This window comes from Mesobacillus maritimus, assembly GCF_019749255.1.
GTDB lineage: Bacteria > Bacillota > Bacilli > Bacillales > Cytobacillaceae > Mesobacillus_B > Mesobacillus_B maritimus_A.
This window is the reverse complement of record NZ_JACWFH010000026.1, coordinates 57,672-98,140: the sequence shown is the minus strand read 5'-3', so window position 1 is coordinate 98,140 and position 40,469 is coordinate 57,672. Positions and strand designations below refer to the sequence as shown.

At 37.7% G+C, this 40,469-nt stretch carries 35 protein-coding genes (1 of these 35 only partly in view); 5 read left to right on the top strand and 30 right to left on the bottom strand.

The window, feature by feature from the left end; genetic code table 11:
* Nucleotides 1–97: 97 nt before the first annotated feature.
* The 9 genes from nhaC to H0185_RS18390 all read right to left on the bottom strand — a co-directional run bounded on the left by nhaC (nt 98) and on the right by H0185_RS18390 (nt 11,488).
* Complete coding sequence (nhaC, locus tag H0185_RS18430) at nt 98–1,489, bottom strand: Na+/H+ antiporter NhaC (RefSeq protein ID WP_221874955.1); 1,392 nt, start codon at nt 1,487–1,489, stop codon at nt 98–100.
* Nucleotides 1,490–1,710: 221 nt separating this feature from the next.
* Nucleotides 1,711–3,288 (bottom strand): peptide chain release factor 3, encoded by a 1,578-nt coding sequence (locus tag H0185_RS18425; protein WP_221874954.1) that lies wholly within the window; start codon nt 3,286–3,288, stop codon nt 1,711–1,713.
* Nucleotides 3,289–3,420: 132 nt separating this feature from the next.
* A complete protein-coding gene (locus H0185_RS18420) occupies nt 3,421–4,617 on the bottom strand; it encodes an alanyl-tRNA editing protein (protein WP_221874953.1) in 1,197 nt (398 codons plus the stop codon).
* 228 nt (nt 4,618–4,845) lie between these two features.
* On the bottom strand, nt 4,846–6,528 hold the full coding sequence (treC, locus tag H0185_RS18415; RefSeq protein ID WP_221874952.1) for an alpha,alpha-phosphotrehalase: 1,683 nt from the start codon (nt 6,526–6,528) through the stop codon (nt 4,846–4,848).
* Between the two features lie 224 nt (nt 6,529–6,752).
* Nucleotides 6,753–6,881 carry a YjcZ family sporulation protein gene (locus H0185_RS18410; protein WP_221874951.1) on the bottom strand — a complete coding sequence of 43 codons (129 nt, stop codon included), beginning with the start codon at nt 6,879–6,881 and terminating at the stop codon, nt 6,753–6,755.
* 38 nt (nt 6,882–6,919) lie between these two features.
* Nucleotides 6,920–7,024 (bottom strand): YjcZ family sporulation protein, encoded by a 105-nt coding sequence (locus tag H0185_RS18405; RefSeq protein WP_221874950.1) that lies wholly within the window; start codon nt 7,022–7,024, stop codon nt 6,920–6,922.
* 143 nt (nt 7,025–7,167) lie between these two features.
* Nucleotides 7,168–7,902: a protein-glutamine gamma-glutamyltransferase gene (locus tag H0185_RS18400; RefSeq protein ID WP_246629275.1), complete on the bottom strand. Its 735-nt coding sequence runs from the start codon at nt 7,900–7,902 to the stop codon at nt 7,168–7,170.
* 158 nt (nt 7,903–8,060) lie between these two features.
* Nucleotides 8,061–10,676, bottom strand: a complete 2,616-nt coding sequence (cphA, locus tag H0185_RS18395) for a cyanophycin synthetase (RefSeq protein ID WP_221874949.1) — start codon at nt 10,674–10,676, stop codon at nt 8,061–8,063.
* A 2-nt stretch (nt 10,677–10,678) separates the two neighbouring features.
* Nucleotides 10,679–11,488 carry a cyanophycinase gene (locus H0185_RS18390; RefSeq protein WP_221874948.1) on the bottom strand — a complete coding sequence of 270 codons (810 nt, stop codon included), beginning with the start codon at nt 11,486–11,488 and terminating at the stop codon, nt 10,679–10,681.
* Nucleotides 11,489–11,880: 392 nt separating this feature from the next.
* Here H0185_RS18390 and H0185_RS18385 point away from each other — a divergent pair, with 392 nt between their 5' ends.
* Nucleotides 11,881–12,135 carry a hypothetical protein gene (locus tag H0185_RS18385; RefSeq protein WP_221874947.1) on the top strand — a complete coding sequence of 85 codons (255 nt, stop codon included), beginning with the start codon at nt 11,881–11,883 and terminating at the stop codon, nt 12,133–12,135.
* Nucleotides 12,136–12,211: 76 nt separating this feature from the next.
* Here H0185_RS18385 and H0185_RS18380 read toward each other — a convergent pair whose 3' ends face one another.
* From H0185_RS18380 to H0185_RS18370, 3 genes are all read right to left on the bottom strand, one after another.
* The gene (locus tag H0185_RS18380; RefSeq protein ID WP_221874946.1) at nt 12,212–12,787 is read right to left on the bottom strand and encodes a M15 family metallopeptidase; all 576 of its coding nucleotides are present in this window, start codon (nt 12,785–12,787) and stop codon (nt 12,212–12,214) included.
* 150 nt (nt 12,788–12,937) lie between these two features.
* Nucleotides 12,938–14,398 (bottom strand): alanine/glycine:cation symporter family protein, encoded by a 1,461-nt coding sequence (locus tag H0185_RS18375; RefSeq protein ID WP_221874945.1) that lies wholly within the window; start codon nt 14,396–14,398, stop codon nt 12,938–12,940.
* A 158-nt stretch (nt 14,399–14,556) separates the two neighbouring features.
* On the bottom strand, nt 14,557–15,876 hold the full coding sequence (locus H0185_RS18370; RefSeq protein ID WP_343223173.1) for an MFS transporter: 1,320 nt from the start codon (nt 15,874–15,876) through the stop codon (nt 14,557–14,559).
* A gap of 388 nt (nt 15,877–16,264) precedes the next feature.
* On the opposite strand from H0185_RS18370, the gene yfkAB reads away from it, so the two are divergent.
* A complete protein-coding gene (gene yfkAB / locus H0185_RS18365; protein ID WP_221874944.1) occupies nt 16,265–17,392 on the top strand; it encodes a radical SAM/CxCxxxxC motif protein YfkAB in 1,128 nt (375 codons plus the stop codon).
* Here the strand turns inward: yfkAB and H0185_RS18360 are convergent.
* The 3 genes from H0185_RS18360 to H0185_RS18350 all read right to left on the bottom strand — a co-directional run bounded on the left by H0185_RS18360 (nt 17,389) and on the right by H0185_RS18350 (nt 19,507).
* A complete protein-coding gene (locus tag H0185_RS18360; protein WP_221874943.1) occupies nt 17,389–17,709 on the bottom strand; it encodes a hypothetical protein in 321 nt (106 codons plus the stop codon). The two genes, yfkAB and H0185_RS18360, sit on opposite strands and share 4 nt — an antisense overlap.
* Before the next feature lie 481 nt (nt 17,710–18,190).
* Nucleotides 18,191–18,955, bottom strand: a complete 765-nt coding sequence (gene aroD / locus H0185_RS18355; protein ID WP_221874942.1) for a type I 3-dehydroquinate dehydratase — start codon at nt 18,953–18,955, stop codon at nt 18,191–18,193.
* A 57-nt stretch (nt 18,956–19,012) separates the two neighbouring features.
* The gene (locus H0185_RS18350; protein WP_221874958.1) at nt 19,013–19,507 is read right to left on the bottom strand and encodes a shikimate kinase; all 495 of its coding nucleotides are present in this window, start codon (nt 19,505–19,507) and stop codon (nt 19,013–19,015) included.
* Between the two features lie 364 nt (nt 19,508–19,871).
* On the opposite strand from H0185_RS18350, the gene H0185_RS18345 reads away from it, so the two are divergent.
* Nucleotides 19,872–20,276: a Fur family transcriptional regulator gene (locus tag H0185_RS18345; RefSeq protein ID WP_246629280.1), complete on the top strand. Its 405-nt coding sequence runs from the start codon at nt 19,872–19,874 to the stop codon at nt 20,274–20,276.
* 475 nt (nt 20,277–20,751) lie between these two features.
* Nucleotides 20,752–22,200 (top strand): cardiolipin synthase, encoded by a 1,449-nt coding sequence (gene cls, locus H0185_RS18340; protein WP_221874940.1) that lies wholly within the window; start codon nt 20,752–20,754, stop codon nt 22,198–22,200.
* 45 nt (nt 22,201–22,245) lie between these two features.
* On the opposite strand, the gene H0185_RS18335 is transcribed toward cls, so the two are convergent.
* From H0185_RS18335 to H0185_RS18285, 11 genes are all read right to left on the bottom strand, one after another.
* Nucleotides 22,246–23,346, bottom strand: a complete 1,101-nt coding sequence (locus tag H0185_RS18335; protein WP_221874939.1) for an AI-2E family transporter — start codon at nt 23,344–23,346, stop codon at nt 22,246–22,248.
* A gap of 201 nt (nt 23,347–23,547) precedes the next feature.
* Entirely contained in the window at nt 23,548–24,252 is a 705-nt protein-coding gene (gene narI, locus H0185_RS18330) for a respiratory nitrate reductase subunit gamma (protein WP_221874938.1), read from the bottom strand.
* A gap of 46 nt (nt 24,253–24,298) precedes the next feature.
* Nucleotides 24,299–24,901 (bottom strand): nitrate reductase molybdenum cofactor assembly chaperone, encoded by a 603-nt coding sequence (narJ, locus tag H0185_RS18325; RefSeq protein ID WP_221874937.1) that lies wholly within the window; start codon nt 24,899–24,901, stop codon nt 24,299–24,301.
* Nucleotides 24,898–26,400: a nitrate reductase subunit beta gene (narH, locus tag H0185_RS18320; RefSeq protein WP_221874936.1), complete on the bottom strand. Its 1,503-nt coding sequence runs from the start codon at nt 26,398–26,400 to the stop codon at nt 24,898–24,900. Before narH ends, narJ begins: the two co-directional genes overlap by 4 nt.
* Complete coding sequence (locus H0185_RS18315) at nt 26,390–30,070, bottom strand: nitrate reductase subunit alpha (protein ID WP_221874935.1); 3,681 nt, start codon at nt 30,068–30,070, stop codon at nt 26,390–26,392. Before H0185_RS18315 ends, narH begins: the two co-directional genes overlap by 11 nt.
* Nucleotides 30,051–30,347: a hypothetical protein gene (locus tag H0185_RS18310; protein ID WP_221874934.1), complete on the bottom strand. Its 297-nt coding sequence runs from the start codon at nt 30,345–30,347 to the stop codon at nt 30,051–30,053. The genes H0185_RS18315 and H0185_RS18310 overlap by 20 nt, the downstream gene beginning before the upstream one ends.
* A 45-nt stretch (nt 30,348–30,392) precedes the next feature.
* Nucleotides 30,393–30,704, bottom strand: a complete 312-nt coding sequence (locus H0185_RS18305) for a hypothetical protein (RefSeq protein ID WP_221874933.1) — start codon at nt 30,702–30,704, stop codon at nt 30,393–30,395.
* A 36-nt stretch (nt 30,705–30,740) separates the two neighbouring features.
* The gene (locus tag H0185_RS18300) at nt 30,741–31,163 is read right to left on the bottom strand and encodes a hemerythrin domain-containing protein (protein ID WP_221874932.1); all 423 of its coding nucleotides are present in this window, start codon (nt 31,161–31,163) and stop codon (nt 30,741–30,743) included.
* 421 nt (nt 31,164–31,584) lie between these two features.
* Complete coding sequence (locus H0185_RS18295) at nt 31,585–31,845, bottom strand: metal-sensitive transcriptional regulator (RefSeq protein ID WP_221874931.1); 261 nt, start codon at nt 31,843–31,845, stop codon at nt 31,585–31,587.
* An 18-nt stretch (nt 31,846–31,863) separates the two neighbouring features.
* A complete protein-coding gene (locus H0185_RS18290; protein WP_246629273.1) occupies nt 31,864–32,220 on the bottom strand; it encodes a rhodanese-like domain-containing protein in 357 nt (118 codons plus the stop codon).
* A 229-nt stretch (nt 32,221–32,449) separates the two neighbouring features.
* The gene (locus H0185_RS18285) at nt 32,450–32,755 is read right to left on the bottom strand and encodes a hypothetical protein (protein ID WP_221874930.1); all 306 of its coding nucleotides are present in this window, start codon (nt 32,753–32,755) and stop codon (nt 32,450–32,452) included.
* 458 nt (nt 32,756–33,213) lie between these two features.
* Here H0185_RS18285 and H0185_RS18280 point away from each other — a divergent pair, with 458 nt between their 5' ends.
* Nucleotides 33,214–34,260, top strand: coding sequence for an LAGLIDADG family homing endonuclease (locus H0185_RS18280; protein ID WP_221874929.1), 1,047 nt, complete (start codon nt 33,214–33,216; stop codon nt 34,258–34,260).
* A 127-nt stretch (nt 34,261–34,387) separates the two neighbouring features.
* Here H0185_RS18280 and H0185_RS18275 read toward each other — a convergent pair whose 3' ends face one another.
* From H0185_RS18275 to H0185_RS18260, 4 genes are all read right to left on the bottom strand, one after another.
* Nucleotides 34,388–36,253: an ATP-binding protein gene (locus H0185_RS18275; protein WP_221874928.1), complete on the bottom strand. Its 1,866-nt coding sequence runs from the start codon at nt 36,251–36,253 to the stop codon at nt 34,388–34,390.
* Nucleotides 36,243–36,755 (bottom strand): ABC-three component system middle component 2, encoded by a 513-nt coding sequence (locus H0185_RS18270; RefSeq protein ID WP_221874927.1) that lies wholly within the window; start codon nt 36,753–36,755, stop codon nt 36,243–36,245. The genes H0185_RS18275 and H0185_RS18270 overlap by 11 nt, the downstream gene beginning before the upstream one ends.
* Nucleotides 36,748–37,848 (bottom strand): ABC-three component system protein, encoded by a 1,101-nt coding sequence (locus H0185_RS18265; protein ID WP_221874926.1) that lies wholly within the window; start codon nt 37,846–37,848, stop codon nt 36,748–36,750. Before H0185_RS18265 ends, H0185_RS18270 begins: the two co-directional genes overlap by 8 nt.
* A 454-nt stretch (nt 37,849–38,302) precedes the next feature.
* Nucleotides 38,303–40,469, bottom strand: partial view of a DEAD/DEAH box helicase gene (locus H0185_RS18260; RefSeq protein ID WP_221874925.1) — the 3' portion only. It continues 1,007 nt past the right edge of the window; 2,167 of the gene's 3,174 nt are visible here — the last part of the coding sequence; the start codon falls outside the window, past its right edge; it ends in the stop codon at nt 38,303–38,305.

Genomic DNA, 40,469 nt, shown 5'->3' with positions numbered 1-40,469 from the left:
TTTTAATGTCCTTGACAAAGGGTACAGTTCATAATGGCAGCGAGTTTTTTTTAGGTAACATGTCAATACTTTCTTCGATCAAAATCCATTCAACTTATTAAGCTGGGTTTTTTTCAACCTTGGTGATTGAAATATTTAAGAACCCAGCCAAGATTGTAAGGACTGGAGAGGCTAGACAGAAAAACGAAAAGAATGCATACTCAGCGGTCGGGACGTTTAGCACTCCTGCTAAAAATACGCCGCACACACTCCACGGAACAAGTGGATTGATGACTGTGCCTGCATCCTCTAGTATTCTCGAAAGATTTTTAGGGTGGAGTCCTGCCTTTTGAAAATATGATTCGAAAGTATTCCCTGTTAAAATAATCGATAAGTATTGTTCACCAATTAAAAAGTTAATCCCAATTGCTGACGCAGCTGTCGAAAAAACCAATACAGATGTCTTTTCTACCCCTTTGATTAATAAGGAGATAACTGCAGGCAAGATTCCAAGCCTAAATAGCAGCCCCCCCATTGATAATGCAAGTAAAACAAGAGAAATGGAAAACAACATACTTTCAATACCACCCCTAGATAACAGTGAATCAACAACTGCTATCTTTGTATCTGGTTGAAAACCTGAGTACAAAATAGTGGGGAGCTCTGACCACTTCTCCTTATCAGTAGTCACTAAACTAATTATTAATGCCGAAAAAGCACTACTACCAAGGGTAAAAATTGCTGGTATCTTTTTCAAGGCCAAAACAACAAGAATTCCAAAGGGAATTAACGAATACCAGTGAACTAGGTTCATTTCAACCAGTTCTTGTTTAATCTGGTTGACCTCCCGATAATGCATTCCGGAGTCAGCCGGTGATAGAATAGAAAAGAAAGATAAAGCTATTAAAAATGCTGGAATGGTCGTCCAAGCCATATTTTTGATGTGTTCAAATAAATCTACTTTAGCCGTAGACGACGCAAGCGTTGTCGTATCAGATAATGGAGACATTTTATCTCCGAAAAAGGCACCTGATACAATTGCACCCGCAGTGATAGCCGAAGACATCTCAAACGCGCCTGAGATACTTATAAAGGCTGTCCCAATTGTTGCTGCAGTTGTGAGGGAACTACCAATACCTAAACCAATGGCCGCTGTGATGACAAACACAAGAGCATAAAACCATTTTCCGGAAATGGTTTCAAAAGCTAAAAAAATAAACGTAGGGATTGTCCCACTTGCCATCCAACTGCTTATTAACATTCCTATAAAAAAGAAAATTAAAACCGCCCCAGCACCAGACCTGGCTCCATCAACTAAGGCGGATTCAAGGTCCTTCAGTTTCACTCTTTTTAGTACACCGTAAACTAACAAGAACAGAATGGCGATACTAACAGGAATATGAGGTACCAATTCTAACTTAATGATGCTAGTACCAATTCCTACTAACATTAGGATTGTCACAACACATGCCTCAATCGGATGAATATTAACTAACTTTTGCTGTTGCATGTTGTATCCCCCTAGTTCCATTCTTTTTCACTTAAACGCTTTTATGCATAAAAGCGGTACAGTTAATACTATATTTATATATTATTAGAATGTCAATAGTTGTTGGGTTCCTATATTTTCTATCTTGTCAATCTAAAGACATATCCCCATGAAACCTTGAAGTTCCAAAAACCAAAAGAAGAGCTGTCATTTATATGACAGCTCTTCTTTTGCAAAAAATATTATTGGTTAATATCCATTGGATTGTATAGCTTTATTTCAGGATTCTTATCCTGGAACCAACGCAAGGCAAAATCATTTTCAAATAAGAATGCCTTTTTCTCATAGCGATCGTGGACGAGCAGACTACGAGAACTCGAAAGATTCTCGTTAATATCCTCATTTTCAATCCAACGAGCAATTTTAGAGCCTATTCTCTCCATATAAACTTCAACATTGTATTCATTGCGCATTCTATGTTCAAACACCTCGAACTGGAGTTGACCTACCGCACCGAGTAAGTACTCCTCCGTTTTGACCGTTTTAAACAACTGAATAGCACCTTCTTGTACTAACTGCTGTATGCCTTTATGGAAATGTTTTTGCTTCATCACATTTTTAGCCGTCACTCTTACAAAAAGTTCCGGTGTAAACTGTGGCAAGCGCTCATATTGGAATAAATCTTTTCCAGAAATCAGTGTATCTCCAATTTGATACGTACCTGGATCATATAAACCGATAATATCTCCAGCAACAGCTTCATCAACTGTACTCCGGTCATCAGCCATGAATTGCGTTGAAGAAGCAATTTTAATTGACTTTCCAGTACGAGGTAAGGTCACGTTCATTCCTCTATCAAACTTCCCAGAGCAAATTCGGAGGAAAGCAATTCGATCACGATGCGCAGGATTCATGTTTGCTTGAATCTTAAAGATAAATCCAGAAAACTCCTCAGACGTCGGGTCAATTTCTCCATTTGTACTGTTTCGTGGTTGCGGCATAGGAGCAAATTCTAAATACGACTCCAGGAAGGTCTGAACACCAAAATTGGTTAACGCACTCCCAAAGAAAACAGGAATCAATTCACCATCACGAACTCGTTCAGTTGAAAATTCATTTCCTGCCTCATCGAGGAGCATAATTTCCTCAAGCGTCTGATCGTACAGCGGAGATTCCTTTAAACGATGGTCTCCAGAAATTTCCCCTTCTGTATTTAATGGAATAAACTTCTCCTCTTTATCGACGCGAAATTGTTCTATTCTCTTGTGATGGCGATCGTAAATCCCAAGAAATTGTTTTCCCATTCCGATTGGCCAGTTCATTGGATATGTTTCAATTCCCAAGACTTCTTCTAACTCGGCAAGCAATTCTAAAGGTGCTTTCCCTTCGCGATCCAACTTATTAATGAAAGTAAAAATCGGGATACCTCTCATGCGACAGACCTTAAATAATTTTAGAGTCTGCTCCTCAATCCCCTTTGCAGAGTCAATAATCATAACGGCGCTATCTACGGCGGTTAATGTGCGATAGGTGTCTTCACTAAAGTCCTGGTGACCAGGAGTATCGAGGATGTTGACACGAAAACCATCATAATCAAATTGCATAACACTGGAGGTTACGGAGATACCACGCTGTTTCTCTATCTCCATCCAATCACTCGTTGCATATTTCCCCGTTTTCTTTCCTTTAACGGTTCCTGCATCGCGGATGGCTCCTCCAAATAGCAATAGTTGTTCTGTCAACGTCGTTTTTCCGGCGTCTGGGTGGGAAATGATTGCAAATGTTCTCCGCGATAAAACTTGTTCCTTTAAATTCTTCATGTTTAAAAATCCTTTCTAACAGCAAACATGTTCATTTATTCTAAATCGTACTCATTTAAAAGCTAAAAAATCTCCATAACTTTAATCATATAGTTTACGGGAAAAGTTTGCAATCTGGTTTTCTCTCCCAGTTTACGATTGGAGAACTTTTTTTTCCTTCAAAGTTGTGATCAGGTTTTCCCCAGATAATACTGCCGCTCCTCCACCTTGGGCAAAGCTTTCGCTCCCGCCACCTTTTCCATGAATATGGGATAGAATGTCTCCAATAAGTTGCTTCATATTGGTCTCGACCTTCTCTCCACGAGCACAAACAACCTGAAGTCTCTCACCATTCTCAGCGAGCAGAACGACAACTTTTTCTTCAGCAATTGCAACTACTGAGCGAGCTAATTTTTGAAGTTCTTGTACACTTCGATTTTGAAAGACCACTGTAACCATTTGTTCTGGGTGAACTTCGATTAATTCCTTCCCCTCATAATATAACAACCTATCGTTCGCTTCTTCGATAGCCTTTTCCAGGTTCTTATTCCCAGCTAACAAACGTTCTGCTACATGAACCAACTCCCCTTGAGGGGCATTAAGCAATCCTGATAATTGTTGTAATATTATATGCTTTTCGTGTAGGTGTGCTAGAACTCGCCCACCACAAATAAATTCTACACGAATTTTCTTTCGCTGTTTTTCCCAACCAAGGATTTTAATTGGACCTGTTTCCGCTGTTGTTCTTGGATGTGTGCCACCACAGCCGTTATAGTCAAATTCTGGAATAACCACAAGACGAATATTCTGTGTAACCGATACCTGTTTTCTTAGACGATATTTTTTCAATTCATCTGGATTAACCCATATTGTTTCAATCTTTCGACCTTCAGCAACGATTTGATTTGCCTTCTCTTCTGCAACCTTTGCCTCTTTCTCTGATAGCTCAGCAATATCTAGGTCAATCGTCAATGTTTCTTTTCCAAGATGGAAAGACACTGTACGGTATCCTAATAAATCTTCGAACGCAGCCGAAAGAATATGTTGGCCTGAATGTTGCTGCATATGATCATATCGCCGGTCCCAGTCTAGTTGACAATCAACCATTGTTAATTCAGTAGGCAAGGGTGTCTCTAGATAATGGAATATTTCTCCGTCTCTTTCTTCTACATCATAAACTTTAACCCCATCGATATAGCCGGTATCACAAGGCTGACCACCACCCGTTGGATAAAAAGCGGTCTCCTTTAAAATGGCATACCACTTCCCCGCTTCATCTTTCCCTTGTTCAATCACCTCTGTTGAGAAATTTGCTAGATACTGATCCTGATAATATAATTTTTCGTCCACTCAACTATTCCCTCCATTGCGAATTTCTGTTTTTTAGTATATCACTCTTCTCTACGCAAAAAAGACAGTGGAGGCTCCACTATCTTTTTACTTAGGCACTTTCTCAAATTTTGTTGCTTTTTAAAAGAAGAAACCATTATGCTGATTACATTCTAAAGCTATAACATTAATGGTCTGCCCCTTCCACTTCAAATCCAATCTACATATAAATCAGCATATTCCCTTAATCTAAGATAATAGATATACAATTGATTCATAAGGTTTTAATGATACTCTTCTAAAATCAATACTAGTTTCAGGGTAGTTCGATATAAGGACTTCTGCATTTAATCCACTGACATCTATATGTTCAGGTAACACAAATTCTGTATTCTTATCGTAAAAGTTAGAGATGACAAGGAGCTTCTCTTTTTCGCCATTGCGCAAGTAGGCAAATATCTCCGGATCCTCTTCATGTATAAGCTCATAATCGCCATAGGTGATAACCTCATATTTTTTTCGAAGCTCAATGAGTTTCTTATAATGATAAAAGACTGAGTTATGATCCTCAAGTGCCTTGTCCACATTAATTTCTGGATAATTTGCGGCTACATTGATCCACGGAGTTCCCTTTGTAAACCCTCCATGCTTGTCTTGGGTCCATTGAACAGGTGTACGGGAGTTATCACGAGACTTACTTTGCAATATCTTCAAGATCTCTTCCTCAGACATTCCCTCCGCTTTTTTCATCTTAAAAATATTTAACGATTCTACATCTCTGTAGTCCTCAATTTTATCGAAATAGGGATTCGTCATCCCGATTTCTTCACCTTGATAAATATAAGGAGTCCCTTGCATCATATGAATTGTCGTTGCCAGTGCTTTGGCTGATTCACGGTGATATTCCTTATCATTCCCATATCGTGAGACTATTCTTGGTTGATCATGATTGCACCAAAATAAGGCATTCCACCCTCCGCCCTTATTCATTTCTACTTGCCATAATGACAGAATTCGTTTTAACGCAAGGAAATCAAAATCAGCCACCGTCCATTTTTCACCATTAGGATAATCCACCTTTAAATGGTGAAAGTTAAAAGTCATGCTTAATTCTTTCCGTTCAGGATTTGAGTATTTAATGCAGTTTTCAATCGTTGTTGAGCTCATTTCTCCCACTGTCATTGGGTCATACTTTGAAAAAACTTCTTTATTCATTTCCTGAAGAAATTCATGCACTCTTGGCCCATCCGTATAGAATTTCCGACCGTCACCAGGAGGGACACTGCCATCATCATCTGGGTACTCTTGATCTTTCGAGATTAAATTAATCACATCTAAACGGAACCCATCTACTCCTTTTTTAAACCAAAAATGCATCATGTCGTAAACTTCCTTGCGCAATTGTTCGTTTTCCCAATTTAAGTCTGCTTGTGTTACATCAAATAAATGTAAATAATATTGACCAGTTTCCTCATTGTATTCCCAAGCAGACCCTCCAAACTTAGATTCCCAGTTTGTCGGAGCACTTCCAGCAGATTTTGGATCCTTCCATATGTAATATTCACGATATCGACTGTCTTTTGATCTTTTTGCATCTTGAAACCATTGATGCTCTGTTGAAGAATGATTGACAACAATATCCATTATAATTTTAATATCACGCTCATGAGCTTCCTTAAGGAGTCTATCAAAATCCTCCATCGTTCCATATTCCTGATAGATTTTGAAGTAATTGCTGATATCGTATCCATTATCTCTTTGCGGTGATTCATAAATTGGTGTTAACCATACTACATCAATCCCTAGTTCCTTTAAATAATCAAGTTTTGAAATAATACCTTGGAGATCCCCTACACCATTCCCGGTTGTATCATAGAAGCTTTTCGGATAAATTTGGTAAACAACCGATTTTTTCCACCATGGTTCACTCATTCTATTCCCTCCATTCCCAGTTTTCATTTCTATAAGCAGCCTATACCCTTTAAATAAAGTAATACAATTTCTACCTTTCCATAGGAAAACTTTTCATTTTTCAATTCTTCCCCTAAACATGGGCAAATATTACGAAAGCGTAGGAGATGCTATCGTGATGGAACATCTAAAAAGAAGTGTCCGGATACCCGAACACTTCTTTTGCACTTTATAGGTCAAAGTAATTATTTGTAGCAGGCACAACCAACGACGATTAGTAAAATGAACAAGACAACGATTAGCACAAATCCGCTACCGTATCCTGTACCATATCCACCGTAACCGCACCCACCGTAACCATATCCGTATGGCATACTCTAACCTCCTTTATTTTCTAGCCTTAATGGATTGATTAATATCCTCCGTACCCCCAAGATGCTCCAATAATAATCAATAGAATAAACAAGACAACGATCAAGGCGAAACCTGCTCCGTATCCACCATGTCCTTCTGACATTCATACCTACCTCCTTTTAAATTATCAATATATCCTATTCAAGCTAGGTATTTTGTGCAATGATTTGGCTGAAAAATTTCCGCCCATTCTTATCCCCATGAAAAAGAACTCGTAACAAAAAGGCTGAAATGCAATTTCAGCCTTTAATCCCTAGGTAGATTGGAGAATTGAAATAAATACCTAACATTCAATCTACTGTGCTGTTTGAGTACATACGCTGACCTTGTTGCCCCCTCTTTCCTTAGCGAGTTTAGGGCAGCAATCATCTCTGCCGCTGTCTTAATTCCAATGCCGTGAGCATAGTACTGATTTCCTCCAAGCACTACTGCATTTGCCCCTATCCATATTGGTTCTTTATAATCCGGATTTGAAAAATAGATCACATCACCAGGGACATATGCTTCGCCTCTCCTTGTGATGATCTGTAAGTCAGGGTCATAATTCCAATTCCAGACAAGTAGATTATTAAACAAGTAATTAAACGCAGAATGACGTATTGAATCAAGGACAGCTTTATAAAAAACAATAACCATGGCTGTGGAACACTCGAAGCCGTACAATTTCCCATTTATAAAAATATCCTGAATTGCTTCTGTTGGTAAGACATCCGGTCTAAGTAAATAGCCATTCCTCCCCTTCGACCAGTATGCTGGGTTAAAATTTGAATACTGAAACGAGGTAAAAACAGCACCACTATCATTTAGGTCGATGGCCGCTTTAATGATGTTTTCTCTAAGCCTTAGTTCAAAGCGAAGTTCTTCGGTTGTAAAATACTCAAATTGCTCATCGCTCTTTTCCATTTCCATATAGATATCCTTCTGGTACCCTTGTAAACTCTGTACCGAGATACTACCAGGAATTTGTATTGTAATCATCATGTCCTCCTTTGTAAGCTTCTGTACAAATAAAATTAGGAATAATACAGCCCTCATTTTTTATAAAGGGCTGAATAACTCATTATCTTATTGGTATGTGCCACAAAGGATATTAAGAAGAAAAACTCAACCCACACAGGATTGAGTTTTCCATATTTAGATTATTCAACTCTGGATTTTTGGATGCAATTCTCAATAAAATGTCTCACCTGAGAGAAGTTTTCATATAAAAGCAACAGCAGATCCCCTGACTTTGATAATTCCCATGCCCTCGTAAACGCTTCAACTTCTATAGGAACAACGTGAATATTCCCCTCTGGGAGCCGCTTTTTTGCCACCTTTTTTAATAAAGCTGGAACCTCTAATGGCTTTCTTCCTCTCAACTCTGCGTCCTCTTTAATTACCATAATATCTGTTTTCGCTGCGGTAATTTCTCCTAATAGAGCAATATCCGAATCAAGACGGTCACCTGGAGCGGAGAGAACAGTGATGACACGTCCAGTCTTTAGCATTTCAACTGCCTCAAAAACAGCCTTAAGCCCAGCACAATTATGTGCGTAATCAATGATAATCTGCCTTCCTTCAACGTCTAACTTATTAAATCTACCTTTTGAAAAGTGGAAATCAGGTGTAAACCTAATTGCCCTTTCTTTTAAAGTCTCAATATCTACCCCCTGAGAATGAGCAGCAGCTAGAGCCTGCAAAAGATTGGAGACATTATGCTTTGCCGAGCCACCAAAGGTTATCGGGATATCTTTTACTGGTAAAAATTGTTTAGTCGCTTTGTTTTGACAGTAGCTCACCCAACCAGTTGAATCGAGAAACCAGGTGGTTCCTCCATTTTTTATTATCTCTTGGATATAGGGATTGTTTTCATCAAGTGAGGTAAAGATGACTTCTCCTTTTGTATACGAAGCCATCTTAGCAACCTCTGCATCATCAGCATTTAATACACAATGTCCACCCTCTAGTACCACTTCAGGAATCAGCCTCTTTAATTTCACCAACTGGTCAAAGGTTTCAATCCCATCTAGGCCCAGATGATCTTCCGCCACATTTGTAACAACGCCAACATCACAATGGGTGAATGCCAAGCCTTCGCGGAGAATCCCACCTCTAGCGGTTTCAAGCACTGCTGTATCCACCCTTGGATTGTTTAATATCTTTCTTGCGCTTATAGGACCACTACAATCACCTTCATCAATGCAATCGTCCCCGATATAAACACCGTCTGAGTTGGTCATACCAACTGTTCGATTTTCAGTCTCAAGAAAATATTTAATCATTCTTGTAGTTGTTGTTTTGCCATTTGTTCCTGTAACTGAAATAACCGGAATCGTAGCCTCCTTTCGATTATTAAAAAGGTAGTCGACGATTGCCTTCCCGACATCCCGACTTTTTCCTTTACTAGGAAAGAGATGCATTCTAATTCCAGGTGCAGCGTTTACCTCAATAATCGCTGAGGTTTTTGAATCAAAGGGCTTGCCGATATCCTTGCTAATAAAATCAATCCCAGCTATATCTAAGCCAATTACCTTTGCCGCCGTTTCGGCAATTTCCTTAACCGTCGGATGCACTTCATCTGTAACATCAATGGCCTGTCCACCAGTGGATAGGTTCGCATTCCCCACTACCTGAACGATTTGCCCCTTTGCTGGAACAGAATTCAAGTGAAGACCAAATTTCTCCAGAAAGCATGTTACAGTAAAATTAAAGGGGATTTTCGTCATTGGTTTTTCATGCCCCTCTCCACGAAGAGGGTTTTTATTCTCTATCTCTATCAATCTGCGGATAGAATCATGGCCATTTCCAATCACAAAAGGAGGAAGCCTTAGGCTTGCAGCAACCAATTTTCCGTTGATAACAAGTAGCCGATAGTCATGGCCCTCATAGTATTTCTCCAATATGAACTCTTTCACATGCTGGTCCATGCAATTTACCACATTAAAAAGCTCATCCTTATCTCTTATATTTGTGATGACACCTTGCCCCTGTCTCCCGTTCAAAGGCTTAATCACAAGGGGAAACTGGAGATTTTCAGCCACCTTGAAGATATCTTCTAATGACCTTACTACTTCACCGGTAGGAACTGGGAGACCACAACTTTCTAAGAGATCTTTAGTTGCTTGTTTATCACAGGCCGTTTCTACCGCTATACAGGAGGTCTGACTCGTAATCGTGGCCTGAACGGACTTTTGCCTCGATCCAGTACCTATACGGAGCAAACTATTACAGTTCATCCTTTCAACCGGGATTTTCTCTTTGATTGCTGCATGATAAATGGCTTCCGTACTTGGACCAAGTTTATTCTCATAAAATAGAGTGGATATTTTCTTTATATATTCATTTACGCGAATGTTTGTCTTTCCTTCAGCAAGCCTCTCGCCAATTTCCAAGGCAGCTTGAAATGCGTATAACCCTGACTCTGGCTCTTTATACTCATAAGCAACAAAGTATATACCCTTTTGTTCACTCGTTATCGTTTTTCCATGTTTCACTTCAATTCCAGCCATTATTTGAAGTTCAATCGCAATATGCTCAAGGATATGCCCCATCCAAGTGCCTTCTTCAAGACGCTCAATGAATCCCCCTTCATATCCCAAAGAGCATGTGTGCTTTTTAAGTCCTGGTAGTAACTGTATTAATTCTTTAGAAAAACCTGGGATTTTGTTGGATGGTTGAAACTCGTATGCTTCTATATCAAGCTCTATCCACATCATTGGTTTATAACTAAAGTAATTAGGACCCTTCAAATATCTTACTCGGTTGATCTTCATTACTATGCCTCTTTCCTTTTCATGATTTTCCTGGAGGTTAGGTTAAAACAATACCCCTTTGTAAGGGCATGGAGCTTAAAGTCAGTAATTGTTAACTCTTCGCCACCATTTTCAGACCTTATAAAATCTACAAGGCTTCCGTTCTTTCCATCTATAACGAAAACTTGGTGCTCTCCAATTACTTCAAATTGGTCGCCTTTAACAAGAATCGCTGTATTCTCATCGATTCCAATTCCCACTAATTCGTTATTTTCTGCTATTGCACCAATCAACCTGCCAAAGCGAGCACGTTGTGAGAAATGTTGATCTATAAGAAGGTTTTTCTCAAAGCCGAAACCTTTACCCATCTCTATTAGAAGTCTTTCTTCGTCATTATTTTTCATTTCAGAGTATATAATCATATCCTCGCCCATTATGGAAGCCCCTGCACTCGTTCCACCAATTAACAATCCAGACTTCCACATGTCTGTAAGTTGAGCATGTAGCTTTGTATTTCGGATACAATCAGATAATCTTTTCTGATCCCCACCAGTAATAAAAAGGGCTGCAAGACCTGATACAGTGTTAAGAATGACTGGGTCATCTGCTTTTTCTCTTGAATCTACAGAGATAACCTCAACTTCACCTACACCAAGCTTTTTAAATACATCAACATATGCCGCACTAACTTCATCTGGAATGGATGAAGCCGTTGGTAATATTCCAATTGCTCCTTCCCTTTCCTTTGAAAGTTCAACGAAGGCGTTGAGAATATCTCCAGTTTTGCACTTTTCTTCCTTGCCTCCAATAATTAGCAATTTGCCTGAATCCATATTTAATCTTTCACCCTTCTTAAATTAAATATTTTTTAAAGGCCCTCCATCTTTCCAAATTTTGCTCCTATAACAGGTTACCCAAACTATGCTTGTTTTCATTCGTAATTTTATAGGTTACACCCTTTGAAGCGTTGTAAAAGTCATTTTGCGGCATTATTTCGTAACATTAAATCACGTTATGACATTGTCTTTTCATCATAATTATCGAAATCTATTGACACGAGATGTTGTGAAGTTATTCGCATAGAGATACTGACCTTTAATTTTTCTTGCTTATGGATATAAAATTAGCCTGAAAGAAGGAATACACATGAAAAAGAAAATTGTTATTTTTGACGGAGTCTATGGCGGAGCTGAACTTTGCGGACCAAACCTTGTTGCTGCAATACATGGGGAAAGCTTTTGAATACCATCATAAAGGTACAGTTGCTTCTATTAAGAATACAGCAGCTGTCGGGAATGTATTTGGCATCAAAATTACTGGCCTTTTTGCTTCAATCATGAAACAAGTGATTGAAGCTAGATACTCATTTGTCCTCGGTAGAGCAATATTGATGTTAAAACAATTTTCCAAACTTCAGAAGCCTTATCAGGTATTTGCTTCCCAAAACAAATCATTCATGGTGCAAGAATCGGTTAGGTGAATTTTTTCAACTAGGAGTAGGGCTAGGGTAGCCTATAATAAAGAAAAGAGGCAACCGAATTGGTTTGCCTCTCTTTTTAATCTGTCATGTCCTTACCTGCGGTCAATGAATGTTCAGGTGGTCTTTTTCCCCTTTGCAAATCATTAAGGCTGAGCCCAAAATCCATTTGTAGGTGCGGATAATCCTTAAAATGCTTCCAGTCTCCACCCCACTCAAAACCTAAACCTTTTGCAATATCGACCACTTCCATCCAATCTGAACGACTATTACCATTTCCGTCATAATCTAAGTCCCAAATCACCTTATTCTCAGGGGTACTTAAAGCAAAGTCCACCGCCAATCCAAAATTATGGAACGACTCCCCTGCTTTAGCATGGGTGACGATGTTCCCTTCTCCTGATCTTCCCTTTGCATAGAGTTTGTCTTGCTCATGAAAACTCCTAAAATCATCGGTTATCACCACTTTAATTCCCTCTTCTGCGGCCATTTGAACTAAGAGGTCTGTATAGTAAATAAGTTCGGGATGCAAGCCTTCAACCGTAGTGACATTCTCGCTTAACTCCGATTTGTTTAAAACCTGATTATATAAAACAATGATGATAAAGACAAAGCAAATTGTAATCACATGCTTGCCAGTTAACTTTAATTTCACCTTTTAATCCTCTTTCATTTAAGTATCCACTACTATATAAAACGAATAATAGGATAAAAAGTTTCACAATTTCTAAAATCAAAGCTAGTGTCTACTTTGGTGAAAACATATAAAAAAAGGAAGCTGGTATACCCACAGCTTCCACTCCTTTTACGATACCTCTTTGTCTTTTCCTTCTTTATAATCTTCTTCCCAATATTCTGCATTTTTAATTCCTAACTTAACAGAGTTAAACACTGGGTCGAGACCTTGCTTTTTCTGCGCTTCATAATCTCGTAATGCAATTAATGCTGGTTTTGCCAAGATTAAAATCGCGATTAAGTTCAACCAAACCATCAAACCAAGTCCTACATCTCCTAATGCCCATGCAAGATTGGCTGTTCTAACAGCTCCATAGAAGGTTGCAACTAAAATTACAATTTTCAGAAGGAACATCGCTACCTTACTATTTCTCCCTCTAGATAAATAAGCAACATTGGTTTCTGCCATATAGTAATAAGCCATGATGGTTGTAAATGCAAAGAAAAATAATGAGACGGCAACAAACCCAGCCCCAAAACCAGGTATAGCTGATTCTACTGCTGCCTGTGTATAACCAGGACCCGCTTCAACACCAGCTAGATTTTCTACAATAGGTGTCTCTCCGTCTGTACCAACAACATTGTATGAACCTGTAAACAAAATCATAAATGCTGTTGCCGAACATACTAACAATGTGTCAACATAAACGGAAAACGCTTGGACTAACCCTTGTTTTGCTGGATGTGAGACCTCTGCTGCTGCTGCTGCATGTGGTCCAGTTCCTTGTCCAGCCTCGTTGGAATAGATCCCTCGCTTTACCCCCCAGGCAATTGCACTTCCGACAATTCCTCCAAACATGGAATCGGCTCCAAACGCACTAGTAAAAATCAAACCAAATACAGAAGGAACCTCAGTGATGTTCATCCCGATAATAATTAATGCGACAAGCATATAGCCTATGGCCATAAAAGGGACAGCATATTGTGCAACTAGCGCAATTCTTTTTACACCACCAAAAATAATTAATCCTAATAATACCACTAAAATAATACCAGTAACTGTCGTACTAATACCAAATGCATTTTCCATCCCCGAGGCGATTGAATTTGACTGAATCCCAGGCATCAGGATACTCATAGCTAGCAAAGCAGCTAATGCAAATATCACTGCAAACCATTTAATTCCTATTCCTTTTTCAATATAATAGGCAGGACCACCACGGTAAACCCCATCTTGTTTTACCTTATAAATTTGCCCTAAAGTTGATTCAACAAAAGCACTGCCGGCACCAATAAAAGCAATAGCCCACATCCAGAATACCGCTCCAGGTCCACCCATAGCAATTGCCGTGGCAGTTCCTGCAATGTTACCAGTTCCAACACGGCCTGACAGAGCTAGGGATAAAGCTTGAAATGAGGAAACCCCAGCAGATGAAGCTTTCCCTTTAAACATAAGCATAACCATGTCTTTAATATGCCTGACTTGCAAAAATCTTGTTAAAATAGAAAATAATAACCCTACACCTAGACAAATATAAATGACCGGTGTGCTCCATAAAATACTATTAAGCCAATTAACTGCATTTTCCAACTTGATTCCCTCCCTTTAAAATATTAAATTTTCTTTCTATTTTGAATTATATGCAAAAGCATTCCGGAACACAATCATTATTTTTAGCTGTGTAAGGTAATCTAACAAAAAAAAAAAAAAATCTAACTCCGAAAGGAATTAGATTAAACTAGATTTGGTTATTTTTTAAGGTCCACCTGTATCTCTGCATTCTTTCGTGAATAGTAATACCATATGACTACAGCACAGAGAACATAATAGACAACAAAAATGGATAAGGCCAGGCTAACATTTCCTGTTGCTTCAATGGACCACCCGAATATACTTGGTATAAAAAATCCACCAAACGCTCCTATAGCTGATGCTAACCCAATCGCGGCAGGCGATTCCATTGGCCCAAAAATAATAGGAAACATCGTGAAGATTGAACCATTTGCTATTCCTCCGGATGCAAACAGTAGTAAAAAAGATAAAAAGAAACCTAAAAAGCTTTTGGTTCCCTCTTGGACAAAGAAAATAATCCCCAAAATGCCAATGACCATGATACAAACATCTAGTAGCGAAACTTTTGCACCACCAAACTTGTCCGCCAAATATCCCCCTACTGGTCTCCCGATAGCTCCCAATAATGGTCCTAAGAAAACGAGTTGGATTGTACTAATATGCGGAAATTCCCCTTTTAATAAGAGAGGAAAGGCCGCAGAATAACCGATAAAAGAGCCAAACGACATGATATATAAAATTGTCATTAAATACATATGTTTCCTTTGAAATACCTTTAATTGACTGGACAACTTTGGCTTTTCGAGAGGCAGATTGTCCATCCCAAATAAGGCTAAAAGGGAGAATACCACAATGGGAATGGCCCAAATGAATGCGCCATTTTGAAGCCAGACTGACATAGTACCATTTCCAGTATCAATAGTCTGTGGGGCGCCACCTAGTACTCCAAAGATAGGGATAGTGATGACAATTGGAATGATAAATTGCGCCAAACTAACTCCAAGGTTCCCTAGCCCTCCATTTATCCCTAGTGCGGCACCTTGTCTTTCTCTCGGAAAAAAAGTACCAATAGAAGCCATAGATGAGGCGAAGTTCCCTCCTCCTAATCCACAAAGTGCAGCTAGGATCACCATGATCGAATAGGGTGTATTCGTGTTCGTTAAAGCCCAACCTACTCCGAGTACGGGAACTAACAGGATAATAGAGGATAAAAACGTCCAAGTCTTCCCGCCAAGGTAAGTAACACCTATTGAATAAAAGAAACGTACCATTGCACCAGTTAAAGCCGGAATGGCTGTCAGCATATAGACCTGGTCAGTACTGTAATTAAATCCAGCGTCAATTAACTGAAGTGATAATATCGACCAAATCTGCCATACACTAAAAGCCGTAAGTAAATTACAAATGGAAATCCATAGATTTCGGTTAGCAATACGCTTCCCCTTACTTTCCCAAAAAGGAGCATCATTTGGATTCCAATAATTCGTTTGATTCACAACGACCCCTCCACAATTAATTACGAACATAGTTTTCACTGACACTAACTTTCTCATTCAAAAAGGAACGCATTCATTCCACAAAAAAACTATGGAATAAAAGAATTCCATAGGACCTTAATTACAACTTAAATTAAATTTCTCGTGTATTGTAAGTGGTGATTTAATCTCCATGTTCATCTAAGGATAGAAGCATAGATAGAAAAGTAAAAAGTGTACCTTGTCTTTTACTGCTCTCTAACCATACAAGTTTTGTAGATTTAATGCATATGCATTAAAAAAGTGGTTTAATAACCTATAGCCTGATCTTTTTCATTGTGTCTGAATCATTAATGAAAAGATTGAGATACCACTTACAGAAAGAAAGAAATTCTAAGGGAGTGTTCATTTGTCATTATCTACAAAGAAGCCAATTAGTCCTGCCCATGATCCCTGGGAGGCCTATTTGGATATTACTCAATTCCAAAAGCCCGTTTTATCCAATATTGAACTAACTACCACAACCTTATGTAATATGCGTTGTGAACATTGTGCAGTAGGGTATACATTAAGTCCAAAAGACCCTGATGGTCTACCCATTCAACTTTTAATTAATAGGTTGGAACAGATTCCTCATTTACGTTCTCTCAGCATAACAGGTGGAGAACCAATGTTGTCTGGAAAATCAGTCGAAAACTATGTTCTTCCTCTGTTGAAATATGCCCATCAAAGAGGTGTGTACACACAAATCAACTCTAACTTGACACTTGATATAAGTCGTTATGAAAAGGTTCTCCCCTTCCTTGACGTTCTTCATATTTCACATAATTGGGGAACTGAAACAGAATTTATTGAAGGCGGTTTTGCAAGAATGGAGCGAAAGCCGTCTATCAAACAACGAGAAGCTTTATTTAGAAGAATCATTGAGAACAGTAGAACCATATCCGAGAGCAATGTTCTCGTTTCCGCGGAAACGATGCTAAACAAACGGACATTGCCTTATCTCGAAAAAATCCATCGCCAAATTACTGAAGAGATGAAATGCCAACGCCATGAGATCCATCCAATGTACCCTTCAGATTTTGCATCATCACTCGAGTCTTTATCACTCGAAGAACTGCGTTATGGAATTAAACAGTTACTTGACTTCCGCGACCAAGATATCTGGATGCTTTTCGGCACTCTTCCCTTTTATGGTTGTAGCAATAACACTGAAGATTTAGCGTTACTAAAAAGACTTTATTCCGAGAGAAATGTTACCATTCGAAATGATCCTGACGGACGCTCAAGGTTGAATGTCAATATTTTCAGCGGAGATGTCATCGTGACAGACTTTGGCGATACCCCTCCTCTTGGAAACATCAAAACAGATTGTCTCGAGGATGTCTACCAAGAGTGGGCAAATACAACCCTAGCAAAATCGCTAAGCTGTCATTGCTCAGAAATAAAGTGTCTCGGTCCGAATATCCTTGTGAAAGATAAATATTATCCAGAGATAGATTTTCAGAAACAAAAGGCCACCATTGTAATGAACTAGTTGATTGCAAAAGCTGGCTTTGTAAAGTTTGTCGCTAAAATCCCAAAGCCAATTTCACGTTGGAACGCTTTTTTGTTGGTTAAAAATAAATTCGCAAGCTCTTTCTCATCGGATGGTTCTTTTATATAAGCTGTGTTAATGGTGGGTGTTGATTTTCGCTCCAGACACATCGCTTTCACCGGGCTTGCCGGGCGCTTAAGCGCCTGCTGGGTTTCACATGCCCCGTACTGGGTTGTGCTCGGACTGTCCAGGTAAGAAAAAAAGAAATCGAGTCCGAATGAAGTAGGGTTCGGACAGATGAAGGTGCGAAAAGACAAACAGAGTCCGAATGAGAGTGGAGTTCGGACAGAGGAAGGCGTGAAAAGACAAATAGAGTCCGAATGGGCGTGGAGTTCGGACAGAGGAAGGCGCGAAAAGCCAAACAGAGTCCGAATGAGAGTGGAGTTCGGACAGAGGAAGGCGTGAAAAGACAAATAGAGTCCGAATGGGTGTGGAGTTCGGACAGAGGAAGGCGTGAAAAGACAAATAGAGTCCGAATGGGCGTGGAGTTCGGACAGAGGAAGGCGCGAAAACGGAAATCGAGTCCGGATGTACTCCCACAGGAGTCTTCGTGCCTTCCGCTCCAATCAATGAATGAAAAACAACAAAGTCCTTTACACAGCCTTTATATAAAAGCCATTAAATAGTTTTCACTATGAAAGTAGAGAAAAGCTTTTATTGCACAAAAAGGTTTGAGGAAAAGGGACATTACAAATAAAGAAAGTACCTTGACTGTAAGTCAATGGTACTTTTTTCCTTTTATAAACCTCTATGCATAAGCGCTAAGAACTCCCGCAACTGGGAAACAGGTAACTGCCCAGGGGCAGATGTTTTCTTTGCTGCCCCAAAAGTTAATGCCGAGCCAAAAACCTCCCCTGCAATCCGAGTAACCATTCCTTTCCCTGCCATAGACATCGTGATAATCGGACGATCTGCGTAGTTTTCGTTCATTTCCATCGTTGCCTCGAGTAAAGTCAGTACATCCCTAGGATGTTTCGGCATAACAGCAATTTTAGGTAAATCCCCTCCCAATTCCTGTGCTTTTCGCAAACGGGAAAGGATTTCTTTTTTTGAAGGTGTTTTTAAGAAATCGTGGTTCGATAAAACAACAAAAATATGATGAGAATGAGCCATTTCAATAAGCTCTTTCAAGTCATTTTCTAAACTAAACAGCTCCAAATCAATTATATCTACCATTCTAGTTTCCATTACTTCTATATATAGTGCTTTATAAGCTTCAGGGGTAATTTGTCTTTCTCCCCCTTCCTTTGCAGTTCGAAAGGTAAACAACAAAGGAATTTCAGGTATAATAGATTGGATTTCATTAAGGGCTTCTATAACCTTAGAAAAATTTTCAACATTTTTAAAAAAATCTACCCGCCATTCAATTACATCTAAATCGATCGTCCGAAGGAATTTAGCCTCTTCAACCAGTTGTTCAACTGTTTCTCCTACCATTGGAACACAGATTTTTGGAGTGCCTTCACCAATTGTTACATTCTTTACCCTTACTGTTTTTTTCATTGAGATCCCCCCAAACCTAAAAGATTTGATAACTAGCTTAGAATTTGAACATGGATATTACTCATTTAACTCCCAAGCAAGTTTCAGGGAATTAACAATATAATCCGCAACTTCTTCAATCTCTTGATGATCCGTTTGAACTTTTGAATGATGGGCTGAATAGACTTCCTGTCTTTTATAAAAAAGCTCTTCAATTTCTTCGATTGATTTTCCTTGAAGAACAGGGCGACTATCGATAATCATACTAATTCGTTCTTTCCAAGATTCCCATGATAAATCGAGAAAAAAGACAATGCATGAGGATAAGCATTCTTTACGGATTTCCTCTTGCAAAAATGCCCCTCCCCCCACCGAAATAATACGGAGCTTTTGCCTACATTGTTCTATAACAATTTCTTTTTCCCTTTGTCTAAATGCCTGTTCCCCAATCTCCTCAAAAATTTTGGTTACAGGCATATTAAATTCCTTTTCTATCTCTTCATCTATATCAACAAAATCACGGTAGAGCTTTTTCGCTACCAACTTTCCAATCGTTGTTTTTCCTACACCCATAAATCCTATAAACACGATGCTTCTTTCTTTAAGTGGTATTTGTCGTTTTTCCAACTCCCCTAACCTCCTTAACGTAACAGCTACATTATAGATGAAAAAATTTCCACCGTAAACTTGTCTTTATACGTTTTATTTATAATGATTTTAATTTAGTATTGATTTTCACTTTAAATATGATATTATATAATTATAGTTACCTAGTCCACATTACTAAAAGGCCATACATTGCTTCCAGACTCATCACTCCATTCTCAACCAAGAATATTATTCTCATTCAGGTCTTTATCATGATGTGATCAATGGTTGTTATTGTATTTCCATAAATTAACTAAAAGGGATGGTTACGTTGGACGAAACTAAAACCATGGAATTGATCCCCCACTTAAAGGAACGCGGCCTGAGAATTACGCCTCAAAGATTATTAATTTTAGAAGCGATTATTTCTCAAGAAGGTCATCCAACAGCCGAAGATATTCATCAATATATTCCATATACGAGTTTAACTACAATCTATAATAATCTTAAACTCTTTGTTAAACTTGGAATTTTAAATGAATTACCGTACGGAAATGGATTAAGTAAATATGAGTTAAATCATTCAAAGCATTACCATGTCATCTGTCAAGAATGCGGAAAGATTGTTGATTTTAATTATCCAAATCTTAAAGAAGTAGAACATGTAGCGTCAGAGTTAACAAATTTTCATATTCTCTATCATCAGTTCGAAGTCTATGGTATTTGTTCTTCATGTCAGGATGAAGAGTCATAAAATAAATGTTGCAAACTGCAAGGACAATTGTTGAAAGGGTGGATTAAATGATTGCTGAAAAGAAAATATGCCCTAAATGTCAGAAGGAAATCAAGCAATTAAAGCACAGTGTTCTCTGCGATTGTGGATTAAGATTAAAATCGATTAAAGCAATTGTCTCATAGGAACTCAAAAAAAAAGGAATAGAAACTGACCAAAGGTTCACTTATGTCTTTACTGACAACTAGAACCTTTTTTATTTGCTCTTCTGCCTTGTTCTCTAAATTCTCAGTTTGAATTTGAGACCTGTAATTATGTTTTTCCCCCTAGATCTTTTATTTCTCACTTCCTCGCTAGTCATTTGGTATGCCCCTATGATAACTTGTTAATATGAACAAACTAATAGCTCTCCTATCATGTGAAATCATGATAGTTGCTTTATGAAAAGTAAAATTCTAGTTATAATGGATATAAAGACTTGTCAGGAAGGGAACTTATGAATATAACCACCATTCTCCTTAGTTTGGTACTTATCCTTAACATTGTATTTGCTTTTGTCGTTGTCTTTGGCGAACGACGTGATGCGAGTTCTGCATGGGCATGGCTACTCGTCTTGTCTTTTATACCTGTTCTGGGTTTTTTCCTTTATTTATTTCTAGGACAGAACTTAAGTCGTGCTAGACTTTTTAATTGGGAAGATAAGAAAAAGATTGGGATTGAGCAAGACATTGAACACCAGTTAGAAGAAATACGTTCTGGCACTTTTCATTACCATAAGGAATCAGAGTATAATGCTCAAGAATTAATATTTCTACACTTATTAGGGAATGATGCTCCACTCACTCGGGATAACTCCGTTGAGATTTTCACAGATGGTCGAGCAAAATTTGAACGGCTCCTAAAGGATATTCAATCAGCGAAACATCATATCCACATCCAATACTACATAATAAAGAAGGATAATTTAGGAAAGCGAATCCGAGATACTCTAATTGAAAAAGCCAAGGAAGGTGTTAAGGTCCGCGTTTTATATGATGAGCTCGGTTCTAGAGGATTAACAAGGAATTTCTTTGAAGAACTTCGTAAAGCAGGCGGAGAAGTAGAAATCTTCTTCCCTTCAAAATTTAGATTAGTTAACTTCAGACTTAATTATCGAAACCACCGTAAAATCGTGATTGTCGATGGTCAAACAAGCTATATCGGCGGATTTAATATTGGGGATGAATACCTTGGTCTAAATCCACGCTTTGGCTACTGGCGCGACACCCATTTGAGGATTCAGGGAACCTCTGTCCATGCAATTCAAACGCGTTTTATCTTGGACTGGAATCAAGCTTCTTATAGCCATGATATTGATTATGATCCTGTTCTGTTTCCTAAACCAAGTACTGATTGTCATGTCGGTATACAGATTGTGACAAGTGGTCCGGACTCTGAGTGGTCACAAATTAAAAATGGCTATATTAAAATGATTTCACTCGCGAAAAAATCAGTCCTTATCCAAACACCCTATTTCATTCCCGATGCGAGCCTGTTAGATACGATTAGAATTGCATGTCTTTCTGGTGTAGATGTGAAAATTATGATTCCAAACAAGCCCGATCATATTTTTGTCTACTGGGCCACATTGTCAAATGTTGGGGAACTTTTAAAAGCAGGTGCAAAAGTCTATATTTATGATAACGGCTTTCTTCATGCAAAGACCGTTGTCGTTGATGAAGAAATTTCATCTGTCGGCACCGCAAATATTGATATTAGAAGTCTGAATTTAAACTTTGAAATCAATGCCTTTATCTATGATAAAAAAATCGCCAAGGACCTGACCAATACCTTTGAACGTGATGTTTCAACATCGACTCTCCTTACTTGGGAGCAATATCAAAATCGCTCAAAATGGATTCAATTAAAGGAATCCGTTTCAAGGCTTTTATCACCCATTCTTTAGAATAGAAAAGAGGCTAGCAGATTAGCTGCTTAGCCTCTTTTCTATTTAGGTTTCAATTTTAATAGTCGCTTCTTTCCTTAGCCTTAAAAAACGAACGGTATTTAAAATAATCGTCTTGGCTACGGCATAAGTTGGCACTGCGAGAACCATGCCAAGGATTCCAGCAAGGTTGCCTGCCACCAACAAAATGATAATAATAGTTGCCGGATGTGTATCCAGAGATTTTCCAAGTATTAACGGTGAAAGTAGATTTCCTTCTAATTGCTGAGCAATAATAATCACAACAAGAACCAAGGCTGCCTTAGCCGGTGAATCAAAAAGTCCTACAATTACAGCAGGAGCCCCGCCGATTATCGGACCTACATATGGAATAATATTGGTTACGGAGACAATTAGAGCCATGACCAATGCATATGGTAAATCAACAATCAGAAACCCAATAAACGAGAGCGTCCCTACGAATAGAGCAACCGTAAACTGCCCCTGTATGTATGCAGATAGAGTCTTTGCAGTATCTTCAAGCGTTTCTACTCCCTGTTTACGGTAAGCAGCTGGAATGAATTTTGCAATGTTCGCTTTTAACTTATGTCCATCCTTAAACATGAAGAATAATAAAAATGGGACGGTCACGATGGTAACGGTAATATTGGCAATCCAGCCGACAAGATTGGAGATACCATTTGTTAACCGATCTGGGAGCGTATTAGCGTATTCAGTAATACGTTGCATAACCTCCTCTTGCGTAACGTATCGCTGGTTCATCAGCCATTGATATTGCTCCGTAGTAGCAAAAGTATTAAAAAACCTCTGTGCTTCTCGTGCATATCCGGGGATATCATTCACTAATTCCATGATTTGTCTTGAAATAATGGGCACAAGATTACCAATTGCTAACACTAACAAGCTCACTATCCCAACATAAAGCAAAATAATCGCAATCACTCTAGGAACTTTCCATTTAACAAGGAGATTGACTAAGGGATTAAATAAGAAAAATAGAAAACCTGATATAATGATGGGGAAAAACAAAGTTGAAACAAATACACCAACCGGTTCAAATAAAAATGAGATTTTTGAAGAAACATAAATGATGGTTAAAACAATTAAAATTTGCAACGCCCAATACTGAAATTTTCTTTTGGCCACATTCTCACCTTTTCTTCTATTACAGATAAAACTATTATATCAATTTTTACCTATTTTTGCTTATAAAAATACTCTAACCATTCCTGTAAAACGCTAAATCAATCAAAAAGGTCGAAAATACTATCCAAAGTATCTTCGACCCTTTTTTTCATTCCCTCTTTCCCACACTATCCACTTTGTATCTCTTATGGATCGTCGCCATTAAAGTTTATTACCCTCATTTTTCCGATACCCATCACGGGCACGATATTGTTGCGGTGCCCTAGTTGGGTACCGAACAGGAAAACTAAACATGTGAACTAGCTTTGTAAAGGGGATGGATGCAAATAACAGGAATGACAACACAACATGGACCTTAAAAAGTGTTGGAACCCCTAGCATCAATCCTGACACTGGGTTGAATGTAAATAAGCTCCGAAACCAGGGGCCAATTGTTAACCGGTACTCATAGGCAACTACTGTAGTGTTGTAGATAATCGTCATATAGGTCCCTAGGCCTGCTACAAGCAATAATAGGACAATTGTAAAATAATCTCCGAATGAGGTGTGCGCTTTTACCCTTGGAAAAGAAAATTTACGTATGAGGAGAAAAATTAACCCCATCACCACCATAAGGCCAGCAAATCCACCACCAACAATCGCAAATATATGATACGTGTGATCGTCAACACCCAATGAATTGTACACCTCAATTGGAATTAATACCCCCATCAGATGCCCAACAAACGCGAAGATAATTCCATAGTGGAAAACAATGGAGCCAATCCGCAACCACTTTTTCTCAAAAATCTCAGTGGATGGTGCTGTCCAACTTTTCCCGCGGTAAATAAACCGGTAAAAAGTTGCTACAATGAGGATTGTCCCACAAATGTATGGAAAGACCGTCCACAATAAAAGTGCTTCCATAACCAACCTCCTTTTAAGTCATGCTATCCTAAAGCATGTTCAACCATTATTGATAGGTCAACGGATAAGGCATTTCATCTAAATCCGCTACTTCACGTTGGTTTTCTATGAGATGGATTTCCTCTGCTTCGGGTTCTTCAAAAACAAACTTCGTTAAAATAGAAAATGCCTGTGAATAAGGATTGCTACTTCCTAGATTATTGGCGATGCGATGGACAGCGATTGACATACGCCGTGAAAGTCGGCAAAAGTTTTCTTCATCGGGTGCATGGGCCAACAGTTCAAGTAGCATCGGGATATAGTCAACTAATTCCTTTCCTTCATATTCAAAGCCTGCTTCACAAACCATCTTTTGCAATTTGATCAAGGCACCCCCGCGCTTGCGACTATCTCCTAACTCATGTGATGTTAAATAAAGTCCGGTTGCCTCTTTGTAATCAAATGTTTCCACATAAAGTTTCTGAAGATCAAGCAAAGGGGTCTCGTAAAGCGGCTCTAACCGCTCTACGATTTCCTTCCTCTTTCCTGCCGATGATACCTCACTTATCACTAATTCCTTCATTGAGGTAAATTCTTTACGATAAGATTCCTGAGGATAGTCTAATACCCTCGACATGATGATTAGAATTGCTTTTTCCTCGTTTGTCATAGACCTTCACTTCTTTCAAACGGATAGGTCACCATTCCCTCTGGTGGTGCTAGATCTTCAATACTGCATGCTCCTTGCTTGTAATGTAAATCTTCATCCATTTCACGGCGTCCTGTCGGGATAACAAACCGTTCATTGTATTTAGCAACCCCAAGTAACCGAGCCATGTCTTCTAACTCTTCTATTGTAATATCTGCTTCTTGCAACAATTTGCTCTTTTTCATATCATCGATGCCTCCCACTGTTTTGGCACGCATATGAACTCGCATGGCAGCCATTTTTAACAGTACCTTACGGATGACTGTGGTATCATCAGCTGATAACAGTGAGGCTAAGTATTGCATCGGAATTCTCATATCATCAACAGCTGGGATATACCCTTCAGCACTCAATTGGCTCTCATTTGTAATATGGCTCATTATTGGACTGAGTGGTGGGACATACCAGACCATCGGTAAGGTTCGATACTCAGGATGGAGTGGCAACGCAATTTTCCACTTCATCGCCATTTTATAGACAGGTGACTCCTGGGCACTTTCAATCCAGCTACGATTAATCCCCTGCTCTTCTGCTTTTGCAATCACTTCTGGGTCAAATGGATCTAGAAAAACTGAGAGCTGAGATTCATATAAATCTTTTGGATCTTCTACTGATGCTGCCTCTTTCACCTTATCCGCGTCATATAAAAGAACCCCGATATAACGAATGCGCCCAACACAAGTCTCTGAACAAACTGTTGGTAGTCCAGCCTCCGTTCGTGGATAACAGAAATTACATTTCTCCGCTTTATGGGTATTCCAATTATAGTAGACTTTATGATATGGACAGCCATTTGTGCAAAAGCGCCAGCCCCGACATGCATCTTGATCAACAAGGACAATTCCATCTTCATCCCGCTTATACAATGCACCAGACGGGCATGAAGCAACACATGATGGATTTAAGCAATGCTCACATATTCTTGGCAAATACATCATAAAGGTCTTCTCATACTCCATTGCAATATGTTCTTGTAATTTTTGGACGTTCGGATCCATTGGCACAACTTCACTTCCGCCAGCTAGATCATCATCCCAGTTGGAACCCCATGTTGGTTTATCGATATAGTCACCGGTAATCATGGACTTTGGTCGTGCCACCGGAATATTCTCTTTCCTTGGACTCTTGATTAAATTTTGATAATCATAAGTCCATGGTTCATAAAAATCGTCCATCTCCGCCATGTTTGGATTATAAAAAATGTTTGCCAATTTTGAAATAGGTCCTCCCGCTTTCAAATGGAGCCTTCCATTCCGAAGTGTCCATCCTCCTTTATAGCGGTCGGTGTCTTCCCACGACTTAGGGTAACCTGGTCCAGGGCGTGTCTCAACATTGTTATACCAGACATATTCCATCCCTGGACGGTTGGTCCAAACATTTTTACATGTTACAGAACAAGTATGGCAGCCGATGCATTTATCCAAATGCATTACCATGGCTACCTGTGCTTTAATTTTCAAGCCAATCGACCTCCTTTAGTGGCCTGACTATTGCTAATGTGTCGCGCTGGCTTCCAGTCGGTCCATAGTAATTAAAGCCGTAGCTTAGTTGTGAGTAACCACCAATCATATGGGTTGCTTTTGGATAAATTCTTGTCACACTATTATGGGTCCCTCCACGGTTTTTATTGATTGTATTAGCTGGAACCCCCATTGTTCGGTCCTGTGCATGGTGCATATAGATTGCTCCCCGAGGCATCCGGTAGGTCACGACTGCTCTAGCAGCAACAGCCCCATTTCGGTTGTACACTTCAATCCAATCATTGTCTTTAATTCCAATTTCCGCGGCATCTTCTTCATTCATCCAAATCACCTGCCACCCACGGAATAATTGAACCATGTGCGAGGATTCAGTAAACATCGTATGAATTCCCCACTTCTGATGGGGCGTCATATACCGAAGCGTAATCGATTTACCGTTATTAGCAATCTCTTTTTCCCCTTTTACAAATGGTCCTCGATTAATTGGCGGCAAATACAAAGGAAGAGCTTCCCCATAATCAAGCATAACCTCATGATCTAAATAAAAACTTTGACGTCCAGTCAGTGTATGCCAAGGGATATGATACTCCTTGTTAACAGTAAACGGTGAATAGCGTCGGTTATCATTCTCTAACCCGCTCCATACAGGTGTTGAAATCGTTTGACGAGGTTGAATGGTCAAGGCATCTAAGGTAAAGTCCTCATCTTCACGTCCTTCAGAAATATGCGCTAACTTTTTACCTGTTTTTTCCTCTAATGATTTCCACCCTTCAACTGCACGTTTCCCATTTGTTGCACCCGACATAAGCAAGATTGCATTGATGGCTTGTCTATCTGAATACAACGAAGGATAGCCTTTGCCAACCCCTTCCTGTTTTGACTTCCCTAAGCGATCAAGGAGAGATTGATACACTTTATCCCCTGGAATCTTGACCCCTTTGGTTCCGTAACCATTTTTAATATTGGGTCCGACTGTAATCCACATATCATACACATTTGGGTAATCGCGTTTGACAAAATTAAAATTCGGCATCGTTTTCCCTGGAATCGCCTCGACTTCCCCTTTACGCCAGTCTTTGACTTTTCCCCGTGGCTGGGCAATTTCATTGACTGTATCATGGGCAAGAGGCGACATAACTAAATCTTCTTGTGCTGGAAGATGTTCCTTGGCTAGTTCAGAAAATTGTTTTGCAATCTCACGGAAAGCAGCCCAGTCGCTTTTCGTTTCCCACGGTGGACTAATCGCTGCATTAAATGGATGGATAAACGGATGAAGATCTGTTGTACTGATATCCTGTTTTTCATACCACGTTGCCGCTGGTAAAACAATATCTGAAAACAATCCTGAACTAGTCATCCTAAAGTCCATACTGACAAATAAATCGGTTTTCCCTTCCGGTGGGGTTTCGGTGATATTGACATCCTTAGGCTGCCAGGATTGTTCAACATCTGAAAGTACTGTATCTTTTGAGCCTATTAGGTGCCTTACGAAGTACTCGTGCCCTTTCCCACTATCACCGAGCAAATTAGATCTCCAGTTAAAGAATACGCGCGGGAAATTTCGCGGATCATTTGGGTTTTCAATCGCAAAATCAAGCTTTCCGTCTGCTAACTGCTTCGCCAGATCATCGATAACTGCCTTGTCATCTTTGTTTCGTGTTCGCGCATCCTTCATTACATCCAAAGAGTTTTGCGAAAGCTGTGGAAAGCTTGGTAGCCACCCTAATCGTGCGGACATGGCATTAAAGTCAGCTGGATGCATGTTGGTATATTTACTACCCCATTTGGTTTGAACTTCATCAAAATTATATTCATAACGGAATTGTTCAGTCGCAAAGTAAAAGAAGGACGTGCCATTCATGAAACGAGGTGCTTTTACCCAATCATTTGCAAAGGCGATTTGTGAAAAGCCTTCTAGCGGACGCACCTTTTCCTGACCTACGTAATGAGCCCAACCTCCACCATTCGTCCCTTGTGAACCTGTTAATAGAATCAGATTTAAAATCGAACGGTAAATTTGATCACTATGGAACCAGTGGTTTGTCCCACCACCCATGGCAATCATCGACTTTCCTTTTGTTAGAGCAGCATTTTCCGCGAACTCTCTCGCTACTTGAATTACATGTGCTCGATTTACCCCAGTGATACTCTCCTGCCATGCAGGTGTATAAGGTCTGTCGGCATCATTATAATCGCTCGGATAATCTCCTTGGAGACCGCGATTCACTCCTGTATGAGCAAGCATCAAATCAAAGACAGTCGTAATGATTAATTCGTTTCCATCTTTGTCTTTTATCTTCTTAATCGGAACACCGCGCTCGACGGTCTCTCCCTGTTCTTTCGAGAAATAAGGAAATTCTACCATCACTTCAGAATCCTTTTCGTTAAGGAAGCTAAGTAAAGGGTTAATTTCAGATTCGTTTTCTCCAGTTAAATCCAGGTTCCATTTATTGCTTTTATCCCAACGGAAACCTACACTTCCGTTTGGAACCGCAAACGTTTTTGTACTTTCATCCCAAACCACTGTTTTCCATTCAGCGAGCTCTTGGCTATCCCCGATATCGGAGGCACGTAAAAAGGTATCCGAACGGAAGTTACCATTGTGTTCTTTCAACGTAATTAGGTAAGGCAAATCGGTATATTGTTTCACATAGTCAGTAAAGTAAGGAGTTTCTTTATCGACGTAAAACTCCTTTAAAATTACATGTGTCATAGCCATGGCAAGGGCACCATCAGTCCCAGCTTTTGCAGGAAGCCACATATCGGCAAATTTTTCGTATTCTGCGTAATCAGGACTAACTCCCACAACTTTAGTTCCGTTATAGCGTGACTCCACCATAAAGTGGGCATCAGGTGTTCTAGTCTGAGGAATATTCGTACCCCAAATAATGAAATATTTTGTGTTGTACCAATCTCCACTTTCAGGAACATCTGTCTGGTCTCCCCAAACTTGAGGCGAAGCGGGCGGCAAATCGGCATACCAATCATAAAAGCTTAAAATGGTTCCGCCAATTAAAGATAGAAATCTCGTTCCACCTGAATAGCTAACCATTGACATCGCCGGAATCGGACTAAATCCAACAATGCGGTCTGGACCATATTTCTTAATTGTATAAATCGTCGACGCGGCAATCATTTGGCAAACATCTTTCCAATTACCGCGGACAAAACCACCTTTCCCACGAGCCGATACATATTGAGCACGTTTTTTCGGGTCACTAACGATATTCTCCCAAGCTTTGATAGGGTCATCTGCCTGTTTGAGCTCTTCTTTCCATAATGCATAGAGGTCACTGCGAACATACGGATATTTCACCCGTGTTGGACTATATGTATACCAAGAGAAGCTTGCTCCGCGAGGACATCCCCTTGGTTCGTAGTCTGGAAAATCATCGCCCGTGGAAGGATAATCAGTTTGCTGGGTTTCATAGGCAATGATTCCGTCCTTAACATGTATTCTCCAGCTACATGAACCTGTACAATTAACACCATGTGTGGAGCGGACGATTTTATCAAACGCCCAACGACGACGGTAGACGGATTCCCAGTCACGTGGTCGTGGACTTTCCTCTGTCCAGCCATCATTGATACGTTCTCCTCGAACAAGATGTTTTAGTGAGTGTAGCAAATCATTTTTCTTTTGCTTCATCGAGGCTATCCCACCCTTTCTGGTCATTAGCTAAGGGGTTAAAATTCTCTCCTACTAACCGAAATGATTCATTTCCCATCTTGAATTCCGCAAGAAAGGTTTTCCAATTTGGAGCATTGGCAGCACCAAGTATTAATGCTTGCAAGGTACTGTAGTCGTTAATTTCATATATTTGTTGGATGATGTCTCCTGAAATCTCTCCGAACCGCATCCGAAGCACAGCAATCAAATCCTCTCTGTCATCAATCAGCAATGCATCATTTTTTAACTCAAACAATCGACTCTCAGCTCCTTTTATTGATTTTTTCATATAGTAGCAACGTTAGACTTTAATCCTATTAAAGTAATCAGCAATTAATTGTTGCTTGCATTTATCCGCGGTCTCCGTAAAAAAAATGGCAGTTTCTTCATCTGGTTTTGATGCTTGTTCAAAACTTACAAACGTTGTAACAGACTGTGTAAACGATGAAGAAAATTGTATAGTTACCTCAAATCCTTCTTCTGTTTTCACCGTGGTTGCGTGAAGGTCATAGGGATGGAGGTTAACCTTTGAAAAAATATCAACCATTTCTTGGTATAATGCGGGTGCCGAAAAGCGTAGCAACCTTACTTCAATGTCATTATGTTGAACCATATCGGTCCCCTTTCCACTCCTTTATTTTCCAAACTATCATTTGCTATTTGTTAGTAGCCTATTCATTTCATCTTCATTATGGATTTCGTCAATGATAATCAACGAATCTAATAAAGAAAGCATTCTGTTGTCCACATCTTCTGCATGTAGTCGTTCTTTCATATTCGAGACAATCCTCCGCATCAAATCATGGTCTCGAGTTAATTCGTGAACAACCCTTTCTAACTGTGGGTTTTCCTTCACCATATCTTTATACAAGCCTTCTTCTTCTGCTGCTGCATGCTGTAAAGTCCTAGATTCCCAGTGTTCAATCACTACCGCTGCAACTTGTAGCGCTTTTTCTACATCGTCGCTTTCAATGCACTTTCTGAATAACTGCCGTAATTCTTTTGCTTCATTAAGAGCTGCTTCATGTATAGAAGAATGGGAGTCTTGTTTCTTTAAACTAGGTCCTGACAATTATCTTCATCCTTTCAACAAATGATTAGTAAGTAGGATCTTTCCTCCTATCATCCTATCCATTTTCGTCTCCGGTAAACTTTGAGTTTTTTTCTCGTATGCGCTTCTACATTTAGGTTTAATTTTCCAAATTTTAACTAAAATATTCACAGAGTGGTCCTTATTGTAAATAGCGATTTACCTAAAAAAAGAGAACCTACCAGTAGGTTCCCTTCACTTTTGATTGGTTTCTTCTTTAGTTTTAATGTGTAAACTGACTTTTTCTCAAAGCTACTACCAGGCCAAGCTCATCTGTACAACATTAATGACCTACGTGTTTCGGAGCGGCAAACAATATATTTTTTGTTCTTTATTTCTATTTTTTATATTACTTATATAGGTATAATAATAAGCAAAAAAAAGAGCGGTCACCTCGTGAAAACTATCTGCTTTTCACGAGAAGGTTGACCGCCTCTTTAATAAATTCATCTGTTTTTTCGCCATTTTTCTCAGCCTCAAGAACACATTCAACCAGGTTAGAACTAACAATCACACCTACAGTTCTATCCACTGCAGATCGTACTGCTGATAACTGTGTAATAACATCTTTACAATCTTTTCCTTCCTCCATCATTTTCAAGATTCCTCTAAGCTGGCCTTCCATCCGTTTCACTCTATTCTTAATTTGATCATTATATTCCATTGGTAATGCTCCTTTCTATTACGCTGATTTTTGTTGACGCTTACCGTTTCCATTAATGATTGTATAGCTCATGACTTTAAATCCTCTTTTACGTAACAAACGGATACCCATATTCTTTTCAAGATGGTCGGAAGCGATAACATGAACCTTTTTACTTCCTATTTCTTGATAGTTCCTTTTCAAATAGGCAATTGGGATGTTTATTGACTTTGGAATGGGATAATTATAGGATTGGTTATATTCTCTGATATCTACAACTTTAATTGATTGGGTATGTAAATCCGTTAAGATCGTGGACTGCACCCCAGTAACCGGAACATATCTAACATATACTACGCCTACTATGAGGCTAATTAACAATATCATATAAAGCATTTTTATACCTCATTTTATGAAAGAATGACTTACAGAAAATATGATATACCCCTAAAGGTATAATGTCAAGTTCAACTAATATATTCAATATTTTACCAAAAGGTTATACAAGATTCTAAGCATTTCAACTATCTTAATCAAAAGCTCTCTTTCTCACACTTTGTTGCCTATAGAGCAACAAAGTGTGAGAAAAGTGAAAAAAGCCCACTTTATTGTGGGCATTTTAGTTCTACTTCTTTTGTTTTTCTTCGTTTGCTGGTAACAGCTCCTTGGAAAACTCAGTCAATGTAGCCAAATTTGGCATTTGACCTCTTTTTCCTATATTCAGGGATTCCATTAAGGTGGCTATATTTTTTTCTGGCTGGATAGAATCATCGTGCCTTTTTTTCATAAATCCAAACACCGCCGCACCTGCTAAACCTAATCCAACAATGGATGCACTAATGGTCCCTCTATTGTTTTTCTTTTTACCGAACATCCTGAGAAGATTTTGTGTTTTCTTTGTATTTAAAATCGAGGTCATCGGATTGTTCACTCTAAGCACTTCCTAAAATAATAATTTGGAAAAGCAATTTCTTTTTTCGCCTTCCATACTTTAAATATGTGCAATATAAATAGTAATCATCCTGGCAAAGTTTGTTCAAAAACAAAGAAAAAACATCACAAATTCTGTGATGTTTTCTTGATGATTCCGACTGGGTTCGAACCAGCGACCTCTACCCTGTCAATTTTGTATAGCAAAAACAAACTAGTTCATCTGAGTTAATTAAGTCTAAAAAAGCCTGATACATTAAGGTTTGTTCTAATCTTAAAATAAGCTCAGTTAAATAAATTAAGCTCAAAAAAATAACTCTGTTAACAAATCTGTTAGCAAAATGTGAGCAAGCAATGTTTACAGAATGGCTGAAAAAATGATGCTAAAGTAATTACTAAATTAAGTATTTTTTAGCATACCTCAAGCAAGTGGTCCAATAAATTCTTGAGGTGAGTTTCTTGATACAAGAAGGACAATTAATTTATGCAAAAACAAAGGGCTTAATACCAATTGAGGAATTAAAAATTGGTGATTCAGTTTTTACAGGAGAAGGACATTTTGCTAAAGTCATTAATATTCGAAAAAAAGAACATCGTGGAATTACAACAAAGCTTGAATATTTCAGATATAACATCCCTCTCATCTGTGACAATGAGCAATTGATTTTAATACATAATGATGAAGTGGATTATCCATTTTGGCAACCTGTTCATAGGATTCTCCCTAACGATCTCATATGTATGCCCAAACCGCAATTCATCAAGGATACGAAAATATTACCTGTCAAAAAGGCATATAGCTCTAATCCAAGATATAAGGACGTACCCGAAAAAATTGAATTAAACAAACAACTCCTTGAGTTATTCGGTACATACTTAGCAGAAGGATGCTGTTCCCTTCACGATACGAAAGGAAAATTCATAAGTATTTCTGGTCATACGAGGGAAATGCCATTGCTTGAAAAGATTGCATATTTTATTCAAGAAGTATTTGGTGTCAACTCGACTATTTATAAAAGTTCTTCAGCTGAAAGTGGGATAGAGCTTCGTGCATATTCCATTGATTTAGCACTTTGGTTCTCTAATTTATTTGAGCAAGGTGCTAAGAATAAAAGAATACCAGATGTACTTATGGAATTACCGCCAAAGAAGCTGCTTTACTTATCCAACTCATATATTAGTGGAGATGGTTATCAAAGAAAGAACCAAGCAGAATTTACAACAGCTAGCAGTGAACTTGGCTATCAAATGATTTTGATATTTCTTAAATCAGGGTTAATTCCTAATTTGAGAAAAAACAAAAAATATAATGTAAGTCACTGGGTTGGTGGTTACACCCTTGAGGGATTACCCTCTAACAGCAAGTTAAATATGCAAGACCAGTATTTTGTTTATCATCCAGTTAAAAGTGTATCAAACTATAAACAGAAAAAAAAAGCATTTTCCCTTCAATTAGAAAGTGTAGATTCAGTAGTTGTTGGTCAATGCACATTAAGAACTAGATAATCATTGATAAATAAACATTACTGAATAGAATCAGCAGGATACAGCATTCATTTCGCTGTAATCAAACAAGAGTGCGATAATGGCTATTTTCGCACTCTCCTTTACGATGTAAGTTACAATTTCTTATTTACATAAACCCATATCTCCCTCTATTTCTATCCCTTGTAAATTCAATACAATTAATATCAATAGTTGGTATTTGAAACTTATTTTCAAAAATTATTATTTGAAGATTTTTTTCATTTGATAGGGTGTTGATGAATCTTTCCTTTAAATCCTCCGGAACTTTTTCTTCTGGTAATTCATTTTCTTTTTCTTGGTAAGTAGTTAAAGGTGAATCAATCACTACAAACCCTATATGTGGAAGATTGTTATCCCTGCAAAATTTCATAAAGCTTACTAAAAATACCGAATAAATGATGGCTCTATAGCCCTTTCCATAAACAGATCTAGCTTTACCATTTATAATAAAATCATTTGCCGTTGAATCAAATTCAACATTTTCATTTCCATGTTTAACATCAGGAAAACTCATGTCCAGTAGATAAGAGTTCATAATTTTACACAGTTGATCCAAATGATTATCTATTAAATATTTTATGTTATTAGATGAACTTTGATTAGCAGATTTGTTATTTTCTATCTGGTTAGAATCTGATACTTCTAATTGAAATCTATACAATTTTTGTTTTAGATATCCAATTTTCTCTTTTATTAATTTTTCATCAACTGCTCTATTTATTTTGTTTTCCAATGAAGTTCTTGTCGGTTTTAGTTCCTCGTCTATTCTCTCTTTTATATCATGATATCTTTTTTCAAGCATACTAATATCATGGTTTATAATATGATTTTCGTTTTCCAAATTATTTATAGTCATAGTTAAATCGTTAAGATTAAGTAGTATTTTTTTCTTTTCAGCGTTGTACGAAGCAAAAAGCACCTCAGAATTAATATCTTGGATACTTTCTGGATCTCTATGACGTGAGTGTCTATCTGAAACTAATTTCCCACCACAGGTAGGACAGTTTTCAATAGCCAATTTTGAAATTATCTCTCCACCTTCTAAAATAAATTCTAAGCGTTGAAGATCAGAGTTAAACTGCTCTGTTAGTAACTTAAATCTTTTAAGCAGCTCACGATTCATCATTTTTCTAGTTTTTAGTTTTTCGATATTTTCAAAGGTGCTTTTCAATTTACTGCTTTGCTCTTCAATTTCAGAGGTCACAAATAGCAACTCTTCTGAATAAGAAACTTCATTATTAGATTTTATTTTTTCTAGAGTAAGTAGTTCTCGCTTTGTTTCATCTATTAATTCAGTAATTAAGATATTTGAAGCTTCTACTTTATTCTGTACTTGTTTCTTTTTCTTGCTAGATTTTTGATCCGATAAATACGTTAAATAAGAAGTGTGCTGTGCAGAAATAAGATAGTAAAATAAATTCAATTCAACCGTCTTCGAGGTATATTGCCCAGTAGTAATTAATGAGTCATCGGTGATAATACCCATTTCTGTCACAAGAGAGAAGTACAATAAGTCCCTTATTGCAATATTCCTATATTTATTCTCTCTTATATGAGTTTTAATTTTTGTATCCGGATTTATCCCACTAAACTCTAAAAGTTTAGTGGAAATTAAATTCTTGGAACCTCTTGTATTTACTGTAATACTTTCTGTGTCCTTTTCTATTTCACTAAATGGACAGTCATAAATGCTAATTTTATTCTTTGAAAACGTTCTTTTCAATGTAAAAATTGAATTATAGTATAAGGATTTTATCTCTAGATATGCATCATGGAAATCACTATTTTCTGGTATTTTTTTAGGTAGGGTATTTGATCCCAAAAGATATTTTATACATTGATAAATGTATGTTTTTCCAGTATCCGTTGGTCCATAAATTATATTTAATCCATTCTTCAACTCAATTTCTCTTGTCTCTTTATTATTTGATACTACAAATTTATTTAATCTCAAGCCCAATTTACTGTCCATAATTCCCTCGCACTAATGCTTCATATTCAAACTCACTACCCCATAATTGAATACCATCATTTACTAATGAAACTAGTTGTTGTGTACTTAACATACCGTAATTACTTAATGCCCATTCAGATAGATTCCTCAGTTTAATAGAATAATTACTATTCAATAGTTCTAAAAATAGTTTTGTCGTTTTATTTGATTGATAAAATATGCCATCTTGATTATGTGTAATATTTACTAACCCTCGGCTTACTAGCATTTCTAGCCCTTCTATAATCAATTTTCTTCTTATTATTATTTCTGAACTTCTAAATGGTAAAGAAGGATGTAGATTTTTTTGTCTTTCATCTAAATCTTTTGCATGAAGAACAATGTAGTCAAAAATAATTAATCTATCTATATCAAAAGTATCAGCAGATGCATTGTTTAATAATACCAAGGTCCTTAACGCTACCTCTAGAGGGGAATTATAAAGTAAATTGTTATTTATTAAGTCACCATTATTAATCATCTCTAACCACCCAAGAAATTTTATTATCGTTAGCTAGATGATGGCATATTCCATGCTTGTCATCATCCTCTACTACACTAGTTAAAGGATTTCCTGAAAGCAGTAAACTTCTTGCTGTCTTTGTAGTCTCCTTTACTCTCATAAAGCCACTAGTAAAGTCAGATTCTACAGTATCAATAACGCCCATATATACCGCATCTTTTAATTTTTCAAAAGCACTAGATCCTTCAGGTAAAGTATCCCTCTCGAATAATGCAAGTGAATGTGCTTTGTGATAGTGAATACGTTCTCTATTTAAATGATTAATATATTTTATATGCGAAGAAAGGTCTTCAGGAGCAGCAAAATGCATACCCTTATCTTCACTATATGCCTCAATCAATTTTGTTATATACATTAATTCTGAATCTTGGATTTCAGCAGGAGTAATCGATTCCTCCCTAAATTTATTAAATCCCCCTCCGAACCTCGGCACGTAGTATGGAGTCATTCTATGCTGTTCAATAATTTCAAGAGGATCTAGGAAGCCAACGATACTAAAATCGAAATCTTCAACATACTTCTTAAAAGCCCCAGTTAATTCTACTTGCTCAGTATCTGTTATATGTTTTTTACATTTGCTATCCCAATTTTGAATTAAATACTTTTTCAAGAGTTTTGGATTCTGTATGTAACTTTTGAGTAACGGTCCTAAACCTTTTGAAGTAGCGAACAAGTACTTCCTTGGAATTGTGAAATCTTTATTATATGTATAGTAACATAATTTTCCAAATTCAACCCAAACCTCACTAGGTTTCAATGGGTCTTCGTAATGCTTACACTGATAGCAGTCCCATATATCCCCTTTCTCATCCAGCCATGCCACTACATCTCTACCTTTATCACCAGCACCAGAATTTCGATAAACCTTTTTATAACCTTGTATTTTATACAAGTATCCACTCGTCCATTCCTGTATGAAAACTTCAAATTCAGATGGAGAAAAAAGTGTTAGTAAATCTATTGAAGGTATGGTTATTGCTAAGCCATATAATATTTGTTGATTTGTAATATTACTAACAACTGGTTTAGTTACTTCTACTAAGTGTTCCATATATAAATACTCCTAATTGTATCTAGCAATTAAACAATCCTAACAAGCATCAGTATAAAACGCTATAAATCTATTTAAATTTCTAATATATATTACTTTAAATAGATAATGTTGGATCGTTATTACTTTTATAATTCCAAAAGACCTATTTTTTGGATAACTACCTAGGCATTTTCACTCAATTCAAATCAAAAAATATATTATAAGCACTCTACACTACTACATTTTTAAAATACCCTCTATACTAGTTAACCTCTTATTTATACCCTTTCGACAAAATAAGACGAATTTCCTTTAAAAGTAAAGAAACATAATTAATTTTTACAAGCTTAATTATGTTTCTTTTCTCGTAACCTTATAAAAAAAAGAGTGCGATAATGGTAATTTTCGCACTCTTAATCTAATTTCCAATTTACCAGCATTAATTCGATAATATTATTTACTTTCTCTCAAACTACATTCCAATGATTTGTTCCATTTTCAATTCTTCAACAATTTTATTTTGATTTACCACATAAACATATACAGATCCATTTAATTCTTGGTAATCATTTAATTCCACTTGTTGTGAAAGCAAATCTATAGACGGTGTTAGTAAAATAAATCGTGTATTGCCCTCTGCTTCTTCACTCGTGAAATCGACTAAGCCAAATGCATTCTTAACACGGATATTTAATCGTCCATTTTGATATTCATAGTCTTTTACAACTTCTATAAAATCTTTTGGAATAACACGTGCTGCACTTACAATTGGTTGTACATGAAGTTGTGTAATCGGCTTAATGGACTGTAACTGAATACTTCTTTCTCTTTCAATATTTTCAAGTCGATCTTTACTACGTTCCTCTAAGTCTTCAATTTGAGTATAGGTTTGGTTAATTAATGCGCTATTTTTATTATTTAAGTTATCACTTAGATAATTAGTTACTCTTTCCTGTAGAGTTTGCATTTGTTCATCAAATGAACGACGTAAATAAGTACTCTTTCGATTTAAATAATCATCTCGTTTCATTTGAACAGATTGAAGTATTTTTTTCGCTTGAAGAATAGATTCTTTTTTAAATGATTTATCTTCTGTACCTGCTGTATTGATTAATTCAAATTGCTTTTGGAATAGAAAATACGGATCTACTTGAATGAACTCCCCAGTTTCCCTTTTAGCTAATAACATTAACTCTTGTTCTAATTCTCGTCCTGTACCATCAACTACACTAATACGGCTAATTTCTAATGTTAATGGTTCACTGACATATGTTTTTACTGTACAAATTGGTAAAGCCACTTGTTGCAACTCTTGACTCGCTAATTCCATCGCTAATTTTTTTAACGGATGGTCATTCGGTAATATAGATAACTGTTCTGTTTGTTTATCTGGTCTTAATGTAAACCGTAATGATTCATCAGTTCTTAAAGAATATTTTCGCTTCTTAATTAGTTCACGAATATTTTTAGGGAAACGATCTATTCGAACTGTATTGCCGTCGTTTGAGATATTTACTTTAATACGTGTTTCCTCAAACTGTTTTACTACAAACTCACTATAGACTCGCGACGGCATACTACTAATTGAAATTTCTTGATATGCACGTCTTGCACCCGGTAAATCAAAACTGGAATCATCTAAGCGTTCTTGTTTAGCTAATTCTAATAATCGTTCATGTTCTTCAGATAATGTTTTTTCCATTTGTGCAATCAGCTCATCTAAATTTTCACGGCCGCTAATCGCTTCTTCCATTAAGTGCGATAAATCAATATTGTTTTCTTCTAGCACTTCACCAATAAAATCATAGACCTGATCTTGCCCTAAATCTGAGCGCATTTGTTCCATCTTATCAAGTAGACGTATCAATACATCTCCTTCACGTGTATTCTTTGCAACAAGATTAAAGACGAATACTTCATTCTTTTGTCCAATACGATGAATACGTCCCATACGCTGTTCTAAACGATTTGGATTCCACGGAATATCATAGTTAATCATTTGATTACAGAATTGAAGGTTGATAGATTCTCCCCCGGCATCTGTAGCAAGCATAATTTGCACATCATTTCGGAATCGCTCCACTTGTTCACGACGTAGGTCCATCGAAAAATTCCCAACGATTTTTGTGACTTCAGGGACATGCTGTAGGAGCTTTCGTTCAAGGTAATATAAAGTATCTTTTGATTCCGTAAAAATAAGAATCTTTTCTCCTTTGGAAAGCAATCCATCCTGACTGAATAACGTGTTTTCAAGCTCTATATATTTACGCTCAATATCTTGATTTACGAGCATCTCTGCTTTACGAACTAATCCATCTAGAATCTCTATTTCTAACTTTAGTTCCTCTATATCAATAACATCGGTTTCTCCTTCAACTAAAGTCTCTATTTCTTCTTGCTCTTCTGTTGAAAGTTCGTCGTATTCAAATGGCTCAATTGATTTATTGGCCGTTAACTCAGACTCTAATAATTCTTCTAACTTTTCTTTACGTCGTTTTAGGGATAAATAAATAGCATCTAAAGACGAACTTAGGCGACGTTGTAAAATCATCATCGCAAATGCTACATTCGGTTTATTATTTTGTTTTGCTCGATTGAAATGCTCACGTGCATAAGCAGTTACATCTTCATATAGCTCA

What these genes read in the sequence shown, in the direction of transcription:
- nhaC (WP_221874955.1), bottom strand. Translation starts at nt 1,489, where the DNA reads ATGCAACAGCAAAAGTTAGTTAATATTCATCCGATTGAGGCATGTGTT.
- H0185_RS18425 (WP_221874954.1), bottom strand. Translation starts at nt 3,288, where the DNA reads ATGAAGAATTTAAAGGAACAAGTTTTATCGCGGAGAACATTTGCAATC.
- treC (WP_221874952.1), bottom strand. Translation starts at nt 6,528, where the DNA reads ATGAGTGAACCATGGTGGAAAAAATCGGTTGTTTACCAAATTTATCCG.
- H0185_RS18410 (WP_221874951.1), bottom strand. Translation starts at nt 6,881, where the DNA reads ATGCCATACGGATATGGTTACGGTGGGTGCGGTTACGGTGGATATGGT.
- H0185_RS18405 (WP_221874950.1), bottom strand. Translation starts at nt 7,024, where the DNA reads ATGTCAGAAGGACATGGTGGATACGGAGCAGGTTTCGCCTTGATCGTT.
- H0185_RS18400 (WP_246629275.1), bottom strand. Translation starts at nt 7,902, where the DNA reads ATGATGATTACAATACAAATTCCTGGTAGTATCTCGGTACAGAGTTTA.
- cphA (WP_221874949.1), bottom strand. Translation starts at nt 10,676, where the DNA reads ATGAAGATCAACCGAGTAAGATATTTGAAGGGTCCTAATTACTTTAGT.
- H0185_RS18390 (WP_221874948.1), bottom strand. Translation starts at nt 11,488, where the DNA reads ATGGATTCAGGCAAATTGCTAATTATTGGAGGCAAGGAAGAAAAGTGC.
- H0185_RS18385 (WP_221874947.1), top strand. Translation starts at nt 11,881, where the DNA reads ATGGGGAAAGCTTTTGAATACCATCATAAAGGTACAGTTGCTTCTATT.
- aroD (WP_221874942.1), bottom strand. Translation starts at nt 18,955, where the DNA reads ATGAAAAAAACAGTAAGGGTAAAGAATGTAACAATTGGTGAAGGCACT.
- H0185_RS18350 (WP_221874958.1), bottom strand. Translation starts at nt 19,507, where the DNA reads ATGGGTGTAGGAAAAACAACGATTGGAAAGTTGGTAGCGAAAAAGCTC.
- H0185_RS18345 (WP_246629280.1), top strand. Translation starts at nt 19,872, where the DNA reads ATGGAATTGATCCCCCACTTAAAGGAACGCGGCCTGAGAATTACGCCT.
- cls (WP_221874940.1), top strand. Translation starts at nt 20,752, where the DNA reads ATGAATATAACCACCATTCTCCTTAGTTTGGTACTTATCCTTAACATT.
- narI (WP_221874938.1), bottom strand. Translation starts at nt 24,252, where the DNA reads ATGGAAGCACTTTTATTGTGGACGGTCTTTCCATACATTTGTGGGACA.
- narJ (WP_221874937.1), bottom strand. Translation starts at nt 24,901, where the DNA reads ATGACAAACGAGGAAAAAGCAATTCTAATCATCATGTCGAGGGTATTA.
- H0185_RS18315 (WP_221874935.1), bottom strand. Translation starts at nt 30,070, where the DNA reads ATGAAGCAAAAGAAAAATGATTTGCTACACTCACTAAAACATCTTGTT.
- H0185_RS18305 (WP_221874933.1), bottom strand. Translation starts at nt 30,704, where the DNA reads ATGGTTCAACATAATGACATTGAAGTAAGGTTGCTACGCTTTTCGGCA.
- H0185_RS18295 (WP_221874931.1), bottom strand. Translation starts at nt 31,845, where the DNA reads ATGGAATATAATGATCAAATTAAGAATAGAGTGAAACGGATGGAAGGC.
- H0185_RS18290 (WP_246629273.1), bottom strand. Translation starts at nt 32,220, where the DNA reads ATGCTTTATATGATATTGTTAATTAGCCTCATAGTAGGCGTAGTATAT.
- H0185_RS18275 (WP_221874928.1), bottom strand. Translation starts at nt 36,253, where the DNA reads ATGGACAGTAAATTGGGCTTGAGATTAAATAAATTTGTAGTATCAAAT.
- H0185_RS18270 (WP_221874927.1), bottom strand. Translation starts at nt 36,755, where the DNA reads ATGATTAATAATGGTGACTTAATAAATAACAATTTACTTTATAATTCC.
- H0185_RS18265 (WP_221874926.1), bottom strand. Translation starts at nt 37,848, where the DNA reads ATGGAACACTTAGTAGAAGTAACTAAACCAGTTGTTAGTAATATTACA.